Here is a 43,035-nt window from a genome sequence, read left to right as displayed (position 1 = left end):
CGCCGCCCCCCCCGCCCCGCGCCCGGCGGCCCGCGCCGGGGGCGGGCGGGGGGGGCGCGCGCCCCCCCACCGCCCCCCCCCCCGGCGCCCCGGGGCGCGGGCGCGGAGCGCCGTATCCGTCAGCCGCGCAGGGCTGCGATCGATTCGGCGAGGGCGGACGGGACGTCCTCGACCAGGGTGTGGTGGCCGTCGCGGACGACGTGGCGGCCGCCGACCACCGTGTGGCGGACGTCCGAGGCGGTGGCCGCGAAGACGGCCGTCTCGGCCCCCAGCCGCGCCGGCGGACCCGCCGTACGGACGGAGTCCAGCGCGATCGTGGTGAAGTCCGCGAGCGCGCCCGCCTCCAGGCGGCCCGCGTCCGGGAGTCCGAGGGCGGCGTGGCCGTCCTCGGTGGCGGCGGCGAGCAGGGCGTTCGCCGTCCAGTGGCCCCGGGTGCGGCTGCGCAGGCGCTCGTTCAGCTCCATCGCGCGGGCCTCTTCGAGCAGGTCGATCACGGCGTGGCTGTCACTGCCCAGGGACAGCGGGCTGCCCGCGTGCTGGAGCCGGGTGGCCGGGCCGATGCCGTCCGCGAGGTCGCGTTCGGTGGTGGGGCACATGCACGTACCGGTGGTGGTGCCGCCCAGCAGAGCGATGTCCACATCGGTGAGGTGCGTGTTGTGGACGCCGATGGTGCGCGGGCCGAGCACGCCGTGGTCGGCCAGCAGCTGGGTCGGGGTGCGGCCGTGGGCGGCCTGGCAGGCGTCGTTCTCGGCGGTCTGCTCCGAGAGGTGGACGTGCAGGGGCGCCCGGCGCTCCTCGGCCCAGGAGGCCACGGTGGCCAGTTCGGCGGCGGGTACCGCGCGGACCGAGTGGATCGCGGCGCCGATCCGGGCGTGGTCGCGGGGCTTGAGCGCGCTCGCGCGCTCGGCCCAGACCTCGGCGGTGCCGTCGGAAAAGCGCAGCTGGTGGCTGTTGGGGGCCTCTCCGAAGCCGGAGGACAGGTACGCGGTGTCCAGGAGCGTGATCCGGATACCGGCCGCGGCGGCGGCCTCGATCAGGGCCTCGCCCATCGCGTTCGGGTCGGCGTAGGCGGTGCCGCCGGGCGCGTGGTGGACGTAGTGGAACTCGCCGACGTTGGTGATGCCGGCCAGCGCCATCTCCGCGTAGACCGCTCGGGCGAGCGCGAAGTAGCTGTCGGGCGTGAGGTTCTGGGCCACCTTGTACATGAGGTCGCGCCAGGTCCAGAAGGTGCCCGAGCCGACCTGGACGGTGCCGCGCAGGGCCCGGTGGAAGGCGTGGCTGTGCGCGTTGGCCAGGCCGGGGATCGTCAGGCCGCGCAGTACCTCGGCGCCGGGCGGCGGGGTCTCGACCCCGGTGCGCAGGGCGCCGATCCGGCCCTCCGCGGTGACCTCCAGGGCGACGCCCGGCTCGACGTGGGTGCCGAGCCAGGCGTGCTCCAGCCAGTACGTCGTCAGCGACATGCCAGGCCTTCCAGTACGTCGGCGAGGGCGAGGACGCCTGCCACGCAGTCGTCCTCTGCGGCGAACTCCCGCGGGGAGTGGGAGACGCCGGTCGGGTTCCGTACGAACAGCATGGCGGTCGGGACGGCCGCCGAGAGGATCCCGGCGTCGTGTCCCGCCCCGGTACCGAGAACGGGGACCGAACCGCCCAGGATCCGGTTCATCTCGTCGCGCAGGGCGTGCTCGAACTCGACGACCGGGGTGAAGGACTCCCGGACGATGCCGAGGTCGATGCCGTCCTGGTCGGCGCGCTCGCGGGCGGCCTTCTCGATGGCCGTGACGACCGTGTCGAGGGTGGCCTGGTCGGCGGCGCGGGAGTCGAGCCAGCCGCGCACGAGCGAGGGGATGGCGTTGACCCCGTTGGGCTCGACCGAGATCTTCCCGAAGGTGGCGACGGCCCCGGCGAGGGCCGCCTCCGTGCGGGCGGCCAGGACGGTCGCCGCGTAGGTGAGCATCGGGTCGCGGCGGTCGACCAGCCGGGTGGTGCCGGCGTGGTTGGCCTCGCCGCGGAAGTCGAACCGCCAGCGGCCGTGCGGCCAGATCGCGGAGGCGATGCCGACCCGGTCGCCGGAGAGGTCCAGGGCCCGGCCCTGTTCCACGTGCAGCTCGACGAAGGCGCCGATGCGGCCCAGGCGTTCGGGGTCGGCCCCGATGGACTCGGGGTCGTATCCGGCGGCCTCCATGGCCTGGGGCAGGGAGACGCCCTCGGCGTCGCGCAGCTCGTACGCCTTCTCCTTGGTCAGCTGCCCGGCGGCGAGCCGGGAGCCGACGCAGGCGAGCCCGAAGCGGGCGCCTTCCTCGTCACCGAAGTTGGTGATGGCCAGCGGCCGGGAGAACTCGGCGCCCCTCCTGCGAAGTTCGTCCAGGGCCGCGAAGGAGGACACCACGCCGAGGGGGCCGTCGAAGGCGCCGCCGTCGGGGACGGAGTCCAGGTGCGAGCCGGTGACCACGGCGTCCCCCGCGAGGGGGTCGCCGAGCCAGGCCCACTGGTTGCCGTTGCGGTCGGTCTCGTACGTCAGCCCGCGCGCCTCGGCCTGCTCCTGGAACCAGGTCCGGCAGTCGGCGTCGGCACCGCTCCAGGCGTACCGGCGGTATCCGCCGGTGCCGGTGTCGCGGCCGATGGGCGCGAGCTCGGCCCACATCTCGTGGAAGGTCACGCGTCGTCGCCCTCACGCATGGGGACGCGGACGCCGCGCTCGTCGGCGACCGACTCGGCGATGTCGTAGCCGGCGTCGACGTGGCGGATGACGCCCATGCCCGGGTCGTTGGTGAGGACGCGGCGGATCTTCTCGCCCGCGAGCTTGGTGCCGTCGGCGACGGTGACCTGGCCCGCGTGGATCGAGCGGCCCATGCCGACGCCGCCGCCGTGGTGGATGGAGACCCAGGAGGCGCCGGAGGCCACGTTGACCATGGCGTTGAGCAGCGGCCAGTCGGCGATGGCGTCGGAGCCGTCGAGCATGGCCTCGGTCTCGCGGTACGGGGAGGCCACCGAGCCGCAGTCCAGGTGGTCGCGGCCGATGGCGAGCGGGGCGGCGAGGGTGCCGTCGGCGACCATCTCGTTGAAGCGCTCGCCGGCCTTGTCGCGCTCGCCGTAGCCGAGCCAGCAGATGCGCGCGGGCAGGCCCTGGAAGTGGACGCGCTCGCCGGCCATCTTGATCCAGCGGTGCAGGGACTCGTTCTCCGGGAAGAGCTCCAGCATGGCCTTGTCGGTCTTGTGGATGTCCGAGGCCTCGCCGGACAGGGCGGCCCAGCGGAAGGGGCCCTTGCCCTCGCAGAACAGCGGGCGGATGTAGGCGGGGACGAAGCCGGGGAAGGCGAAGGCGCGGTCGTAGCCGGCCAGCTGGGCCTCGCCGCGGATGGAGTTGCCGTAGTCGAAGACCTCGGCGCCGGCGTCCATGAAGCCGACCATGGCCTCGACGTGCTTGGCCATGGACTCGCGGGCGCGGGCGGTGAAGCCGGCCGGGTCCTTGGCGGCGTAGGAGGCCATGTCGTCGAAGTCGACGCCGACGGGCAGGTACGCGAGCGGGTCGTGGGCCGAGGTCTGGTCGGTCACGATGTCGATGGGCGCGCCCTCGGCCAGCATCTGCGGGAGCAGCTCGGCGGCGTTGCCGAGGAGGCCGATGGAGAGCGGCTTGCGTGCGTCGCGGGCCTCGACGGCCAGCTGGAGGGCGTGGCGGAGGTTGTCCGCCTTGACGTCCAGGTAGCGGTGCTCGATGCGGCGGTCGATGGCGCGCGGGTCGACGTCGATGCAGATCGCGACGCCGTCGTTCATGGTGACGGCCAGCGGCTGGGCGCCGCCCATGCCGCCGAGGCCGGCGGTGAGGGTGATGGTGCCGGCGAGGGTGCCGTTGAACTTCTTGGCGGCGACGGCGGCGAAGGTCTCGTAGGTGCCCTGGAGGATGCCCTGGGTGCCGATGTAGATCCAGGACCCGGCGGTCATCTGGCCGTACATGGTCAGGCCGAGGTGCTCCAGACGGCGGAACTCCTCCCAGTTGGCCCAGTCGCCGACCAGGTTGGAGTTGGCGAGCAGCACGCGCGGGGCCCACTCGTGGGTCTGCATGACGCCGACCGGGCGGCCGGACTGGACCAGCATGGTCTCGTCCTGCTTGAGGGTCTGCAGGGTGCGGACCATGGCGTCGTACGAGCGCCAGTCGCGGGCGGCCTTGCCGGTGCCGCCGTAGACGACCAGCTTGTCGGGGTGCTCGGCGACCTCGGGGTCGAGGTTGTTCTGCAGCATCCGCAGGGCGGCCTCCTGCTGCCATCCCAGGGTGCTGAGCTCGGTGCCTCGCGCGGCACGTACGGGGCGGGGTCCTGACATGGCGGTGCCTCCTCCGATGTTGGTCAATCTATTCACATCCTCGCGCCCTGAATAGATTCAGTCAACAGCTGCGGTCGGCCCCGTCGAATGATGGGATGGCCGGCATGGCCGCAAACAGCGAGGTCGAGGGTGCCGCCGAGAGCGCCGCGAGGCGCCGGGATCTGGCCGTACGGGCCGCCGTCGCGCAGGGCCTGGTGGGTGGGGGCGACGCCGCGCCCCTGGTCTGCCTGCTGGACGTCGCCGGCATCCGGGCCTCCGCCGCCGCCCTGACCGGCGCCTTCGCGGCCGCCCTCGCGCCCGGCACTCCCGTCCTGCACGCCTTCGCCGTCAAGGCCGCCCCGCTCGTCCCGGTCCTGCGGCTGCTGGCCGAAGCCGGGCTCGGCTGCGAGGTGGCGAGCCCCGGGGAGGCGGCGCTGGCCCGGGCGGCCGGGGTGCCCGCCGACCGGACCGTCCTGGACTCCCCCGCCAAGACGCCGGCCGAGCTGCGCGAGGCCCTGGCCCTGGGCATCGCCGTCAACGCCGACAACCCGCAGGAGCTGGCCCGCCTCGACGGGCTCGTCGGCCGGGCGGCCACGCCCCCCGCCGCCCCGATCGGCCTGCGGATCAACCCTCAGACCGGCGCCGGAGCCATCGACGCCCTGTCCACGGCCACCTCGACCTCGAAGTTCGGGATCGCCCTGCGTGACCCCGGGGCGCGCGCCTGGCTCGTACGGGCCTACCTGGACCGGCCGTGGCTCACCCGCCTGCACATCCACTCGGGCTCCCAGGGCGTACCCCTGACCCTGATCGCGGCAGGCGTACGGGACCTGCACGCGCTCGCCGAGGAGATCAACGCGGCGGCCGGGCGACGCCAGGTCGACACCCTGGACATCGGCGGCGGCCTCCCGGTGAACTTCGCCTCGGACGAGGAGACCCCGACCTTCGCGCGGTACGTGGCCGCCCTGCGCGAGGCGGCCCCCGCCCTCTTCGACGGCTCCTACGGCCTGGTCACGGAGTTCGGCCGGTCCCTGCTGGCCAAGCACGGCCTGGTGCTGGCCCGCGTCGAGTACACCAAGACCAGCGGCACCCGGCCGATCGCGCTCACCCACGCCGGGGTCCAGGTGGCCACCCGCACCGCCTACGCCCCGGCGGCCTGGCCGGTCCGGATCCTGCCGTACGACGCGAAGGGCACCCCGAAGACCGGCGACCCGGTGGCCCAGGACATCGCGGGCCCGGCCTGCTTCGCCGGGGACCTGCTCGCGACGGCCCGTGAGCTGCCGCGGCTCGCGCCCGGCGACCTGATCGGGGTCCCGGACACCGGGGCGTACTTCTTCACGGCCCACTACGGCTACAACAGCCTGCCCAGGCCGGCGGTCCACGGCTTCACGGTGGGCCGGGACGGCCGGGTCCGCTTCAGCCTCGCGCGCCCGGCGCAGGACGTCGCGGCGCTCGTCGCGGAAGCGGGCGGCGACCTGCGCGACGCCCTGCTGTGACCCCCTGGGGGTGGGCCCGACAGCGGCGCGCGCACGCCGAGGGGCGACCTCAGGCGGAGAGCGTGGCGGCCAGGGCGGGGGCCAGACCCCGGACCACGCCCTCCGGGGTCAGCGCGACCACCCCCGGCAGCCGCAGCAGGTAGCGGGTCAGGGCCAGCCCCAGCAACTGCGCGGAGACCAGACCCGCCGCGACCGCGGCCCGCTCCGGGCCGACGGCGGCCGCCAGCGCCGGGGCGACCTGCGCCGCGAACACCTCCCGCATCCGGGCCGCGGCCTGCTCGTTCGTCACCGCGGAGCGCAGCAGCACGAGCAGGGCGTCGTCGGCCGGGTCGCCCTCCCACCGCTCCACGAAATGGCGCACGAGGGCGGCCGGCAGCTCCCCGACCGGTACGGCGCCCAGATCGGGCAGGCGCAGGTCCACCGCGAGGGCGGCGTCGAAGAGCCCCTCCTTGCTGCCGAAGTAGCGCATGACCATGGAAGGGTCGATCTCCGCGTCCGCCGCGACGGCCCGGATGGTGGTGCGCTCGTAACCCTGCGCGGCGAAGCGCTCCCGGGCCGCCCGCAGGATCGCCGTCTTGGTCAGGTCCGAAGTACGTCGCGCCGTCATGCCAACAATCGTAGGCCAACGATCGTTGACATACCAGCGAGACAGGCGCACTCTCATATCAACAGTCGTTGGCCAACAAACGTTGGCCTATCGGAGGAGGCCCGCATGAACAGCACCGCCGCACTCCCCACCCGTACGGACGTGGCTATCGTCGGGGCCGGACCCACCGGGCTCGCCCTCGCCGTGACCCTGGCCGGGGCCGGCGTCGACTTCGTCCTCCTCGACAAGCAGGCCGAGGGCGCCAACACCTCCCGCGCGGCCGTCGTGCACGCCCGCACGCTGGAGGTCTTCGACGAGCTCGACCCGAGCGGCGCCCTGTCCGGCGACCTCGTCGGCCGCGGCGTACGCGTGCGCCGGTTCCGGATCCGCGACGGCGCCCGCCCGCTCGCCGTCGTCGACTTCGACGGCCTGCCCACGGCCCACCCGTACGCGCTGATGGTCCCGCAGTACGAGACCGAAGCCGTGCTCCTGGCGCGCCTGCGCGCCCTCGGCGGCGACGTCCACCGCCCCTACGAGGTCACCGCCGTCACACAGGACGCGGACGGGGTCACCCTCACCACCGCCACCGGGGAGACCCTGCGTGCCGCACACGTCGTGGGCGCCGACGGCATGCGCAGCGTGGTCCGTGGGGCCGCCGGGATCGGCTTCGGCGGCAGCGCGTACGAGGAGTCCTTCGTCCTCGCCGACGTCGTCATGGACTGGACCCCGGGGCCGGGCGAGGTCACGCTCGCCTTCGGCGCCGCCGGGCCTACCGTGATCGCCCCGCTGCCCGGAGGGCGCTACCGGATCGTCACCGCCGTCGCCGGGGCCCCCACCGAACCGGACCTCGCCTTCGTGCAGGGCCTGATGGACGAGCGCGTCCCGGGCACCGCGGCCGTCCGTGGACTCGTCTGGTCCTCCCGGTTCCGGATCCACCACCGGATCGCGGACCGCTACCGCGCCGGACGGCTGCTCCTCGCCGGGGACGCGGCCCATGTGCACAGCCCGGCGGGCGGTCAGGGCATGAACACCGGCATCCAGGACGGCTACGCCCTCGGCCGCGCCCTGGTCACCGGGGACCTCGACGGGTACGAGGCCCGCCGCCGCCCCGTGGCCCGGCGCGTGGTGGCCCTGACCCACCGGATGACCCGGGCCGCGACGGTCCGCAACCCGGTCCTGCGCGCCGCGCGCAACGCCCTGCTGCCGCTGCTCGCCCGCGTCCCGGCGCTGCGCGACCGTCTCGCCACCGAGCTGGCCGAGCTCACCTACCGCTGAGGCTCACTCCACGAACAGGCTCCGCGCGGCCGCCCGCGCGTCGAAGGCCTCCAGCCGGGCCTGCGCGTCCGGGAGAGCGTCCGCCATCGACTCCAGCAGCACCCGCCCCAGCAACATCGGCGCGCACGCCGTGTCGAAGGCCAGCCCGGTACCGACCTGCGCCGGGATCAGCAGGTCCGAGTGGCGGGCCACCGGGGCGAAGGCCGAGTCGGCGACCGTGACCACGGTCAGGCCGGCCCGCCGCGAGCGTTCCAGCGTGTCCACGACCTCCCGCGGGTGGCGGGGCAGCGCGAAGCAGAGCAGCGCCGTGGCGCCCTCGTAGCGCGCCGCGTCGATGCGGTCCTCCATCATCGAGCCGCCCTCGTCGAGGAGCCGTACGTCCGGGTGAACCTTCGAGGCGAAGTACGCGAACCCCCGCGCCTGGGAGGACGCCGCCCGCAGCCCGAGCACCAACAGCGGGGTCGAGGCCGCGAGCAGTCGCCCCGCCTCCTGGACCGGCGTGGGATCGGCGAGCATCGCCGCCAACTGACGCAGGTTCTCGATCTCGCCGAGAACGGCCTGCTGGTACTCGTTGTACGCGTCCTCCCGCGCGGCCTCGGGCCGCTCGGCGGGGGCCACCTCGCGCAGGTGGCGGCGCAGCGCCGGGTAGCCGTCGAAGCCGAGCGCCACGGCGAACCGGGTCACCGAGGGCTGGCTCACCCCGGCCAGCTCCGCAAGCTCGACGCTCGACAGGAAGGGCACCTCCGCCGCCCCGCGCACCATGCAGTGCGCGATCCGCCGCTGGGTCGGCGTCAGCCGGTGCCCCTCGAACAGCTTCTGCAGCCGCGCGGCCGGGCTGTCACTCATCCCGTCCCCTCCGTCCCGGTGAGATATTCAGTCACGGAGCACTCTGCATGCGGTTATGCAGCGGAGCAAGCCGTGCCCGCGATCCGGATAGGGGTGCTAGCCCCAGTGCCGGGGCCTGCCGGGGTTCCTACGGTGGGGACATGGACGCGCACGCCCGAGAGTTGAAGAAGGAATTCGACGCGACGCTGGACGCCCGCCGCGAGCTGGGTCCGGAGTACGAGGCCGCACTGGTGGACTCGTTCGTCGAGAAGGTCGACACGCAGGTCCGGCGCCGGCTCGCCGAGGAACGCCTGTCCGCGGCCCGCGGTGACGGCCGGGCGCCGTCCGCAGCCCTGGGGGACGGGAACTTCGGCGAACGCTTCGGCTTCGCGATCATCACCCTGGTCCTGGCGGTCCCGCTGTCGGCGATCGCCGTCACCCAGGCGCGCCTGCCGGGGCTGATCGTCGCCTGGGCGGGGATCGCGGGCGTGAACCTCATCCACGCCGCTCGCCTCGGGCGCGGTCGGCAGGCCCCCCGGGACTGAGCCCTGCCACCACCGCCGCACGCGCGAACCGAGCCCGAAAAAGATGGCGCGGGGACCGCCGCACCCTCGGTCGCCCGAGGGCCGGGACGACAGCGGTCCCCGCGAAGGACACGGCCGGGTCAGGGCCGTCCGCGTCCGTGGCGTTCGCGCGGTCCGGGAGCCGCTCCGGAGGGTGCTCGAACGCCGTTCGGTGGTGCCGGCCGGGCTCCGGTCTCCCGGACTCCCCCGCCGACAACCACCACTGTGCCCCAGCCGTGTTAAGCCGGTGCTGCCGTCACGTGTCGGGCCCGTACCGATCGCGCGAAGGCCGTGCGTCGTGCCGTACGGGCTACTTCGCGCCCTTGGCGAGGAAGGCCAGCAGGTCCTGACGGCTCACCACGCCGGTGGGCTTGCCCTCGACCAGCACGATCGCCGCGTCCGCCTCGCCGAGCACCGCCATCAGCTCGGACACCGGCTCGCCGGAGCCGACCTGCGGCAGCGGGGAGCTCATGTGCTTCTCCAGCGGGTCGGTCAGGGAGGCCCGCTGGGCGAACAGCGCCGCCAGCAGCTCCTTGTCGACCACGGAGCCGATGACCTCGGCGGCCATGACGTCCGGGTGACCGGCGCCCGGCTTGACGATCGGCATCTGCGAGACGCCGTACTCGCGCAGGACCTCGATGGCCTCGCCGACGGTCTCCTCGGGGTGCATGTGGACGAGGGAGGGGATGCCGCCCTCCTTGTCGTTCAGCACGTCGCCGATGCGCGCGGCGGGGCCGGCCTCCTCCAGGAAGCCGTGTCCCGCCATCCACTCGTCGCTGAAGATCTTGCTGAGGTAGCCGCGCCCGCTGTCCGGCAGCAGGACGACGACCACGTCGTCCGGGCCGAGGCTCTCGGCGGCCTTCAGCGCCGCGACGACCGCCATGCCGCAGGAGCCGCCGACGAGGAGGCCCTCCTCCTTGGCGAGGCGGCGGGTCATCTGGAAGGAGTCCTTGTCGGACACCGCGATGATCTCGTCCGTCACGTTCGGGTCGTAGGCGGTCGGCCAGAAGTCCTCACCGACGCCCTCGACCAGGTACGGCCGGCCCGATCCGCCGGAGTAGACCGAGCCCTCGGGGTCGGCGCCGATGACCTTGACCTTGCCGCCGGACACCTCCTTGAGGTAGTTGCCGGTACCGGAGATCGTGCCGCCCGTGCCGACGCCCGCGACGAAGTGGGTGATCTTCCCGTCCGTCTGGTCCCACAGCTCCGGACCGGTGGTCTCGTAGTGCGAACGGGGGTTGTTCGGGTTGCTGTACTGGTCGGGCTTCCAGGCACCGGGCTCACGCGCGAGGCGGTCGGACACGTTGTAGTACGAGTCCGGGTGCTCGGGGTCGACGGCGGTCGGGCAGACCACGACCTCGGCGCCGTACGCGCGCATCACGTTGATCTTGTCCATGGACACCTTGTCAGGGCAGACGAAGATGCACTTGTAGCCCTTCTGCTGGGCCACGATGGCGAGTCCTACACCCGTGTTGCCGCTGGTCGGCTCCACGATGGTGCCGCCGGGCTTGAGGGCTCCGCTCTGCTCGGCGGCCTCGATCATCCGTACGGCGATCCGGTCCTTCACGGATCCACCGGGATTGAAGTACTCGACCTTCGCAAGGACGGTGGCCTGCAGGCCTTCGGTCACACGGTTGAGCTTCACCAGCGGGGTGTTGCCGACGAGGCTGATCATCGAGTCGTGGAATTGCACCATGTTCTCCAAGGAGGGGACTCCACGGGTTCTCCGGGAGGTCCGGCCAGAGTATGCGGAAAGGGATTGGCCGACCGTACGTACGGGGCAGGTAGGGATCAATGAGCACCGAGGAGGTGGCCTGAAGGATGTCCAGGGCGAGGACAGCCCGCCGGATCGCGGCGGGGGCGGCGTACGGCGGAGGCGGACTCGGACTGGTCGGGGCCGCCGCGGTCGGGCTGGTGGTGGCCGAGATGCAGTTCGCGAGGCGGGCGGTCGGGTCCGGGCTGCCCGAGCCACCGCGGGCCGACGGGCTCTACGGGAGTGAATTCGGCGGGCCTGAGCTGAGCCCGGGCCCGCTGCGCCTGGGCATGCTGGGTGATTCCACGGCCGCGGGACTGGGCGTACGGCGGGCCCGGCAGACTCCGGCGGCCCTGATGGCCTCGGGGCTGGCGGCGGTGGCCGAACGGCCGGTGGAGCTGCGCAACGTAGCCCTTTCGGGGGCCATGTCGGACGACCTGGACCGGCAGGTCGGCCTGCTGCTGGACGGACCCTCGCCGCCTCCGGACGTCTGCGTGATCATGATCGGCGCGAACGACGTGACACGCCGGATGCCTCCGACCCAGTCGGTGCGGCTGCTCACCTCGGCCGTGCGCAGGCTGCGCATGGCCGGCGCCGAGGTCGTCGTGGGCACCTGCCCGGACCTGGGCACGATCGAGCCGGTCTACCAGCCGCTGCGCTGGCTGGCGCGCCGGGTCTCGCGGCAGCTGGCCGCCGCGCAGACCATAGGAGTGGTCGCGCTGGGCGCCCGGACGGTCTCGATGGGGGACCTGCTGGGCCCGGAGTTCGCCGCGAACCCGCGCGAGATGTTCGGCCCGGACTCCTACCACCCGTCGGCGGAGGGGTACGCGACCGCCGCCATGGCCGTGCTGCCGACCCTGTGCGCGGCGCTGGGCCTGTGGCCGGAGTCGGACCGGCTGGACGTGTCCCGGGACGAGGACATGCTGCCGGTGGCGAAGGCGGCGTCGGCCGCGGCGGGCCAGGCGGGTACGGAGGTCACGGCCGCCCGCGGCCCCTGGGTACTGCTCAAGCACCGCCGCCGGCGTCGGGTGCCGGCCACGGACCCGGCCCAGCCGGTGGTGCCGTAGGGGCTTCGCACGGGTCGACGCCGCACGGGTTGACGCCGCCCGCCGCGACGCCGGACCGTCGTCATGTCGCGCGCCCGCGACCGGATCGCGGGCGAGTGCGGTCCGTGTCACACGCCCCGGCCGGTGACCTGGACCGTACGGGGCGGTAACTTCGCTTGCGGTCCCGCACAGAGCCGCAACACACCCTTGGAGTCCCGATGCCCGAAGCCGTCATCGTTTCCACCGCCCGCTCCCCGATCGGGCGCGCCTTCAAGGGGTCCCTCAAGGACGTGCGGCCGGACGACCTGACCGCGACGATCATCCAGGCCGCCCTGGCCAAGGTCCCCGGGCTGGACCCGCGCGAGATCGACGACCTGATGCTCGGCTGCGGCCTGCCCGGTGGCGAGCAGGGCAACAACCTGGCGCGCATCGTGGCCGTGCAGATGGGCATGGACTTCCTGCCCGGCACCACGATCACCCGTTACTGCTCCTCCTCGCTGCAGACCTCCCGGATGGCCCTGCACGCGATCAAGGCGGGCGAGGGCGACGTCTTCATCTCGGCGGGCGTCGAGACGGTGTCGCGGTTCGCCAAGGGCAACTCGGACTCGTGGCCCGACACCCACAACCCGCTCTTCGCCGACGCCGAGGCCCGCACGGTGGCCGTCGCCGAGTCGACCGGCTCCAGCTGGCACGACCCGCGCGAGGACGGCCTGGTCCCGGACGCGTACATGGCGATGGGGCAGACCGCCGAGAACCTGGCCCGCCTCAAGGGCGTGACCCGTCAGGACATGGACGAGTTCGGCGTCCGCTCGCAGAACCTGGCCGAAGAGGCCATCAAGAACGGCTTCTGGGCCCGCGAGATCACCCCGATCACCACCCCCGACGGCACGGTCGTCTCCGGGGACGACGGCCCGCGCGCCGGCGTGACCCTGGAGGGCGTCCAGGGCCTCAAGCCCGTCTTCCGCCCCGACGGCCTGGTCACGGCCGCCAACTGCTGCCCGCTCAACGACGGCGCCGCGGCGCTGGTCATCATGAGCGACACCAAGGCGCGCGAGCTGGGCCTGACCCCGCTGGCCCGGATCGTCTCCACCGGCGTCACCGGCCTCTCCCCCGAGATCATGGGCCTGGGCCCGGTCGAGGCGTCGAAGCAGGCCCTGAAGCGGGCCGGCCTCACGGTCGGCGACATCGACCTCTTCGAGATCAACGAGGCCTTCGCGGCCCAGGTCATCCCGTCGTACCGGGACCTGGAGATCCCGCTGGAGAAGCTGAACGTCAACGGTGGAGCCATCGCCGTCGGTCACCCCTTCGGGATGACCGGTGCGCGCATCACCGGCACGCTGATCAACAGCCTGCAGTTCCACGACAAGCAGTTCGGCCTCGAGACGATGTGCGTGGGCGGCGGCCAGGGCATGGCCATGGTGATCGAGCGCCTGAGCTGAGCCGTAGCGGAGGGTAGGGGTCGTGCGAGGAACGAGCGCGGCACCTGCCCGCAGCGGTGGCGAAGCTCAGCGCGACCGAAGAAGCGAGCGCCTGAGCTGAGCCGTAGCGGAGGGTAGGGGTCGTGCGAGGAACGAGCGCGGCACCTGCCCGCAGCGGTGGCGAAGCTCAGCGCGACCGAAGAAGCGAGCGCCTGAGCTGAGCAAGCGTTCGAGCTGATTCGATCAAGGACGGCCCCAGACGCCGCAAGGGATCCGGACGGATCCCTTGCGGCGTACCGGCACCCGATCCAACCCCGTCGCGGCCTACCTGTGACCAAATTTCCCCCAGGATGTGACCTATCTCCTGGGGGATCAATGTTTACCCAGGTCAGGGCTGGTACGGATGCGGCGGGTGTGACCAAAGCCCTGTCCATTTCGTGACGTAATGCACTGCACGCCATTCCCAGGTCGGGACACTCTGATGTAGGAAGTCGGGGGATCGAATCACCTCAGGAGTTAGTCAGTGAGCGCCATGTCTCTTGCCCTGCTGCTGACCACGGCCGCTGCCACGGCCGTGGGCGCTGCTGCGCTGCACGCCGTCCACGGTCTGCGCAAGCAGGTCGCCGCCCTGCGCACCGAGCTGGCGGCGCCGGTCCACCCCCGCGGTGCGACCGTCCCGCACGCCCGCAGCGCCGTGGAATCCCCCGCCGCGGAGATACGAGCCGCCGTGGCCGAAGCCCTCGCCGAGGAGCGCGAGCGCGAGCTGGCCGAGGCGCGGGCCTTCTGGGCCGCGCAGGAGGCGCGTGACGCCGCCGACGCCCCTTCGCTGCTGGGCGGCCTGCCCGGGCTCGGCGAGGACAACCCGGTCTTCCTGCCCCGGCAGGCCGATCTGGTGGGGCTGGAGCCCGTACTCGGCGAGGAGATCCTCGACGAGATGCCCGGGTACCCCGAGGATTCGGCCGAGCTGGCCGCCGCGCGCCGGCGCCACCCCTCGCACCCCGACTTCGTCCCGGTCCAGGCCTCGCACCCCGGCGCCGACCACGAGCGCACCGTGAACCGCCTGGAGGAGCTCGCGGAGGCCCGTACGGCCCTCGCGGACGTCCGCCCGGGCCCGCTGGGCACCCTCGACGTGTACGTCTTCACGGACGGCACGACGCTGTGCATGACCCCGGGGCACCGGGAGACCGCGGAGCGGCTCGCCGAGGCCCTGCGTTCGGGCACCGCACCGGTCCTGCTGGGCGGCTCGGGCATCTCCGGCGCCTACGCGCTGACCTTCTCCTGCGGTGACACCGAGGACCCCGAGAGCAACGTCTACATCCTCGCGGACCGCGTCATCGCATCGCTCTGACTTCCGCCCGCTCCACCAGCCGCACGGCCTCGTCCAGCACCTCGGACGGGGCCTTCGCGCTGTCCGGGGCCGCGGCGCGCAGCGCCTCGGCGAGGTCCAGCCCGGTCACCGCCACCTGATCGCCGACCACGAAGATGCCGGCGTCCGGCACCTCCTTCGGCTCCTGCCCGGGGGTCTCGATCCGCTGGGCCCGTACGGACAGTTCGCGGGCCAGGTCCAGCGCCGCGGCGGCGGCACCCTGCTGCAGGCGGCTCTGCGGCGCGGCCCGCAGCCGGTCGGCGAAACGTTCCACGACGGCGGTCAGGGGCGAAGTATCAAGCACCCGGCCGACCTTACGCGCCGCCCGGGCCCCATTGCCAACGGGCGAACTCTCCGGCACGGTGGCGTGAAGAGAACAGCACGGCGATACCTCCGGAGGCGCCCATGTCCGTAGAGTTCTCCGAACAGACCCACCGCAACATGATCGACAGAATCCCCCAGACCACCGGTCGTGAAGTCTCCGACTGGCTCCGCACCGTGGACGACGGCCCCTCACTCGTCCGGTTCGAGGAGAAGGTCAGCTGGCTGCGCGGCGCTCACGAGCTGTCGTACGGCCAGGCCAAGGCGATCATCCACGAGTACGACCTGCGCAGAGCCGCACGCCGGCTCGGCTGAGCCCCTCTCCCCCGACCTCGTTTCCCGTACCCCTATGCGCGGGAAGGCCCCGCGAGCCGAGTGCTCGCGGGGCCTTCCCCATGCTGTGCGCAGGCCGGTGGTCGGCGTGCGGGTCCTGCTAGTCGTCGCCCGAGAGGATCGAGAAGATGCGCAGCATCTCGACGTAGATCCAGACCAGGGTCATGGTGAGGGCGAAGGCCGCCAGCCAGGCCTCCTCGCGCGGGGCACCGTAGGTGATGCCGTCCTCGACCTGCTTGAAGTCGAGGGCGAGGAAGCAGGCGCCGAGGATGACGCCGATGGCACCGAACAGCAGGCCGAGGCCGCCACTGCGGAAGCCGAGGCCGTCACCGCCGAAGATGAGCGCGACCACGAAGTTCACGAGCATCAGCAGCATGAAGCCGAGGGCCGCGGCCATCACGAAGCCGTAGAAGCGGCGGGTGACGCGGATCCAGCGCATCTTGTACGCGAAGAGCACGGCGGCGAAGACGCACATCGTGCCCATCACGGCCTGCATGACCACGCCGGGGCCGAGGTAGGTGCTGACGGCCGCGCTGATGACGCCGAGGAACACACCCTCGAACGCCGCGTACGCCAGGATCAGGCCCGGGACGGGCTTGCTCTTGAACGACTGGACGATCACGAGGACGAGCGCGACGAGAGCCGCGCCGATGGCGATGCCGTACGACTTGCCGAGGTTGTCCGGGTCGACCGGCAGCGCGATCCAGGCGAGGGTGGCCGTCACGACGAGCGTGCCGAGCGTCATGGCCGTACGGCTCACGACGTCGTCCATGGTCATCACGTTGGCGCGGGCCGGGGCCTGCGGCATGCCGGTGGTCGGGTCGGCCGCGTACGGGTTGGTCGCGTACGGGTTGGTCCCGGCCTGCTGCGGCTGCGCGTCAAAGCCCGCGTAGCCACCGTTGTCGCGGCTGAACCCCCGTCGCGAGAAGACCGGGTTACTGCTCCTCATCTCACTCCTCCGTGGCCACCGAGCGCGGCCTTGCAACAAGAGTAATGCGCTCGCAAAAAAAGCACCCTACTGCTGGAGGAGGATCTTAGGAGAGGCCACGACGGAGCGCAGTGAATAAAGAGGCCGTAACCGGTCCGGCCCCTCCTACCCGTCCGGCCGGGCGTGCCGGGTGGCCGCCGCTCGGTCGTGGCGTACCGGGCGGTCTTCACCCGGCTCGGTGGGCGACGGCGGTCCGGTCCGGTTGACGTCGTCGCGCAAGGTCCCGGGCTTCTCGTGCGTGGGTGGCGCGGGCGACGCGCACGTCCCCCGCATCCGCGGTCGGTCGATCCCGCGGGGCCGGACACCGTGCCGTTGATGGTGCCCGGAGCCGGACTTGAACCGGCACGGCCCGAAGGCCAGCGAGGTTTAAGCTCGCCGTGTCTGCATTCCACCATCCGGGCAAGGCGTGGCGGCCCCCGTGAAAAAGCCTTGAACGCTGAGTCGAGCCTATCCGGATCACTCCCTGTGCCAACCTGCGAACTTTCCGATGTTGTCTGATTTTATTGGCGCTTGAGGGTTCGTCAGGCCCGAGAACGCACGGTCGGCCCGTTCTGGACGTCGATCACCACCTGTACGGGAATGACGGGATTTCGACGGCCCCCGCCACCCCCCGCGCCACCCTCCCCGCCACCCCGGGCCACCGCCCCCCGACGGGTGCCCTGTCATACCAGAGGAGGACGCGTGCCCGTCCGCCGTCAGACTCCAGTGGGCCGAGGAACAGGCACGGCGGCTGATCCGGGGCGGGGGTACCCGCGGCGAGGATGGAAACGTCCCCGCACCGCAGACCGAGGAGCCGTCCCGTGACCACCATGAACTACGCCCCGCACACCTCTCAGGCCGTGGCCGCCCGCGCCATCGGCCTCTCCAAGGTGTACGGCCAGGGCGAGACCCAGGTGCACGCCCTCAAGAAGGTCAGCGTGGACTTCACGCAGGGGGAGTTCACCGCGATCATGGGACCCTCGGGCTCCGGCAAGTCCACCCTGATGCACTGCGTCGCCGGACTCGACACCTTCTCCGAAGGCTCCGTCCGCATCGGCGACACCGAGCTCGGGAGCCTCAAGGACAAGCAGCTCACCCAGCTCCGCCGGGACAAGATCGGCTTCATCTTCCAGGCCTTCAACCTGCTGCCGACCCTGACGGCCCTGGAGAACATCACGCTCCCCATGGACATCGCCGGCCGCAAGCCCGACAAGCAGTGGCTGGACGCGGTGATCAACATGGTCGGCCTCTCCGAGCGCCTGTCCCACCGCCCCACCCAGCTCTCCGGCGGGCAGCAGCAGCGCGTGGCCGTGGCCCGCGCCCTGGCCTCCCGCCCCGAGATCATCTTCGGCGACGAGCCCACCGGAAACCTGGACTCCCGCTCGGGCGCCGAGGTCCTGGGCTTCCTGCGCAACTCGGTGCGCGAGCTCGGCCAGACCGTGGTGATGGTCACCCACGACCCGGCCGCCGCCTCCTACGCGGACCGCGTCATCTTCCTCGCCGACGGCGCGATCGTCGACCAGATGCACAACCCCACCGCCGACGGCGTGCTGGACCGAATGAAGGCCTTCGACGCCAAGGGCCGCACCAGCTGATCCGGGCCACCTCCGCAGCCCTCCTCCAGACTTCCAGCCCCAGGACTCGAAACCCATGTTCCGTACAGCCCTGCGCAATGTCCTCGCGCACAAGGCCCGGCTGCTGATGACGGTGCTCGCCGTCACCCTCGGCGTCGCCTTCGTCTCCGGCACCCTCGTCTTCACCGACACCCTCAAGAAGTCCCTCTCCGGCCAGTCCGCCAAGGACTACGCGGGCGTCGCCGTCTCCGTCACCTCCTACGGCCAGGGCCGCAACGACCAGGGTGAGAAGGAGGGCGAGCCGGGCCTCGGCCAGGCCACCCTCGACAAGGTCAAGGCGCTCCCGGGCGTCGAGTCCGTCTCCGGACGCGTCAGCGGATTCGCCGGCGTCGGCGACGAGAACGGCAAGCTGATCGGCGCCGGCTGGTCCAACCAGGGCTCCAACTTCACGCCCGTCAAGGACGGCAAGAACCCGCGGTACGCCTTCGTCGCGGGCGCCGGTCCGGCCAAGGCCGACGAGATCGCGCTCGACAAGGCGACCGCCGAGACGGGCAAGTACAAGGTCGGCGACAAGGTGCGCGTCGCCACGAACGGCCCGGTGAAGGAGTACTCCCTCGCCGGTGTCTTCACCACCGAGGACGGCGGCGTCCAGGCCGGCGGCAGCCTCGTGCTCTTCGAGACCAAGGTCGCCCAGGAGCTCTACCTCAAGCCCGGCTACTTCCACGAGATGTCGGTCGCGGCCAAGGCAGGCACCTCGGACGAGAAGCTGCTCGCCGACATCAAGCCGCTGGTCGACGGCAAGCACACCACCGCCCAGACGGGCGCCGCGCTCGCCGAGAAGCAGGCCAAGGACATCGAGAAGGGCCTCGGTCAGATGGGCACCATGCTGCTCGTCTTCGCCGGCATCTCGCTCTTCGTCGGCATCTTCCTGATCTACAACACGTTCACCATGCTGGTCGCCCAGCGCACCAAGGAGCTGGCCCTGCTGCGCGCCATCGGCGCCAACCGGGGTCAGGTCATGCGCTCGGTGCTCGCCGAGGCCCTGGTCGTCGGCGTCGTCTCCGCCGTCGTCGGCCTGCTCAGCGGCATCGGACTCGCGGTCGGCATGCGCTCGGTGCTCGAATCGTTCGGCGCCAAGCTCCCGGGCGGTGACCTCGTGATCGCCCCGGGCACCATCGTCGCGGCCCTGGTCATCGGCGTCCTGGTCACCACGGTCGCCGCGGTGCTGCCGGCCTGGCGCACCGGCCGGATCGCCCCGGTCGCCGCCATGGGCAGCGCCCACCTGCCCGCCACCGCGAAGTCCCTGCTCGTCCGCAACATCCTCGGCTCGATCATCAGCGTCATCGGCATCGGCCTGGTCCTGCTCGGCGTCTCGAGCGGCGGCGACACCGGCCGTATGACCATCGGCGCGGGCGCCTTCTTCATGCTCATCGGCATGATCGTGCTGCTGCCCCTGCTCGCCAGGCCGGTCATCGGGGCCCTGCGCCCGCTGCTGCAGAAGGTGTTCGGGATCCCCGGCAAGCTGGCCTCCCAGAACGCCGTCCGCAACCCGCGCCGCACCGCCGTCACCGCCGCCTCGCTGGCGATCGGCCTGACCCTGGTCACCACCCTGTCGGTGCTCGGCATCACCGTCGGCAAGGTCGTCGACCGGATGAGCACCGAGAAGCTCAAGGCCGACTACAAGGTCTCCATGGCCGGCGGCATGGGCTACCTCGACCGGTCGGTGACCGAGACGCTGGCCAAGACCCCCGGCATCAAGGCGGTCTCCCCGCAGACCGCCGGGTACTTCATGGTCGGCGACGACTTCCGGTCCGCCTCCGGCGTCAACCCGGCCGGCATCGGCCGGCTGCTGAACATCGAGACCGTCAGCGGCTCCGTGGAATCCCTCGGCAAGGGCGAGATCCTGGTCGCCGAGAAGACCGCGAAGAAGGCGAACCTCGCCGTCGGTTCCACGGTGAACGTGAAGTACGAGGACGGCCAGACGGAGACCCTGAAGGTCGGCGCGGTCTACAAGGACATGGAGGGCCTGCTCTCCCCGTACGTCCTCGACGACAAGATCCTCAGCAAGCACAGCGAGGAGAGCGCCGTCTCCGAGGTGTACGTCAACGTCGACGGCGGGGCCTCCAAGGCCGGTCAGCAGAAGGTCGTCGACGCGCTCGGCAAGAACCCGGCCATCAACGTCGCCACCCAGCAGGACATGCGCAACGAGATGGGCGGCATGATCAACACCATGCTGAACATCATGTACGGCCTGCTCGGCATGGCACTGCTCATCTCGGTGCTCGGCGTGGTCAACACGCTGGCGATGTCCGTCTTCGAGCGGACCCAGGAGATCGGCATGCTGCGGGCGATCGGTCTCGACCGGGGCCGGGTCAAGAACATGATCCGCCTGGAGGCCGTGTCGATCTCGCTCTTCGGCGCGGCGCTGGGTGTCGCCATCGGCGTCTTCCTCGCCTGGGCCGTCGGCAGCACGCTGGCGAAGTCCATGCCGAACTACGAACTGATCCTCCCGTGGGACCGGATCGGCATCTTCCTCCTGCTGGCCGCCGTGGTCGGTGTCCTGGCCGCCATGTGGCCGGCCCGTAGCGCCGCCCGCCTGAACATGCTCACCGCCATCAAGACGGAGTAGCGGCGGCAGGGACACAGGAAGGGCCCCGGGGCACACCGCCCCGGGGCCCTTCCGCGCTCCCGACCGCTGCTAGACCGTTTCTGCTTCCGTGTCCCAGGTGCGCAGCCTCAGGGGCAGCCGGGCGTCCCCGGCCGCCGTGGGGCGTACCGCGAGCACCTGGTTGACCCCGAGCCGGCCCCGCTCGAAGCCCAGCGCGCAGGCCGCCATGTAGAGCTGCCAGACCCGGGCCCGCCCGGGCGAGGTCAGCCGTACCGCCTCCGCCCAGTGCTCCTCCAGCCGGGCCACCCAGGCCCGCAGGGTCAGCCCGTAGTGCTCGCGCAGCGCCTCGACGTCACGGACCTCGAAGCCGGCCCGCTCCAGCTCGCCGACGGTGGTGCCGAGCGGCGAGAGCTCGCCGTCGGGGAAGACGTAGGCGTCGATGAACTCGTCGATCCGGTACGCCTCCTCGTCCGGCTCCGGCGGACGGGCGATCTGATGGTTCAGCAGCCGCCCGCCGGGGCGCAGCAGGGCGTGCAGGGCACGGGCGTAGTCCCGGTAGCGGTCGGCTCCGACGTGTTCGGCCATCCCGATGGAGGAGATGGCGTCGAACGGCCCGTCGTCGACGTCCCGGTAATCCTGGATCCGGATGTCCACCCGCTCCGTCAGTCCCTCGTCCGCGACCCGTTTACGGGCGTACACGGCCTGCTCTCGGGAGAGCGTGACCCCGGTGACCCGGACGCCGTACTCGCGGGCCGCGTGCAGTGCCATGGAGCCCCAGCCGCAGCCGACGTCGAGCAGCCGGTCCCCGGGCCGCAGGGCGAGCTTGCGGCAGACCAGGTCGAGCTTGTCGTACTGGGCCCGCTCCAGGGTGGAGCCGGGGCTCCAGTAGGCGCAGGAGTACACCATGGTGGGGCCCAGGACCCGTTCGTAGAAGTCGTTGCCGACGTCGTAGTGGTGGCTGACGGCCCGGCGGTCCCGGCTCTTGCTGTGGCGGGTTCCGCGCCGCCTGGAGGCCGCCTCCTCGGCGGGGGGCGGGGGCGGGGGCAGCGGTCCGGCGATGGCGATCAGCTCGCGCGCGGCGGCCCGGTGGGCGGGGTCGCGCCACCGCGCCCCCGGCAGGTCGGAGAGCGCGGGCAGCCCGGCGCGGCGGGCGATGCCGCCGAGGGCCGCGAACGGTCCGGGACCGCCTTGGGCGGTGGAGACGGTGAGGACGACGGGCGGCGGGTCGGGCTCGCGCGCCCACAAGAGGCCCGCCACCCGGTCCAGCAGCTCGAACAGACTTCCCTCGACCGTCAGTTCGCCCGCTACCCAGGCCCTGGCCAGGCCCAGCTCGCCGGGCCTCCAGAGCATCCGCCGCACGGCTCGGCGGTCGTGGATGACGAGCACGGGGCCGTCGGGCGGGCCGGCCTCGCTGCCGTCCCAGGCCCGCACACGTACCGGCAGCGGGGCACCCAGCAGGGTCTCGGCAACAACGGCGAGCCGCGGCGCGGCGTCGGTCATGGCGCACCTCCACAAAACTCCGACCCCTCCGTCTACCCATCCCGGGCCCCGGGTACGCCGAAGGGGCCGCCCGCACCACGGATGGCGGGCGGCCCCTTCGGGGTCGTACAAGTCGTACAGGTGCAGCGGTTGGAGCAAGTGGAGCGGGTGGAGCTCAGCTCCTGCCGGTCGGAACCGTCAGGAGGCCTTGGCCTTCGCGGCCGGGGCAGCGGCGGCGGCCGGGGCCGGCGCCGGCTTGGCGGCCTCGTAGAACTCCTCGCGCGGGGTCTCCAGCGCACCGAGGGAGACGACCTCGCGCTTGAGGAACATCGCGAGGGTCCAGTCGGCGAAGACGCGGATCTTGCGGTTCCAGGTCGGCATGGCCATGCCGTGGTAGCCACGGTGCATGTACCAGGCCAGCCGGCCCTTGAGCTTGATCTTCGTCTTGCCCATGACGATCATCGCGACGCCCTTGTGGAGGCCGAGGCCCGCCACCGCACCCTTGTTGGAGTGCGAGTACTCGGCCTGCGGGAAGCCCCGCATGCCCGAGATGACGTTGTCGCCGAGGACCTTGGCCTGACGCAGCGCGTGCTGGGCGTTCGGCGGGCACCAGGCGTTCTCGACGCCGGCCTTGCGGGAGGCGACGTCCGGAACCTGGGCGTTGTCGCCGGCGGTCCAGATGTAGTCCGTGCCCGTGACCTGGAGGGTCGGCTGGGCGTCCACGTGGCCGCGGGGGCCCAGCGGCAGGCCGTAACGGGCCAGCACCGGGTTCGGCTTGACGCCGGCGGTCCACACGATGGTGTTGGAGTCGACCTCGAGGCCGTTCTTCAGCACCACGTGGCCGTCCACGCAGGAGTCCATGGAGGTGCTGAGGTAGATCTCGATGCCGCGGGACTCGAGGTGCTCCTTACCCCAGGTGCCGAGCTTGGGCCCGACCTCGGGAAGGATCTTGTCGGCCGCGTCGACCAGGATGAAGCGCATGTCCTCGCGCTTGATCGTGGAGTAGTACTTCGCGGCGTCCCGAGCCATGTCCTCGACCTCACCGATGGTCTCCGCACCGGCGAAGCCGCCGCCGACGAAGACGAAGGTGAGGGCCTTGCGGCGGACGTTCTCGTCCGTCGTGGACTCGGCCTTGTCGAGCTGCTCGAGGACGTGGTTGCGCAGGCCGATGCCCTCTTCGACGCCCTTCATACCGATGCCCTGTTCGGCGAGGCCGGGGATCGGGAAGGTGCGGGAGACGGCGCCGAGCGCGATCACCAGGTAGTCGAAGGGCAGCTCGTACGCCTCGCCGACGAGCGGCGTGACGACGGCGACCTTGCGGTCCTGGTCGATGCTGGTGACCCGGCCGGTGAGAACCTCTGCCTTGGGCAGCACGCGTCGCAGCGGGACGACGACGTGCCGAGGCGAGATGCTGCCTGCGGCCACTTCAGGGAGGAAGGGCTGGTAGGTCATGTACGAGCGCGGGTCGACGACCGTGACGGTCGCCTCGCCGTAGCGCATCTTCTTCATGATGCGCTTGGCTGCGTACAGGCCTACGTACCCACCTCCTACAACGAGGATCCTGGGACGCTCCGTGGTGCTCATGGAACGAGTATCCAGCACCCAAAGGGGTGTCGCTCGTGAGCCCCTTCACAAGGACGGGGAGACCCTCTGCTACACTCCGCCGCCCACGTGACGGAGGTCATGACGCGGGATGGGAACCAGAAGGTGTCCGGAGTCGTTGTTCACCCGTCCTGAACTGGCCTCCAAGGCCGAAAGCGGACTGGACCACAGGGCTTCGTCCATACCTCTGACGCGGACCCCGTCGCCTCCGTCGATCGCACGAACGAGAGCGAAAAAGGGCCTGCGGGCCTCCGGAGGACCCCAAAGGGCCCCTCCATCGACTCCATAGACCCTTTTTCCTTGTGAAGAACTTCACGAAGTTGATGTGGATCACGGGCGCGGCGACCCCGAAACAGCCCTCACGGACTGGTTCGAAGGTCGTTCAAGCGATCGACCAAGCGATTCCATCCAGCATTCCCGGTGAACCCGCACATGTTCACTGCCGGACCGGTGCGTGTACACCTCCGCGCGTACACTGCTGTCATGAGTGAGAACGCAGTGACCGTGCGCGAGGCCCGCGCCCATCTCGCGGACCACATCAATCGGGCGGAGCAGGGCACACCGACCATAATCACCCGTAACGGCGCTCCGGTGGCTGCCCTGGTCCCCATCGCGGACTTCAACGCGCTCGAAGAGGCGGCGGACGAACTGCTCGCCCGCGAGGCGGAGGCCGTGCTGGCCGAAGACGGTCCGACTGTGACCATGGCAGAGCTGCTGGCCGACCTGTTCAGCGAGCGGGGTGACGGAGCGGCGTGAAGTACGCGTTCCGGTTCACCACGGCGGCGCAACGACAGCTCCGGGCGATCGACAGGCCGACCGCGATGCGCATCCTCGCCGCGCTGACCGCGCTGGGAGACGATCCGTACCGCGAGGACGCCGACGTCGAGAAACTCACCGGACCGTCCGGCCTCTACCGGCTCCGGGTCGGCAGCTACCGGATCGCCTATCAAGTCCTGGACGGTGAGCTCGTCATCCTCGTCGTCAAGGTCGGCGACCGGCGCGACGTCTACCGCAACATCTGAGTCCGACGTGACGACGGCGCTCCGGTCGGCCGACCGGAGCGCCATCGTTCAGCGGCTCCTGCCGGCCTCGGCGTCTTCCGCGGTCTTGATGGCGATGCCGTCGAGGATGTCGTGCTCCGACACGACAACCTCGGAAGCGCCGATGCGCTCCATGATCGCCAAAAGCACCAGCGCGCCCGCGCCGATCACGTCCACCCGGCCCGCGTGCATCACGGGGATCGCCGCGCGCTCCGCGTGCGTCGCCGTCAGCATGCGCTCGCTGATCGCGCGCACCTGCTCGTAGGAGATCCGGGAGTGGTGGATCGCGGAGGACTCGTACGCCGGCAGTTCCAGCGCGATCCCGGCGACCGTGGTCACCGACCCGGCCAGGCCCACCAGGGTGCGCGCCTCGGCCAGCGGGACGCTCTCGGCGGCCAGGTCCAGCGCCGCCTCGATGTCGGCCCGGATCGCGGCGACCTGCTCCGCGGTCGGCGGGTCGGTGACGACCCCGTCCACCACCAGGTGCCGCTCGGTCATCCGGACGCAGCCGATGTCCACGGACCGGGCGGCCCGTACGTGCTCCTCGCCGACCACGAACTCGGTCGAGCCGCCGCCGATGTCCACCACCAGGAAGGGGCGCTCCAGGTGCTCGTGCGCCGTGAGCTCCTTGGTGGCGCCGGTGAAGGAGAACTCCGCCTCCTGGTCACCGGAGATCACCTCGGGCTCGACGCCCAGGATGTCCAGGACACCCCGGACGAAGTCCGCCCGGTTCTCCGCGTCCCGGGAGGCGGAGGTCGCCACGAAGCGCACCCGCTCCGCCCCGAACTCCTTGATCACTCCCGCGTACTCACGGCAGGCGGCGAAGGTACGCTCCAGTGCCTCCGGGGCCAGCCGGCCGGTCCGGTCCACGCTCTGGCCCAGCCGGACGATCGTCATCCGGCGGTCCAGCTCGATCAGCTCACCGGTGGCCGGGTCGCAGTCCGCCACCAGCAGCCGGATGGAGTTCGTACCGCAGTCGACGGCGGCGACCCGGGTCACGCGCCGGACTCCTGCTCGTCCGTCTTCTTCTCCCCGCACGGCACGACGCAGGCGCCCTTGGCCCACCACTCCGGCAGCATGGCGAGGGCCTCGTCGCCGAACGGGTTCACCCCGGGGCCGGCGGCCAGGGAGTGGCCGACCAGCACGTGCAGGCACTTCACCCGGTCCGGCATGCCGCCGGCGCTCGGGAAGCCCTGGAGCACCTCGATGGCGTCGCGCCGCTCGATGTAGTCCTCGTGGGCGGCCTGGTAGGCGGCGGCCAGTTCCTTGTCCTCGGCGAGCCGGGCCTGCATCTCCTTCATCACGCCGTTCGCCTCCAGCGTGCCGATCGCGGAGGCCGCGCGCGGGCAGGTGAGGTAGTACAGCGTCGGGAAGGGGGTGCCGTCGGGGAGGCGCGGGGCGGTCTCCACCACGTCCGGCTGGCCGCAGGGGCAGCGGTGCGCGATGGCGCGCAGCCCGCGCGGCGGGCGGCCGAGCTGCTGCTGGAACGCGTCGATGTCCGCGTCGGTCGGCTCGGTCCGGTCGGTCTGGGGCGGGGGCGTCTGCATGCCTGGAGGAAGTCTCTTCGTTCTCGTGGATGGGTGCTGCGGTGCTGTGGTGCTTCGGCCCTGCGGGCCGGATCACTCGCCGGGACGGTCGGCCTTGTCGACGCCGTCCCAGACGTTGGAGTACCAGGGGCGGTCGGAGCCGGCCTGACCGGTCCGGTGCTGCTGCGGGGGCTGGGCCCCGGGGTCGCTCATGATGTAGCTGATCTCCCCCGGCCTCAGGAAGTGCAGGTGCTTGCGCGCCTGCTGCTCCGCGTAGGCGTCGTCCTGCCAGCGGGCCTTCTCGTCGCGGAGCCGCTCCAGGCGGTCCCGCGCGGCCGCGGCGGCCCGCTGCTGCTTCGCGATCTCCGAACGCTGGGAGACGTACTGGCGCATCGGGTACGCGAGGGCGACGACCAGCGTACAGAGGACGAGCACCAGGAGCGCGGCGCGGCCGGTGAGCCGGCTGCGGCGGACCTGACGCCGCGACTGCGACCGGTAGACGTGGGCGGCGGTCCGCTCGCCGAGCTGCTTGAGCCTCGTCGCGGTGGAGAAGGTGGAGAACCGATCCCGGTTCCCGGCCATTGGTCCGCCTCCCCTAGGTACGCACTACGCAATACGTCCCCGCACACGGTACGGGACCGAGTGCGGGGACGTACGGAGGCCAGCCCCTCAGGGGGGTGATTAGCCCTTGAAGCGCGGGAAGGCGGAGCGGCCCGCGTACACCGCGGCGTCGTCGAGGATCTCCTCGATGCGCAGCAGCTGGTTGTACTTGGCGACACGGTCCGAGCGGGCCGGGGCGCCGGTCTTGATCTGACCGCAGTTCACGGCGACGGCGAGGTCGGCGATGGTGACGTCCTCGGTCTCACCGGAGCGGTGGGACATCATGCACTTGAAGCCGTTGCGCTGGGCCATCTCGACGGCGTCCAGGGTCTCGGTCAGCGAACCGATCTGGTTCACCTTCACGAGCAGGGCGTTCGCGGAGCCCTCCTCGATACCGCGGGCCAGGCGCTCCGGGTTGGTGACGAACAGGTCGTCACCGACGATCTGGACCTTGGCGCCGAGGCGGTCGGTGATGGTCTTCCAGCCGTCCCAGTCGTCCTCGAACAGCGGGTCCTCGATGGAGACGAGCGGGTACGCCTCGACGAGCTCGGCGTAGTAGTCGGTCATCTCGGCGGCCGAGCGGGACTTGCCCTCGAACTCGTACTGGCCGTCCTTGTAGAACTCGGACGCGGCGACGTCGAGCGCGAGCGCGATGTCCTTGCCCGGGACGTAGCCGGCCTGCTTGATCGCCTCGATGATGAGGTCGAGCGCGGCGCGGTTGGACTCCAGGTTCGGGGCGAAGCCGCCCTCGTCACCCAGGCCGGTGGAGAGGCCCTTGGTGTGCAGGACCTTCTTGAGGGTGTGGTAGACCTCGGCACCCCAACGCAGCGCCTCGGAGAAGGACTCCGCGCCGATGGGGGCGATCATGAACTCCTGGATGTCCACGTTGGAGTCGGCGTGCGACCCACCGTTGAGGATGTTCATCATCGGAACGGGCAGCAGGTGCGCGTTCGGACCGCCGAGGTAGCGGAAGAGCGGAAGGTCCGAGGCCTCGGACGCGGCGTGCGCGACGGCCAGGGACACGCCGAGGATGGCGTTGGCGCCGAGCGAGCCCTTGTTGTCGGTGGCGTCCAGGTCGAACATGGCCTGGTCGATCAGCCGCTGCTCGGTGGCGTCGTAGCCGACGAGCTCCGGGCCGATCTGCTCGATGACGGCGAGGACGGCCTTCTCGACACCCTTGCCGAAGTAACGGTTGGGGTCACCGTCACGCAGCTCGATGGCCTCGAATGCACCGGTGGAGGCGCCGGACGGAACTGCAGCACGGCCGGTGCTGCCATCGTCGAGGCCCACCTCGACCTCGACCGTGGGGTTGCCTCGGGAGTCCAGGATTTCCCGGGCTACGACGACGTCGATGGACGGCACGAGCATCTCCTTCTGGGATGTGACGCTGAGTGTGCGGTGGCATGTCAGGCCGTGGGATGGCCTTGCCGCCTAGAGCCTAACCGGCTCCGGGCACTCGACCGCCCGACCGCCCGGACCCTGGGACGAAAAAGGGACCGAATACCCCTCTTCCGGGACATAGGGTCGCTTGATCATCGGGCTACTGGGCCGAACGCGGCACCGCCCGGCGCGTGAGGCACGCGCCGGGCGGTGGGAATCCTGCACGGTGTCAGCTGACGCCGCGTACATGTTCCCGCGGTGCTACCGCGGTGTTCAGCTGAGCTTCAGCTTCTGACCCGGGTAGATCAGGTCGGCGTCCACGACGATGTCCTTGTTGAGCTCGAACAGCTGCTGCCAGCCGCCCTTGACGCCGTTGGCCTCGGCGATGGTGCCCAGGGTGTCGCCCGACTTGACCTCGTACGAGCCGTTGCCGGTCTTCGGCGCGACCGGAGCCTCGGCGCGCTCGGAGCGGGTGGTCGGAGCCTCGGGACGCTTGGTCTCCTGCTTCGGCGCGACCTTGGTCTCGGTCTTCTTGGTCTCGGTCTTCTTCGTCTCGGCCTTCGGCTTCGGCTTCGACTGCGGCTTGGAGGCCGGGGCCTCGGCGCCGCCACCGGCGTAGGAGGAGTTCGACAGACCCTTGCCGCAGGACGGCCAGGCGCCCTTGCCCTGGCTCTTGAGGACCTTCTCCGCGACGGCTATCTGCTGCGCCTTGGTGGCCTGGTTGGCCTGCGGGGCGTAGGACTTGCCGCCGAAGCCGGACCAGGTGGAGGGCGAGAACTGCAGGCCGCCGTAGTAGCCGTTGCCCGTGTTGATGGCCCAGTTGCCACCGGACTCGCACTGCGCGACCTTGTCCCACTCGGACGAGGTGGCGGCGCTGGCGGTGCCCGCGGCCATCAGGGGGGCGGCCACGGCCACACCGGCGACACCGGCGAGCGTGACGATCCGGACAGACCGCTCGATTGCAGTACCGCGACGGTGCTTGCCCTTGCCGGAAAGCAGCATGGAGTTTCTCCTCACCGACGCCTACGAGGTGAGCTGTCGGGTTCGGGCGAGTGAGTTGCCCGGCCGTGCGACCTAGCGCACGTCTTGACCCCAAGCCGGTGGCGTGACCGTCTCTCAACGGCCGCTCCCGGCACCTACCTTGGTTCCCCCGCTCCTGCCTTCGGCGCTTGACGCGACGACTGTTCCCCCCGTCCGCCGGCAGGATTCGGCGATGCGGTCGAAGGAGCTCGCGGTGGCGAGCGATTCAGAAGGTAGACAGGTCTCTCCCCGATGTTCAACGAGCAACATCGGGGAGAAACGACCCCTACTTGCGTCCCTCGCAGGGGTGTTTGCGCAGGTGAGGGCAGGGTTTGCGCAATGCCCTGGGCGAGACACGCCAGTTGACCGGAAGAGACACATGTCTCACTTACAGAAATCCGACATTCGACTCTTTCCGGATAACTGAACTGTCCTTATTGCGGGGTTAGATCCAGGTTCTGACCCGGCTTGATGAGGTCGGCGTCCTCGCCGATGACCTGCTCATTGGCCTGGTAGAGACCGTTCCAGCCCCCCTTTACGCCCTTGGCAACCGCGATGGTCGCCAGGCTGTCGCCCGCCTGGACCGTGTAGACGGGGTTCGACGAGGCGTCAGGCAGAGCCGACGGGTCGGCCTCCGGCGCACCGCGGTGCTTGCCGTTGCCCTCGACCGGAGTGGCACCGGTGGTCTGCGGGACCACCGGGGTCACGGGGGCCGTCGGGTCGACCGGGGGCAGCCCCGGCGTGACGGGCGCGGTGGTGGGCGGCGCGGTCGGGTCGACCGGCTGCGTCGGCGCCGTCGGGTCGACGGGGGTCGGCGTATCGGTCGGGTCGCCCGGCTGCACCGGGGCCGTCGGGTCGACCGGGGGCGTCGTCGGGACGTCCGGGGCGGGCATGACGGGCAGTCCGATGGACGGGGCGTCGGGAATGAGGAACGGGGTGCTGGACGGGCTCGGGTCCGGGGCCGGGGTCGGGGATCCGTAGTCCGTGGACGGCTTGCTGCCGCCGGTCGACGGAACGGCGTCGTCCGGGCGGGACGGTGCGGGAGTCAGCGGGCCCCGGCCGCCGGGCAGACCGGGGTCCACCTGTGCGGCGGGGCTCTCCTTGACCAGGCCGGCCGAGGCCGCGCACAGCGGCCACGCCTGCGGCCCTGTCGAGCCCAGCACCCGCTCGGCCACGGCGATCTGCTGCGAACGGCTCGCCAGGTCGGGGCGCTCGGCGAATTCGAGCCCGCCGGCGCTCTGCCATTCCTCCTGGGTGAACTGGAGTCCGCCGTAGGCGCCGCTGCCGAAGTTGGCGCTCCAGGAGCCACCGCTCTCGCACTCGGCGACCTTGTCCCATGTGGACGTGTCGGCGGCGGTGGCGCTGGTGGCGGCCAGCAGAGGCATGGCCAACGCGGAGCCAGTGACACCGGCTGTGACGACCAGCGCGGGGACCTGGCGGGGGCGTCTGTGACGGCCGTTCCCGGAGAGCATGAGGGATCACCTTTCGCATAACAGCGGGGTAACGGCAGAACCTAGCGGCCTTCGAACGATTGTCACAAGTTCAAGCCGGATCTGACTTTTAATCAGGTTTCGCGCAAGTGTTTTGAGCCGCGAATCGAACGGGAAGAGTACGTAGCCCTCGCATGATCAACCCACCACGCCAGCGCAGGTCTTGGGGCGGAACAGCCAGTTCCAGATCAGGCAGACGCGTCAGCAAAGTCGCGAGCGCGGTCTGCCCTTCAAGTCGTGCGAGCGGAGCACCCAGGCAGTAGTGGATGCCGTGCCCGTATCCGAGGTGCTGGTTGTCGGTCCGGGAGAGGTCGAGGGTATCCGGCTCCGCGAAGCGCTCCGGATCCCGGTCGGCGGCCGCGAGGACGACCAGGACCGGGTCACCCGCCTCGATCCGCATGCCGCCGAGCGTCAGCGACTCGGTGGCGAACCGCCAGGTGGCGAGTTCCACCGGGCCGTCGTACCGCAGCAGTTCCTCGACCCCGGTGGCCAGCATTCCGCTCTCCCCGGCGGCGAGGGAGCGCTGGAGGCGCTCGCGCTGGTCGGGGTTCATGAAGAGGGAGTGGACCCCGTTGCCGATGAGGTTCACGGTGGTCTCGAAACCGGCGAAAAGCAGGATGAAGGCCATGGCGGTGGCCTCGCCCTCCGTCAGATGGTCCCCGTGGTCGCTCGCCCGGATCAGGTCGGAGATCAGATCGTCGCCCAGATCATCCCTTTTGCGGTGAATGAGTTCACCGAGGTAGGTCCGCATCTGCTTGACCGACCGGGCCACCCCGCCGCGCGGACCGCCGCCGTGGCGGATCATCATGCCGGCCCAGTCACGGAAGTCGTCCTGGTCCTCGCGCGGGACCCCGAGCATGTCGCAGATGGCATAGATGGGGAGCGGGAAGGCGAACTCGTGAATGAGATCAGCCTCACCTTTCGCCGCGAAGGCGTCGATCAGGTGGTCGGTGAGCGCCTGCACCCGCGGGGCGAACTCGGCGACCCTGCGCGGGGTGAACGCCTTGGACACCAGCCGCCGCAGCCGGGTGTGGTCCGGCGGGTCGATGTTGAGCAGGTGCGTCATCAGCTCCGCCTTGCGCTCCCCCGGGATCCCGGTCCTGCCCTTGGCGTGCGCGGGCCCCGCGTGATGCGCCGGATTCTTGCTGAGCCGCTGGTCGGCCAAGGCCTGGCGGGCGTCGGCGTACCGGGTGACGAGCCAGGCCTCGACTCCGCTGGGCAGCTTGGTGCGGTGCACCGGGGAGTGCTCGCGCAGCCAGGCGTAGGCCGGGTAGGGGTCGGTCGCGAACTCCCAGTCGAAGAGGGTGGGGCCCTCGGTGGAAGAGGTGTCCGCGGTGGTCTCGGCGGGGGTTCCGGAGGTCTGCTCGTGCACCTGACGACCGTATCCCGGCGCCGAACCCCCATCCGATATAGGCGGTTCGTCGCGGCTGTCCGTAGATCGGCCATCCCTTGACCTGAACTTCTCCGGCATTCCTACTTTCGGTTTTGTGGATGTCAGGATCTTGAAGAGCAGTTTCGCGGTGGTGGAGCGACGAGCCGAGCACGCCGTCAAGTTCTTCTACTCCCACCTCTTCTGGCACAACCCCGGCATCCGCGCCCTCTTCCCGGACTCCCCGCACGACATGGAACGCCAGCGTGACCGGCTCTTCGCCGCGCTCACCCACCTGATCGCCCACCTCGACGACGAGACCCTCGGCCCCTACCTGCGCGACCTGGGACGCGACCACCGCAAGTTCCTGGTCCGCCCCGAGCACTACGCGGCCGTCGGCGCCAGCCTGCTCGCCGCGCTCGCGGAGACCTCCGGCGCGGCCTGGACCCCGTCCGTCGAGAAGGCCTGGGCCGAGGCCTACCAGGTGATGGCCGACGCGATGACGGCCGCCGCCGACACCGGCGAGGACCCGCCGTGGTGGAACGCGGAGGTCGTGCGGCACCTCCAGTACGGAGATGACATAGGCGTCCTCACGCTCCGGCCGCACGTCCCCTTCCCCTATCTCCCCGGCCAGTACACGAGCGTGAGCAGCGAACGCCTCCCGACGACCTGGCGCACCTACTCCATCGGTAATGCCCCCCGCCCCGACGGCACCCTCGATCTGCACGTCAGCCGGGTCGACCGGGGCCGGCTGAGCACCGTCCTGGTCCGCGAGACCCGGCCGGGCGACGTGCTGCGGCTCGGCGCCGCCGGCGGGCAGCTGACCTTCCGCCGCGCGGACCGCCCGGTCAGCCTGATCGCCGCCGGCACCGGTTGGGCGCCGATCCGGGCCCTGGTGGAGGATCTCGCGGAGCGCCCTCCCGATCAGGACGTACGGCTCTTCGTGGTGGCGCGGGACGGCGCGCACCTCTACGACCGCCCGCTCATCGACGCGTACGCCGCCCGCTGCGGTTGGCTCGCCGTCACCTACATCACGCCCGCGCCCGGGCAGCACCGCAACCAGGCCACCGACCGGCTCGCGACCGCGCTCGGCCACCGGGGACTGTGGCCGGATCAGGACGTCTACCTCAGCGGTCCGCCGCAGTTCGTCGACGAGACCGCCCACCTGCTCCAGGAGCTGGGCGCCTGCCCCGGCCGCCTCTTCCACGACGCGCTACCGGCCCGCGGCCCCGGGTACGGGGAGCGGCCGCTGGGCTTCGGCGAGTGGTTCCTGGACCGCCCGGCGCCGCACTGGCTGGACCCCTCGGCCCGCGCGCCCAGGGAGTACTAGGAGAAGGGCGGGCCGCTACCGGCCCGGACCCGCGAGGCCCTCGGCCGCCCGGATCGCGTCGCGGTAGGCGCGGGCCGCCGCGCGCAGCGCGGTCTCGGGGTCGATCCCCGCCGCCTCGGCGCGTGCCGCGAGCTCCAGCAGCTCGTACCCGATGCCCTCGCCGCGGGGCAGCTCCACGGCCACGCCGCCCGTACGGGCCCGGCCCGCGAGCTTGGCGGCGAGCGCCAGACCGGGCTGGCCGACCGGGATGCCGTCGGTGACCGATTCCCGCCGCTTCTCCACCGCCTTGGTGCGCTGCCAGTGCGCGCTGACGTCCTCCGGGGTCTCGGCCTTCGCGTCGCCGAAGACGTGCGGGTGCCGGTGGATCAGCTTCGTGACGAGCGCCCCGGCCACGTCGTCGATGGAGAAGGCCTCCTCGCCGTCCTCGCCGTCCTCACCGTCCTCGCCGTTCCGGCCGGCCTCCTCGGCGATCCGCGCGTGGAAGACCACCTGGAGCAGTACGTCGCCGAGCTCCTCGCGCAGCTCCTCGCGGTCCCCGTCCTCGATGGCCTCGACCAGCTCGTACGCCTCCTCGATCGCGTACTTGGCCAGGCCCCGGTGGGTCTGCCGGGAGGTCCACGGGCACTCGCGCCGGACCCGGTCCATCACCTGGACCAGGTCGAGCAGGCGGGCGCCGGGCAGGTCGTACGAGCCCGGCAGGAGTTCCAAATCGGGCATGGAGACCCGGCCCGAGCCGGCCAGCCGGGCCAGTCCGTCGGTGAGCCGCTGGTCGCCCTCGCCACTCGGGAGCACCACGACCGTACGGCCGCCCGCGCAGGCCTCGACCAGCGCGTGCGCGTCCGGGCTCTCGAACGCGACCTCGATGCCCGCCTCCCGCAGATACGGCAGCTGCGGGTGGCCGGGGTCGGCGCACAGCACCCGGTCCGCGGCGTGCAGGGTCTGCCACGCCGGCCAGGACAGCACGCCGGGGGCGACCCGGTGGCTGGTGGTCAGCAGGACGATGCGGCCCGTGGGCTCGTCGGCGTCGGGGGTGGCGGTGGGTACGGAGTGGTCGGTCACCCTCCGAACCTACCTCCGACGCGTCGGCCCACGGCCCGGGGGGACCCGGAGCGTCAGGCTCCGGCGGGCGCCGCCTCGGGCCGCGTCCGCTGGTCGATCCAGGGCGTCTGCCCGGTGCCGAGCTTGATCTCCTTGGCGTCCCAGGCGCCGTAGCGCGGGTTCACCTCGATGTGCAGGGCCTCGACGGCGGCGCGGGCCGGCTCCTCCAGCTTCCCGGCTCCGTACTTGGCGGTGAGCGCCGTCAGGAGCACCCGGTCCCGGAGGAAGCGGTCGACCTGGCCGGGGGCCATGGCCCCCTTCTGCAACAGCAGTGCCTCGAACTGCTCGTTGCCGCCGTTCTCCTCGACGTACGCCTTGCGTTCGTCCTCGATGTTCTTCGGGGTGGCCGTGAGCCCCGCGGTGTCGGCCATCTTGTCGATGATCCGGCTCTGGAGGAGGGCGTCGAGCTTCTGCCGTTCCAGGTGGGGGGTGCTCGCGATGAGTTCGGCGGCGGCCTGCCCGGAACGGTTCTGCGCCGCTCGGACGTCGTTCACCTGGGCCTGGAGCGCGGAGGTGGTGATCCGTTCGCCGCCCACGACGGCCGCGGTGCCGGGGCGCGGTTCGCCCGAGCAGGCGGACAGCAGGGGCGCCGCCAGCAGCAGGGCGGCGGAGACGGAGAGCGCTGTGCGACGGTGCAAAGGAGCCTCCAGGGCCGGGAGATTGTGCGTCGGTGCACAAAGGGCCGTGCGGTGATCGATGTTATGAGGTCACGGTGATCCGGACCACCGGTTCGACCAACGATTCACGCGCGGACCGAACACGGACCGTTCATAGGCGAGTCGACGGGCTCCGGGGTGTGCGGCGCGCCACCCGTCACCCATCCTGGGTACCTCGCCGCCCGGGCCACGGCCCGGATCGGCCGCCGGCAACCCTGAGGCCATCCTTCGGTCACCCGACCCTGCCAAGGTCGGCCCACCATGTCGACAACGCACCGCTCGCCGCGCTCCTTGCCGCGTACCTCGCCGCGTCCCGCGCCACGTCGCTCGCCGCGCCGCTCCCCGCGCCGCCGGAGTCTGCTCGGCTCGGCGCTCGCCGCCCTGCTCACCGCGGTGGCCGTGTGCGCCGGGGACGCCGCCGCCCGCGTGTTCCCCTACGGAAGCCGCCACCGCAGCGTCAACGACCTCGGCAACCAGTTCGTCCCCTTCCACGCGCAGCTGTGGGACCTGCTGCACGGCCGGGCGGAGGGCGGGCTGCTGTTCAACTGGCGCCCCGGCTACGGCATGAGCTTCCTGCCGGACCTGGGCACCTATCTGACCAGCCCCTTCGCCGTTCTCGTCGGGCTCTTCCCGCGCACGGACATCGACCTCGCCGTGTACGTCGTCACCGTGCTCAAGATGTCGGCCGCGGCCGCGGCCATGACCTGGCTGCTGCGCACGCAGCGCCGCGGGCCCTGGTGGGCGGCCGGGCTGTTCGGAGCCTCGTACGCCCTGTGCGGCTGGTCGGTGATCGAGGCCTCCTACAACCCGATGTGGTTGGACGGTTTGATCGCCTTCCCCCTGCTGTGCCTCACCGGGGAGTGGGCCCTGCGCGGGCGCCGGATCCTGCTCGCGCCGTTGGTGGTGGCGGCCTGCTGGACGGCGAACTTCTACACCGCCTACATGGCGACGCTGGGTGCGGCCCTGGTGCTGCTGGTACGGGTGGTGCTCACGCGCGAGGGTGTCCGGGCCCGGACGGCGGTGATCGCGCGGGCGGCGGGGACGACCGTCCTCGGGATCGCGCTCGCGGCACCCGTGCTGCTGCCCCTCTTCCTCAGCTCCGGGCAGGCGTACCCGGGGTGGGTCAAGGAGTTCCGGCCGGTGTCCTCGGCCGACCTGTTCGCGCGGCTGCTGCCGGGGACGTACTCCTTCTCCTCGCCGGCCCTGTTCGTGGGCACCGGAACCCTGCTGCTGGTGGCCGCCCTGCCGTTCCACCGGGCGGTCCCCGCCCGTACCCGGTGGTGGTGGACGGGGCTGACCGTGGCCGTGGCGCTCTCCCTCCAGTGCGCGCCCACGCACCTGGCCTGGCACCTCTTCGCCACCCCGAACGGAAGCCCGTACCGACAGACCTTCGTGTGGGCCGGGATCGCCGTGATCGCCGCCTGGACCGGGCTCGCCGCCGGGTTGCCCCGGCCGCCGGCGCTGGCGGCCGGGGCGGGCGTATCGGCGGCCGCCGCGCTGTGGGCGTACGACAGCCCGCTGGCGACGGCGGCGGGCTACGCGCTGTTCGGCGGCGGGCTGGCACTGGCGGCCGCGGCCTGGTGGGCACTGCGCCACCGCCGGCTCGCGTGGCCGGCAGCCGGGGGGCTCGCGCTGGTCCTGCTGACGCAGGCCGCCGCCACCACCGCCTACGGCCACAAGGGCACGTTGGGCGGCCTGGACGACTACCCGTCCTGGGGGCCGGCGCACACCGCGCGGGCCGAGGCCCTGGCCGGCGCCGAGGGCTGGCCCGCCTACCGCACCGACCCGGGCCGACCGGCCCTGACGGGCAACGACCCGCTGCTGCTGGGCGGCGAGGGCGGCTCGTACTACAGCAGCCACACCCCGGACGTGTTCACCCGCACGATGGTCGCGCTCGGGGCGGGCTGGACCTCGCGCGGACGCAACGTCCAGAGCCTCGACAACCCGGTGACGGACGCGGTCTTCGCGGTCGGCGCCCGCCTGCGGCCCGACGGCACGGTGCGGCGCGCCGAGGTGCCCCCGCTGGTGACGACCCGTCCGCCCGGCCCCGCCCTCTCCTACGCCGACGACTCCCCCTTCGCCAACCAGGAGCTGTTGCTGGGCGCCCGGGTGTACGAGGAGCCGCTCGCGCCCGGGGTGTGCCGCGCGGGCACGGAGGCCTACCTGTGGGCCCCCGCGTACAACGCGACGGCCCGCCTCGCGGACGGCCCCGCCTTCCGCCTGAACGGCAACGCCCCGCGCAACCGGGCGGCCCTCCAGCCGCTGGGCCCCTCCCGCGGGAACTCCTCGGCCCTGGTCTTCGACGCGGCCCCGCCCCCGCGGTGGACCCTGTCCTGCCTGGACCGGACCCGGCTCGACACCGCGGTGGCCGGCCTGCGGGCCACGGCGGCGACCTCGGTCCGGGTCGGCTCCGCCGAGGTCCACGCCACGCTTGCGCCGGGCACGACCGGCACGGCGGTCCTCTCGGTCCCCGCGATCGCCGGCTGGACCTGCGAGGGCCGCCCGGCCGCCGATCACCTGGGCCTGGTGGCGATCCCGCTCTCCCCCGGCACCACCACGGTGAGCTGCGCGTTCCGCCCGCCCGGTCTGATCCCTGGGCTGGCGGTCGCGGCGGGTGCGCTGGGGATCGTCCTGGTCACGGCCCTGCGGGTACGGGCCCGGCGCCGGGTCAGCGCACCTGGCTGAGCCAGTGCAGGGTGCGGCGGATCTCGGCCGGGAAGGGGTGGGCCGGTCCGTGCAGCCGTTCCGCGTCGAACAGCAGCCGGGCCAGGGTGTCGTGGGCCGCCTGCCGGTCGCCTAGGGAGAGCAGCAGGTGGGCGATCCGGCGGCGGACCTCCAGCGGCAGGCCCGGGTCCGGGTTGGCGTAGTGGTTCTCGAAGAACGGGAGCAGCGAGCGGTACTCCGCCAGGGCGGCGGCCGGCTCGCCGAGTTGCTCCAGGCACTGGGCCGAGTCGTAGCGGAAGCGCAGCGACTGGGGGTCCCCGGCCGGGAACTCGTCGGCGAGGCGGCGCAGTTCCGGCAGGGCACGCCGGTACTGGCCGTCGTCCATGAGCGTGGCGGCGTACTGCTTGCGCAGGGAGCGGACCACCGGGGAGTGCTCCCCGTGCTCGGCGGCGGCCGCCGGCAGGATCCCGCCGAGGATGTCCACGGCCTGGGTGAGGCGCCCCTCGTCCAGGAGCTTGCGGGCCTCGTCGACGGCGCCGGGGACGTCGGGCTTGGGCGGCGCGGGCGGGCTGCTCGGCCGCGGCGGGATGACCGCGGCCCGGTCCGGCCAGGGTGCCTGCGGGCGCAGGAAGGGCCGGGTCGGGTCGAGCGGGCCGGACGGGGTGCGGCTGCCCCGTGCGGGCAGCAGCGGGGCCAGGGCCTCGTAGACCTCCTGGGCGGAGGAGGGTCGGTCCTGCGGGTCCTTGGCGAGGAGGTGGAGCAGGAGCTTCTCCAGCTCCGGCGGGATCTCCGGGCGTATCTGGCGGACCGGGAGCGGGGGCTCGTACAGGTGCCGGTGCAGGACGCCGAGGGCGGTGGATCCGGCGAAGGGGACGTTGCCGGTGAGGAGTTCGTACAGCAGCACGCCGAGGGCGTACAGGTCGGTGTACGGGCCCACGGCGCCGCCCATGGCCTGCTCGGGGGCCATGTAGGCGGGGCTGCCGATGGGCGAGCCGGTGCTGGTGAGGCGGGTGGTGTCGGTGTCCATGACCGAGGCCACGCCGAGGTCCAGGACGAGCACGGTGCCGTCCGGGCGGACCATCACGTTGCGGGGCTTGAGGTCCCTGTGCACGATCGGCACCGCGTGCACGGCCGACAGGACCGCGCACAGCTGCGCGACGACGGCGACCGCCCACTGCCAGGGGTAGGGGTCGTGCTCGGCGAGGTGGTCGGCGAGGTCCGCGCCCTCCACGTAGCCCATGACGAGGAAGAGTTCGTCGCCGTCGCTGCCCGCGTCGTGCACGGTGACCAGGCCGGGATGGTCGACCTGAGCGGTGACCCGGCATTCCCGTACGAAGCGGCGGCGCAGCTCCTCGGCGACGGTGCCGGGGCCGGCGACCTTGTCGGGGCGCAGCAGTTTGACGGCGACGCGGCGGTCGAGGCGCCGGTCGTAGGCGGTCCAGACCTGGCCCATGCCGCCCTGGCCGAGGACGGTCGCGAGCTGGTAGCGGTCGCCGATGAGCCGGTCGGTCACTGCTGCGGGTCCTGGAACGGGGTCCGGTGGGGATCCTGGCGGGGGCCCCCGGTCGGCGGGGTCTGCTTGCGCAGCAGCTCGCTGAGCTCGTCGAGTTCGGCGCGGACCTGCCCGATGCGCGGGGCGGCGGGTGCCTGCGGGGGTACCTGCGGCGGCTGCATCTGACCCGGGACCGGCGTGGGCGCCTGGGGCGGGTACCCGTACGCGGGCGTGGTCTGCTGCGTCGCGGCGTACGGGGCGGACTGCGCCGGGTACCAGTGCGCGGCGGCGGCCGCCGCCTTCGCCTCGTGGTGGCGGATGTCGACGGTGAGGAAGTAGACGCAGCTCGCGAAGGTGGTGATGAGCATGCCGGCGAGCGCCAGGTTGCCCTGCCAGCCGTCGTCCTCGGGCGTCTTGTCGAGCTCGATCAGCACGACCCACAGGGCGCAGAGCGCGATCGTGGTTCCCATCAGCACCCAGTCACGGGTCTTCCGGGTCAGCAGCGCGAGCCGCAACATCGAGGCCCAGGCCAGGAAGCCGCAGCTCAGGAGGGGGAGCAGCGTGAACAGCACGCGCAGTGCCACCACTCCCCCGGAGGTGGGCCGGGGACCATGCTGCGGCGGGATGCCGGGGCCGTGCATCGCTGCTCCTGACGGGCCGTGCGGAAGAGGTTTCGGGTCTGAGGGTATACAGCGTTCCCGGCCAGGGGTGAGGGGATGCGCGCAACCGTTGCACGCTCGCTGCACGGCGGTTCACTCCGGCGTGACCGTGCCGTCGGAGAGGCCGTCGTGGAAACCCTGTACGAGGTGTTCGCCGAGCCGCGCCGCCAGCCGTAGCGCGTCCTCGAACTCGGCGAGCGCCTGGAAGCGTTGCCCGTAGCTCTGCTGCTGGGTCAGGGGCAGCCGGGGCAGTTGGAGCCTGCGGACGTCGAGCCGGGTGGCGGTGGAGGCGTGGCTGCTGGCGCGGCGGGTGTTGGCGGTGCCACGGAGGAATCCGGCCAGGAACCACGGGTCGAGGGCGTCCGGGTCGGGGCGCAGCAGGGCCAGGCCGCGGCCGGGTACGGCGCCCGCGGTGGTCTCGCCGACGACCCGGGCGACGGCGGCGCCGCCGACGAGGGGGACGAGGACGTCGCCGGGGGTGGTGAGCAGGGGCTCGTCGGCGGTGGGCGCCAGGGTGCCGGTGGGGCCTCCTCCGACGTAGACGTCCTGTTCGGTGAGGACGGGGGCCGAGCCGGTGCCGCCGCCGGTGCCGGTGTGCAGTTCCAGGGCTCCGGCGCGGGCCAGTTCGCCGACGGTGGTCATCGGCGGTCGGACCGTGCCGCCGGCGGGCGCCGCCGCGGCGGGCGGGGTGAGGCGGGCGGCCCGGCCGAGGGTCTCGCCGAGCCGCTCCCGTACGGCGGTCAGCTCGGCCGGACCGCCCGCGGCGGTCGGCGGGGGCAGGTGGCGGGCGGGGGTGAGGTCCACGTCGTCGTCGAGCAGTTCGATGACGGGGACGACGCGGCTGACGCCCGGCGTCGGCGTCACCGAGCCGGTGCGGTCGTACGCGCTCCACGCGGCCGGCACCGCTTCGTGCACGGCGGGCCAGGCGGAACGGAGTCCGTCGTCGGCGGCGAGGGCCGCGGTGTCGATGAGCAGCAGCCCGGCCGGGGGCGCCGCCTGCGGGGCGGGCCGGCGCAGCACCCACAGGTGCAGGGGGATCCCGTACGGGGGCGCGGCGCCGGCCGGGAGCGCGACGACGGCCCGTAGCGCGCCGCGGCGCAGCAGGTCGGCCCGGATGCGGCGACCGGAGCGGCGGGCGGCGACGGCGGGTGGCATGAGGAGCACGGCGGTGCCGCCCTCGCGCAGGTGGGCCAGGGCGTGCTGGACCCAGGCGAGTTCGGATTCGGTGCGGGCCGGGAAACCGTATTCCCAGCGCGGGTCGTAGGCCAGTTCCTCGTGGCCCCAGCCGCGTTCGTTGAACGGCGGGTGGCAGAGCACGGCGTCGACGGTGTCCTGGGCGAAGGCGTCGGCCCGCAGGCTGTCGTCGGCGGCGGCGCGGACCTGGGGCGTCCCGTTCAGGGCGAGGCGCAGGGCGGCGAGGGCGGCGAGTTCGGGCGCGGAGTCCTGCGCGTACAGGGTGGTGGCGCCGCGGACGGCCCGCAGCAGGGTGCCGGTGCCGCAGGCGGGGTCGAGGACGGTGCGGGCCGCGGGTCCGACGAGGGCGGCCATCAACCCGGCGAGGCCGTCCGGGGTGAGCGTGTACTGGCGGGGGTTGGCGTCGAGGTGGCGCCCGAGGAGGAACTCGAAGGCCTGGCGGGCCCCCAGTTCCGCGGCGAGTTCGGCGGCGGCCCGCAGCAGCGGCACGGCGGTCGGGGGCAGCGGGATCTCGGCGAGCGCGTGGCCGGGCCCGAGGCGGGCGCCGAGCACTTGGTCGAGCACGGGGCGCAGCAGGGTGGCCATGCGCGCGTCGGACACCGCGGCCGCCTCCAGCCAGTCGGCGGGCCGGTCCCGTACGACGAGCAGGGCGCCGCCCGCCTGGACGAGGGCGGTGACGGCTCCGCCGGGGTGGCCGGCGATCTGCTGCCAGACGCGTTCGCGCAGCGGGACCTCGGCGAGCTTGCCCTGGGCGCGCAGCCAGTGCTCCACCTCGTCGAGGGAGAAGGAGGGGCTGGTCTCGGTACCGCCGACGGGCTTGGGGAAGTCGGCGTGGCGGCGTCGCCAGTTGCTGACGGCCGCGCGGCCGACTCCGGCCAGGCGGGCGACCTCGGCCGCGGTGACCTCTGCTGCGGCGTTCTCCTCGGGCATGTCGGGGAGCTTACCCGCTCACACCGGAGAGACCGATTCACAGCGTGAACTCAGAAATCTAAGCCACTCATGTTGACTCGGTTCACACGAATCTGCTCTGATCGGCACGTCATCACCCGCCGGACCGTGGGGGTCCGCATCAAACGGAATACAATCTTCCGATTCTCCTTCGATCCGCCTTCACCCCCACCCTCCAGAAGCCTTAGAGAGTCCCCATGCGCACCGCTCACCGCTTCACCACCACCGCCGCCCTCGCCTGTGCCGCCGCCCTCGGCCTCACCGGATGCTTCGCGTCCGGCCCGTTCGCGGACCTGTCGGGCTCCGAGGTGGCGGACAAGTCCGTGGACACCCTGCGCGGCGCCGCCTCGCTCACCGTCAGCGGCAAGATCTGGGACGAGGGCAAGCCGATGGAGCTGAACATGGCCGTCAGCAAGTCCGGGGACTGCCGGGGCACGATCGCCGGCCAGGAGGGCTCCTTCGAGCTGATCCGCTCCGGCGAGCTCGTGTTCATCAAGGCGGACGAGCCCTTCTACCGCTCCCAGATGAAGGACATGCCCAAGGACGAGGCGGACGCGGCGGTCACGATGCTGGCCGGCCACTGGCTGAAGTCGAAGGCCTCGGACGCCGACTCCAAGGAGCTCGCCTCCCTGTGCGACCTGGACGAGCTCCTCAAGGACTTCGACGACAGCAAGGGCGCGGAGAAGGGCGAGGTCACCTCGGTCGACGGCCGGAAGGCCCTCACCCTGACCACCAAGACCGACGAGGGCACCGAGACCCTGCTCGTGGCCACCGAGGGCAAGCCGTACCTGCTCAAGGCGAGCATCACCGGCAAGGAGCCGGCCGAGGTCTCCTTCAGCGGCATCGACAAGCCGGTGAACGTCGAGGCGCCGACCGGCAAGGACGTCATCGACGCCGACCAGCTGGGCTGAGCCCGGCACACGGGAACGGGGGGGGGGGGGGGGGGGGGGGGGGGGGGGGGGGGGCCCCCCGCGCGCGGCCGCCCCCCCCCCCCCGCGCCCCCCCCCCCCCCCCCCCGCGGGGCCCCCCCCCCCCCGCCCCGGCGGGGGGCGGGGGGCGCACGC

General features: G+C 72.1%; 36 protein-coding genes, 1 tRNA gene and 1 riboswitch. Of the genes, 14 read left to right on the top strand and 23 right to left on the bottom strand.

Going from position 1 to position 43,035, the window contains the following annotated elements; translation table 11 throughout:
• Positions 1-119: 119 nt before the first annotated feature.
• From ACGFYY_RS31940 to hutU, 3 genes are read right to left on the bottom strand one after another with little or no spacing between them, the layout of a single operon-like run.
• Positions 120-1,460: a formimidoylglutamate deiminase gene (locus ACGFYY_RS31940; RefSeq protein ID WP_393714748.1), complete on the bottom strand. Its 1,341-nt coding sequence runs from the start codon at positions 1,458-1,460 to the stop codon at positions 120-122.
• Positions 1,451-2,641 (bottom strand): allantoate amidohydrolase, encoded by a 1,191-nt coding sequence (locus ACGFYY_RS31935; RefSeq protein WP_365264607.1) that lies wholly within the window; start codon positions 2,639-2,641, stop codon positions 1,451-1,453. The genes ACGFYY_RS31940 and ACGFYY_RS31935 overlap by 10 nt, the downstream gene beginning before the upstream one ends.
• 11 nt (positions 2,642-2,652) lie before the next feature.
• A complete protein-coding gene (gene hutU / locus ACGFYY_RS31930; RefSeq protein WP_365264577.1) occupies positions 2,653-4,317 on the bottom strand; it encodes a urocanate hydratase in 1,665 nt (554 codons plus the stop codon).
• A 104-nt stretch (positions 4,318-4,421) separates the two neighbouring features.
• On the opposite strand from hutU, the gene ACGFYY_RS31925 reads away from it, so the two are divergent.
• Positions 4,422-5,789, top strand: coding sequence for a diaminopimelate decarboxylase (locus ACGFYY_RS31925; RefSeq protein ID WP_393714745.1), 1,368 nt, complete (start codon positions 4,422-4,424; stop codon positions 5,787-5,789).
• Between the two features lie 49 nt (positions 5,790-5,838).
• Here ACGFYY_RS31925 and ACGFYY_RS31920 read toward each other — a convergent pair whose 3' ends face one another.
• Positions 5,839-6,396, bottom strand: a complete 558-nt coding sequence (locus ACGFYY_RS31920) for a TetR family transcriptional regulator (RefSeq protein ID WP_365264571.1) — start codon at positions 6,394-6,396, stop codon at positions 5,839-5,841.
• A 105-nt stretch (positions 6,397-6,501) separates the two neighbouring features.
• Here ACGFYY_RS31920 and ACGFYY_RS31915 point away from each other — a divergent pair, with 105 nt between their 5' ends.
• Entirely contained in the window at positions 6,502-7,650 is a 1,149-nt protein-coding gene (locus tag ACGFYY_RS31915) for an FAD-dependent oxidoreductase (protein WP_393714743.1), read from the top strand.
• Between the two features lie 3 nt (positions 7,651-7,653).
• Here ACGFYY_RS31915 and ACGFYY_RS31910 read toward each other — a convergent pair whose 3' ends face one another.
• Complete coding sequence (locus tag ACGFYY_RS31910; RefSeq protein ID WP_365264566.1) at positions 7,654-8,496, bottom strand: MurR/RpiR family transcriptional regulator; 843 nt, start codon at positions 8,494-8,496, stop codon at positions 7,654-7,656.
• Positions 8,497-8,636: 140 nt separating this feature from the next.
• On the opposite strand from ACGFYY_RS31910, the gene ACGFYY_RS31905 reads away from it, so the two are divergent.
• Entirely contained in the window at positions 8,637-9,020 is a 384-nt protein-coding gene (locus ACGFYY_RS31905) for a hypothetical protein (protein WP_365264564.1), read from the top strand.
• Positions 9,021-9,348: 328 nt separating this feature from the next.
• Here the strand turns inward: ACGFYY_RS31905 and ACGFYY_RS31900 are convergent, their stop codons facing one another.
• Complete coding sequence (locus tag ACGFYY_RS31900; RefSeq protein ID WP_393714790.1) at positions 9,349-10,731, bottom strand: cystathionine beta-synthase; 1,383 nt, start codon at positions 10,729-10,731, stop codon at positions 9,349-9,351.
• A gap of 128 nt (positions 10,732-10,859) precedes the next feature.
• Here ACGFYY_RS31900 and ACGFYY_RS31895 point away from each other — a divergent pair, with 128 nt between their 5' ends.
• The 3 genes from ACGFYY_RS31895 to ACGFYY_RS31885 all read left to right on the top strand — a co-directional run bounded on the left by ACGFYY_RS31895 (position 10,860) and on the right by ACGFYY_RS31885 (position 14,603).
• Entirely contained in the window at positions 10,860-11,858 is a 999-nt protein-coding gene (locus tag ACGFYY_RS31895) for an SGNH/GDSL hydrolase family protein (protein WP_393714740.1), read from the top strand.
• A gap of 197 nt (positions 11,859-12,055) precedes the next feature.
• On the top strand, positions 12,056-13,276 hold the full coding sequence (locus ACGFYY_RS31890; protein WP_365264559.1) for an acetyl-CoA C-acetyltransferase: 1,221 nt from the start codon (positions 12,056-12,058) through the stop codon (positions 13,274-13,276).
• 511 nt (positions 13,277-13,787) lie between these two features.
• Positions 13,788-14,603 carry a hypothetical protein gene (locus ACGFYY_RS31885; protein ID WP_393714788.1) on the top strand — a complete coding sequence of 272 codons (816 nt, stop codon included), beginning with the start codon at positions 13,788-13,790 and terminating at the stop codon, positions 14,601-14,603.
• On the opposite strand, the gene ACGFYY_RS31880 is transcribed toward ACGFYY_RS31885, so the two are convergent.
• Positions 14,587-14,925 (bottom strand): hypothetical protein, encoded by a 339-nt coding sequence (locus ACGFYY_RS31880; protein ID WP_365264556.1) that lies wholly within the window; start codon positions 14,923-14,925, stop codon positions 14,587-14,589. The genes ACGFYY_RS31885 and ACGFYY_RS31880 overlap by 17 nt on opposite strands.
• Before the next feature lie 101 nt (positions 14,926-15,026).
• On the opposite strand from ACGFYY_RS31880, the gene ACGFYY_RS31875 reads away from it, so the two are divergent.
• A complete protein-coding gene (locus tag ACGFYY_RS31875) occupies positions 15,027-15,257 on the top strand; it encodes a DUF4287 domain-containing protein (protein WP_030724673.1) in 231 nt (76 codons plus the stop codon).
• 118 nt (positions 15,258-15,375) lie between these two features.
• On the opposite strand, the gene ACGFYY_RS31870 is transcribed toward ACGFYY_RS31875, so the two are convergent.
• Both ACGFYY_RS31870 and ACGFYY_RS31865 read right to left on the bottom strand, forming a co-directional pair.
• Entirely contained in the window at positions 15,376-16,224 is an 849-nt protein-coding gene (locus ACGFYY_RS31870) for a Bax inhibitor-1/YccA family protein (protein WP_393714737.1), read from the bottom strand.
• A gap of 355 nt (positions 16,225-16,579) precedes the next feature.
• A tRNA-Leu gene (locus ACGFYY_RS31865) sits at positions 16,580-16,664 on the bottom strand.
• 408 nt (positions 16,665-17,072) lie between these two features.
• Between ACGFYY_RS31865 and ACGFYY_RS31860 the strand changes: the two genes are divergently transcribed.
• Together ACGFYY_RS31860 and ACGFYY_RS31855 are read left to right on the top strand one after the other, a co-directional pair.
• Entirely contained in the window at positions 17,073-17,837 is a 765-nt protein-coding gene (locus tag ACGFYY_RS31860) for an ABC transporter ATP-binding protein (protein WP_365264599.1), read from the top strand.
• Positions 17,838-17,892: 55 nt separating this feature from the next.
• On the top strand, positions 17,893-20,445 hold the full coding sequence (locus ACGFYY_RS31855; protein ID WP_393714735.1) for an ABC transporter permease: 2,553 nt from the start codon (positions 17,893-17,895) through the stop codon (positions 20,443-20,445).
• Between the two features lie 69 nt (positions 20,446-20,514).
• On the opposite strand, the gene ACGFYY_RS31850 is transcribed toward ACGFYY_RS31855, so the two are convergent.
• Positions 20,515-21,924: a class I SAM-dependent methyltransferase gene (locus ACGFYY_RS31850; RefSeq protein ID WP_393714733.1), complete on the bottom strand. Its 1,410-nt coding sequence runs from the start codon at positions 21,922-21,924 to the stop codon at positions 20,515-20,517.
• A 177-nt stretch (positions 21,925-22,101) separates the two neighbouring features.
• On the bottom strand, positions 22,102-23,487 hold the full coding sequence (locus tag ACGFYY_RS31845; RefSeq protein WP_365264544.1) for an NAD(P)/FAD-dependent oxidoreductase: 1,386 nt from the start codon (positions 23,485-23,487) through the stop codon (positions 22,102-22,104).
• Between the two features lie 501 nt (positions 23,488-23,988).
• Between ACGFYY_RS31845 and ACGFYY_RS31840 the strand changes: the two genes are divergently transcribed.
• The gene (locus ACGFYY_RS31840) at positions 23,989-24,261 is read left to right on the top strand and encodes a type II toxin-antitoxin system Phd/YefM family antitoxin (RefSeq protein ID WP_393714731.1); all 273 of its coding nucleotides are present in this window, start codon (positions 23,989-23,991) and stop codon (positions 24,259-24,261) included.
• The gene (locus ACGFYY_RS31835; protein ID WP_393714729.1) at positions 24,258-24,527 is read left to right on the top strand and encodes a type II toxin-antitoxin system RelE/ParE family toxin; all 270 of its coding nucleotides are present in this window, start codon (positions 24,258-24,260) and stop codon (positions 24,525-24,527) included. Before ACGFYY_RS31840 ends, ACGFYY_RS31835 begins: the two co-directional genes overlap by 4 nt.
• A 48-nt stretch (positions 24,528-24,575) precedes the next feature.
• Here the strand turns inward: ACGFYY_RS31835 and ACGFYY_RS31830 are convergent, their stop codons facing one another.
• The 7 genes from ACGFYY_RS31830 to ACGFYY_RS31800 form a co-directional block, all read right to left on the bottom strand.
• Positions 24,576-25,544 carry an exopolyphosphatase gene (locus ACGFYY_RS31830; protein WP_393714727.1) on the bottom strand — a complete coding sequence of 323 codons (969 nt, stop codon included), beginning with the start codon at positions 25,542-25,544 and terminating at the stop codon, positions 24,576-24,578.
• The gene (locus tag ACGFYY_RS31825) at positions 25,541-26,092 is read right to left on the bottom strand and encodes a DUF501 domain-containing protein (RefSeq protein ID WP_365264539.1); all 552 of its coding nucleotides are present in this window, start codon (positions 26,090-26,092) and stop codon (positions 25,541-25,543) included. The genes ACGFYY_RS31830 and ACGFYY_RS31825 overlap by 4 nt, the downstream gene beginning before the upstream one ends.
• 72 nt (positions 26,093-26,164) lie before the next feature.
• Positions 26,165-26,653 (bottom strand): septum formation initiator family protein, encoded by a 489-nt coding sequence (locus ACGFYY_RS31820; protein ID WP_365264537.1) that lies wholly within the window; start codon positions 26,651-26,653, stop codon positions 26,165-26,167.
• 99 nt (positions 26,654-26,752) lie between these two features.
• Positions 26,753-28,039 carry a phosphopyruvate hydratase gene (gene eno, locus ACGFYY_RS31815; protein WP_365264534.1) on the bottom strand — a complete coding sequence of 429 codons (1,287 nt, stop codon included), beginning with the start codon at positions 28,037-28,039 and terminating at the stop codon, positions 26,753-26,755.
• Between the two features lie 285 nt (positions 28,040-28,324).
• Positions 28,325-29,053, bottom strand: a complete 729-nt coding sequence (locus ACGFYY_RS31810; protein WP_393714724.1) for a transglycosylase family protein — start codon at positions 29,051-29,053, stop codon at positions 28,325-28,327.
• Positions 29,054-29,056: 3 nt separating this feature from the next.
• A riboswitch (cyclic di-AMP (ydaO/yuaA leader) is annotated at positions 29,057-29,229 on the bottom strand.
• Between the two features lie 276 nt (positions 29,230-29,505).
• Complete coding sequence (locus ACGFYY_RS31805) at positions 29,506-30,543, bottom strand: transglycosylase family protein (RefSeq protein ID WP_393714722.1); 1,038 nt, start codon at positions 30,541-30,543, stop codon at positions 29,506-29,508.
• Positions 30,544-30,631: 88 nt separating this feature from the next.
• Positions 30,632-31,933: a cytochrome P450 gene (locus ACGFYY_RS31800; protein ID WP_393714720.1), complete on the bottom strand. Its 1,302-nt coding sequence runs from the start codon at positions 31,931-31,933 to the stop codon at positions 30,632-30,634.
• 130 nt (positions 31,934-32,063) lie between these two features.
• On the opposite strand from ACGFYY_RS31800, the gene ACGFYY_RS31795 reads away from it, so the two are divergent.
• The gene (locus tag ACGFYY_RS31795; RefSeq protein WP_393714718.1) at positions 32,064-33,260 is read left to right on the top strand and encodes a globin domain-containing protein; all 1,197 of its coding nucleotides are present in this window, start codon (positions 32,064-32,066) and stop codon (positions 33,258-33,260) included.
• Positions 33,261-33,275: 15 nt separating this feature from the next.
• Here ACGFYY_RS31795 and ACGFYY_RS31790 read toward each other — a convergent pair whose 3' ends face one another.
• Positions 33,276-34,319, bottom strand: a complete 1,044-nt coding sequence (locus ACGFYY_RS31790; RefSeq protein ID WP_393714716.1) for a nucleoside triphosphate pyrophosphohydrolase — start codon at positions 34,317-34,319, stop codon at positions 33,276-33,278.
• Between the two features lie 53 nt (positions 34,320-34,372).
• Entirely contained in the window at positions 34,373-34,996 is a 624-nt protein-coding gene (locus ACGFYY_RS31785; RefSeq protein WP_393714714.1) for a SurA N-terminal domain-containing protein, read from the bottom strand.
• Between the two features lie 279 nt (positions 34,997-35,275).
• On the opposite strand from ACGFYY_RS31785, the gene ACGFYY_RS31780 reads away from it, so the two are divergent.
• Positions 35,276-37,699 carry a YfhO family protein gene (locus tag ACGFYY_RS31780; protein WP_393714712.1) on the top strand — a complete coding sequence of 808 codons (2,424 nt, stop codon included), beginning with the start codon at positions 35,276-35,278 and terminating at the stop codon, positions 37,697-37,699.
• Here ACGFYY_RS31780 and ACGFYY_RS31775 read toward each other — a convergent pair.
• The 3 genes from ACGFYY_RS31775 to ACGFYY_RS31765 form a co-directional block, all read right to left on the bottom strand.
• On the bottom strand, positions 37,683-39,191 hold the full coding sequence (locus ACGFYY_RS31775; protein WP_365264513.1) for a serine/threonine-protein kinase: 1,509 nt from the start codon (positions 39,189-39,191) through the stop codon (positions 37,683-37,685). The two genes, ACGFYY_RS31780 and ACGFYY_RS31775, sit on opposite strands and share 17 nt — an antisense overlap.
• Positions 39,188-39,811 (bottom strand): hypothetical protein, encoded by a 624-nt coding sequence (locus ACGFYY_RS31770; protein WP_393714709.1) that lies wholly within the window; start codon positions 39,809-39,811, stop codon positions 39,188-39,190. The genes ACGFYY_RS31775 and ACGFYY_RS31770 overlap by 4 nt, the downstream gene beginning before the upstream one ends.
• A 111-nt stretch (positions 39,812-39,922) precedes the next feature.
• A complete protein-coding gene (locus ACGFYY_RS31765) occupies positions 39,923-41,953 on the bottom strand; it encodes a class I SAM-dependent DNA methyltransferase (protein ID WP_393714707.1) in 2,031 nt (676 codons plus the stop codon).
• 215 nt (positions 41,954-42,168) lie between these two features.
• On the opposite strand from ACGFYY_RS31765, the gene ACGFYY_RS31760 reads away from it, so the two are divergent.
• A complete protein-coding gene (locus ACGFYY_RS31760) occupies positions 42,169-42,882 on the top strand; it encodes a hypothetical protein (RefSeq protein ID WP_393714705.1) in 714 nt (237 codons plus the stop codon).
• The last annotated feature ends 153 nt before the right edge of the window (positions 42,883-43,035 follow it).

Source organism: Streptomyces sp. NPDC048331, from assembly GCF_043201215.1.
GTDB lineage: Bacteria > Actinomycetota > Actinomycetes > Streptomycetales > Streptomycetaceae > Streptomyces.
Note: the sequence above shows the minus strand (reverse complement) of the source record. Positions and strands in the feature narration are given on the sequence as shown.

Excerpts from the sequence above, each read along its gene's own strand:
- ACGFYY_RS31940 (WP_393714748.1), bottom strand. The coding sequence starts at position 1,460 with ATGTCGCTGACGACGTACTGGCTGGAGCACGCCTGGCTCGGCACCCAC.
- ACGFYY_RS31870 (WP_393714737.1), bottom strand. The coding sequence starts at position 16,224 with ATGAGGAGCAGTAACCCGGTCTTCTCGCGACGGGGGTTCAGCCGCGAC.
- ACGFYY_RS31935 (WP_365264607.1), bottom strand. The coding sequence starts at position 2,641 with ATGTGGGCCGAGCTCGCGCCCATCGGCCGCGACACCGGCACCGGCGGA.
- ACGFYY_RS31825 (WP_365264539.1), bottom strand. The coding sequence starts at position 26,092 with ATGCAGACGCCCCCGCCCCAGACCGACCGGACCGAGCCGACCGACGCG.
- ACGFYY_RS31810 (WP_393714724.1), bottom strand. The coding sequence starts at position 29,053 with ATGCTGCTTTCCGGCAAGGGCAAGCACCGTCGCGGTACTGCAATCGAG.
- ACGFYY_RS31805 (WP_393714722.1), bottom strand. The coding sequence starts at position 30,543 with ATGCTCTCCGGGAACGGCCGTCACAGACGCCCCCGCCAGGTCCCCGCG.
- ACGFYY_RS31850 (WP_393714733.1), bottom strand. The coding sequence starts at position 21,924 with ATGACCGACGCCGCGCCGCGGCTCGCCGTTGTTGCCGAGACCCTGCTG.
- ACGFYY_RS31780 (WP_393714712.1), top strand. The coding sequence starts at position 35,276 with ATGTCGACAACGCACCGCTCGCCGCGCTCCTTGCCGCGTACCTCGCCG.
- ACGFYY_RS31770 (WP_393714709.1), bottom strand. The coding sequence starts at position 39,811 with ATGCACGGCCCCGGCATCCCGCCGCAGCATGGTCCCCGGCCCACCTCC.
- ACGFYY_RS31875 (WP_030724673.1), top strand. The coding sequence starts at position 15,027 with ATGTCCGTAGAGTTCTCCGAACAGACCCACCGCAACATGATCGACAGA.
- ACGFYY_RS31760 (WP_393714705.1), top strand. The coding sequence starts at position 42,169 with ATGCGCACCGCTCACCGCTTCACCACCACCGCCGCCCTCGCCTGTGCC.
- ACGFYY_RS31765 (WP_393714707.1), bottom strand. The coding sequence starts at position 41,953 with ATGCCCGAGGAGAACGCCGCAGCAGAGGTCACCGCGGCCGAGGTCGCC.
- ACGFYY_RS31910 (WP_365264566.1), bottom strand. The coding sequence starts at position 8,496 with ATGAGTGACAGCCCGGCCGCGCGGCTGCAGAAGCTGTTCGAGGGGCAC.
- ACGFYY_RS31860 (WP_365264599.1), top strand. The coding sequence starts at position 17,073 with ATGAACTACGCCCCGCACACCTCTCAGGCCGTGGCCGCCCGCGCCATC.
- hutU (WP_365264577.1), bottom strand. The coding sequence starts at position 4,317 with ATGTCAGGACCCCGCCCCGTACGTGCCGCGCGAGGCACCGAGCTCAGC.
- ACGFYY_RS31845 (WP_365264544.1), bottom strand. The coding sequence starts at position 23,487 with ATGAGCACCACGGAGCGTCCCAGGATCCTCGTTGTAGGAGGTGGGTAC.
- ACGFYY_RS31915 (WP_393714743.1), top strand. The coding sequence starts at position 6,502 with ATGAACAGCACCGCCGCACTCCCCACCCGTACGGACGTGGCTATCGTC.
- ACGFYY_RS31905 (WP_365264564.1), top strand. The coding sequence starts at position 8,637 with ATGGACGCGCACGCCCGAGAGTTGAAGAAGGAATTCGACGCGACGCTG.
- ACGFYY_RS31855 (WP_393714735.1), top strand. The coding sequence starts at position 17,893 with ATGTTCCGTACAGCCCTGCGCAATGTCCTCGCGCACAAGGCCCGGCTG.
- eno (WP_365264534.1), bottom strand. The coding sequence starts at position 28,039 with ATGCTCGTGCCGTCCATCGACGTCGTCGTAGCCCGGGAAATCCTGGAC.
- ACGFYY_RS31840 (WP_393714731.1), top strand. The coding sequence starts at position 23,989 with ATGAGTGAGAACGCAGTGACCGTGCGCGAGGCCCGCGCCCATCTCGCG.
- ACGFYY_RS31920 (WP_365264571.1), bottom strand. The coding sequence starts at position 6,396 with ATGACGGCGCGACGTACTTCGGACCTGACCAAGACGGCGATCCTGCGG.
- ACGFYY_RS31885 (WP_393714788.1), top strand. The coding sequence starts at position 13,788 with ATGTCTCTTGCCCTGCTGCTGACCACGGCCGCTGCCACGGCCGTGGGC.
- ACGFYY_RS31925 (WP_393714745.1), top strand. The coding sequence starts at position 4,422 with ATGGCCGCAAACAGCGAGGTCGAGGGTGCCGCCGAGAGCGCCGCGAGG.
- ACGFYY_RS31895 (WP_393714740.1), top strand. The coding sequence starts at position 10,860 with ATGTCCAGGGCGAGGACAGCCCGCCGGATCGCGGCGGGGGCGGCGTAC.
- ACGFYY_RS31820 (WP_365264537.1), bottom strand. The coding sequence starts at position 26,653 with ATGGCCGGGAACCGGGATCGGTTCTCCACCTTCTCCACCGCGACGAGG.
- ACGFYY_RS31890 (WP_365264559.1), top strand. The coding sequence starts at position 12,056 with ATGCCCGAAGCCGTCATCGTTTCCACCGCCCGCTCCCCGATCGGGCGC.